This is a genomic window from Phyllobacterium sp. GQ127 (genome assembly GCF_059758635.1).
This window is the reverse complement of record NZ_JCAXDZ010000010.1, coordinates 57,672-99,986: the sequence shown is the minus strand read 5'-3', so window position 1 is coordinate 99,986 and position 42,315 is coordinate 57,672. Positions and strand designations below refer to the sequence as shown.

General features: G+C 55.3%; 40 protein-coding genes and 4 pseudogenes (1 of these 44 cut by a window edge). 26 read left to right on the top strand and 18 right to left on the bottom strand.

Annotated elements, in window-relative coordinates:
• The first annotated feature begins 224 nt into the window (after window positions 1-224).
• Complete coding sequence (locus AC6CHM_RS23655) at window positions 225-2,678, top strand: GcvT family protein (RefSeq protein WP_498175525.1); 2,454 nt, start codon at window positions 225-227, stop codon at window positions 2,676-2,678.
• A gap of 305 nt (window positions 2,679-2,983) precedes the next feature.
• On the opposite strand, the gene AC6CHM_RS23650 is transcribed toward AC6CHM_RS23655, so the two are convergent.
• From AC6CHM_RS23650 to AC6CHM_RS23635, 4 genes are all read right to left on the bottom strand, one after another.
• On the bottom strand, window positions 2,984-3,787 hold the full coding sequence (locus tag AC6CHM_RS23650; protein WP_498175523.1) for a creatininase family protein: 804 nt from the start codon (window positions 3,785-3,787) through the stop codon (window positions 2,984-2,986).
• Between the two features lie 77 nt (window positions 3,788-3,864).
• Window positions 3,865-5,019, bottom strand: a complete 1,155-nt coding sequence (locus AC6CHM_RS23645) for an ABC transporter substrate-binding protein (protein WP_498175521.1) — start codon at window positions 5,017-5,019, stop codon at window positions 3,865-3,867.
• A gap of 29 nt (window positions 5,020-5,048) precedes the next feature.
• Window positions 5,049-5,723 carry an amino acid ABC transporter permease gene (locus AC6CHM_RS23640; protein WP_498175519.1) on the bottom strand — a complete coding sequence of 225 codons (675 nt, stop codon included), beginning with the start codon at window positions 5,721-5,723 and terminating at the stop codon, window positions 5,049-5,051.
• A 142-nt stretch (window positions 5,724-5,865) separates the two neighbouring features.
• Window positions 5,866-6,657 carry an ABC transporter substrate-binding protein gene (locus tag AC6CHM_RS23635; protein ID WP_498175517.1) on the bottom strand — a complete coding sequence of 264 codons (792 nt, stop codon included), beginning with the start codon at window positions 6,655-6,657 and terminating at the stop codon, window positions 5,866-5,868.
• A gap of 166 nt (window positions 6,658-6,823) precedes the next feature.
• Between AC6CHM_RS23635 and AC6CHM_RS23630 the strand changes: the two genes are divergently transcribed.
• Window positions 6,824-7,600, top strand: a complete 777-nt coding sequence (locus AC6CHM_RS23630) for a GntR family transcriptional regulator (protein ID WP_498175515.1) — start codon at window positions 6,824-6,826, stop codon at window positions 7,598-7,600.
• Window positions 7,601-7,654: 54 nt separating this feature from the next.
• The gene (locus AC6CHM_RS23625; RefSeq protein WP_498175536.1) at window positions 7,655-8,032 is read left to right on the top strand and encodes a Rid family detoxifying hydrolase; all 378 of its coding nucleotides are present in this window, start codon (window positions 7,655-7,657) and stop codon (window positions 8,030-8,032) included.
• A gap of 367 nt (window positions 8,033-8,399) precedes the next feature.
• On the opposite strand, the gene AC6CHM_RS23620 is transcribed toward AC6CHM_RS23625, so the two are convergent.
• The 7 genes from AC6CHM_RS23620 to AC6CHM_RS23590 all read right to left on the bottom strand — a co-directional run bounded on the left by AC6CHM_RS23620 (window position 8,400) and on the right by AC6CHM_RS23590 (window position 13,833).
• Window positions 8,400-9,140, bottom strand: coding sequence for an SDR family NAD(P)-dependent oxidoreductase (locus tag AC6CHM_RS23620; protein WP_498175513.1), 741 nt, complete (start codon window positions 9,138-9,140; stop codon window positions 8,400-8,402).
• Window positions 9,140-9,583, bottom strand: a complete 444-nt coding sequence (locus AC6CHM_RS23615; protein ID WP_498175511.1) for a MaoC family dehydratase — start codon at window positions 9,581-9,583, stop codon at window positions 9,140-9,142. The genes AC6CHM_RS23620 and AC6CHM_RS23615 overlap by 1 nt, the downstream gene beginning before the upstream one ends.
• A gap of 62 nt (window positions 9,584-9,645) precedes the next feature.
• Window positions 9,646-9,855 (bottom strand): Zn-ribbon domain-containing OB-fold protein, encoded by a 210-nt coding sequence (locus AC6CHM_RS23610; protein WP_498175509.1) that lies wholly within the window; start codon window positions 9,853-9,855, stop codon window positions 9,646-9,648.
• Between the two features lie 78 nt (window positions 9,856-9,933).
• Window positions 9,934-10,488 (bottom strand): thiolase C-terminal domain-containing protein, encoded by a 555-nt coding sequence (locus AC6CHM_RS23605; protein ID WP_498175507.1) that lies wholly within the window; start codon window positions 10,486-10,488, stop codon window positions 9,934-9,936.
• Between the two features lie 470 nt (window positions 10,489-10,958).
• On the bottom strand, window positions 10,959-11,162 hold the full coding sequence (locus AC6CHM_RS23600; RefSeq protein ID WP_498175505.1) for a hypothetical protein: 204 nt from the start codon (window positions 11,160-11,162) through the stop codon (window positions 10,959-10,961).
• 4 nt (window positions 11,163-11,166) lie between these two features.
• Window positions 11,167-12,891 carry an ABC transporter permease subunit gene (locus tag AC6CHM_RS23595; protein ID WP_498175503.1) on the bottom strand — a complete coding sequence of 575 codons (1,725 nt, stop codon included), beginning with the start codon at window positions 12,889-12,891 and terminating at the stop codon, window positions 11,167-11,169.
• 39 nt (window positions 12,892-12,930) lie between these two features.
• Window positions 12,931-13,833, bottom strand: a complete 903-nt coding sequence (locus AC6CHM_RS23590; RefSeq protein ID WP_498175501.1) for a carboxyl transferase domain-containing protein — start codon at window positions 13,831-13,833, stop codon at window positions 12,931-12,933.
• Window positions 13,834-13,874: 41 nt separating this feature from the next.
• Between AC6CHM_RS23590 and AC6CHM_RS23585 the strand changes: the two genes are divergently transcribed.
• The 3 genes from AC6CHM_RS23585 to AC6CHM_RS23575 are packed head-to-tail and all read left to right on the top strand — an operon-like array spanning window position 13,875 to window position 14,692.
• On the top strand, window positions 13,875-14,009 hold the full coding sequence (locus tag AC6CHM_RS23585) for a hypothetical protein (protein ID WP_498175499.1): 135 nt from the start codon (window positions 13,875-13,877) through the stop codon (window positions 14,007-14,009).
• Entirely contained in the window at window positions 13,982-14,173 is a 192-nt protein-coding gene (locus AC6CHM_RS23580; RefSeq protein WP_498175534.1) for an acyl-CoA carboxylase biotin carboxyl carrier protein subunit, read from the top strand. Before AC6CHM_RS23585 ends, AC6CHM_RS23580 begins: the two co-directional genes overlap by 28 nt.
• Entirely contained in the window at window positions 14,174-14,692 is a 519-nt protein-coding gene (locus AC6CHM_RS23575) for a thioesterase family protein (protein ID WP_498175497.1), read from the top strand.
• A gap of 119 nt (window positions 14,693-14,811) precedes the next feature.
• Here AC6CHM_RS23575 and AC6CHM_RS23570 read toward each other — a convergent pair whose 3' ends face one another.
• Window positions 14,812-14,976, bottom strand: coding sequence for a hypothetical protein (locus AC6CHM_RS23570; protein ID WP_498175538.1), 165 nt, complete (start codon window positions 14,974-14,976; stop codon window positions 14,812-14,814).
• Between AC6CHM_RS23570 and AC6CHM_RS23565 the strand changes: the two genes are divergently transcribed.
• Entirely contained in the window at window positions 14,927-15,154 is a 228-nt protein-coding gene (locus tag AC6CHM_RS23565; RefSeq protein WP_498175532.1) for a substrate-binding domain-containing protein, read from the top strand. The two genes, AC6CHM_RS23570 and AC6CHM_RS23565, sit on opposite strands and share 50 nt — an antisense overlap.
• A 223-nt stretch (window positions 15,155-15,377) precedes the next feature.
• Here AC6CHM_RS23565 and AC6CHM_RS23560 read toward each other — a convergent pair whose 3' ends face one another.
• The gene (locus tag AC6CHM_RS23560; RefSeq protein WP_498175495.1) at window positions 15,378-16,478 is read right to left on the bottom strand and encodes an agmatine deiminase family protein; all 1,101 of its coding nucleotides are present in this window, start codon (window positions 16,476-16,478) and stop codon (window positions 15,378-15,380) included.
• A gap of 75 nt (window positions 16,479-16,553) precedes the next feature.
• Here AC6CHM_RS23560 and AC6CHM_RS23555 point away from each other — a divergent pair, with 75 nt between their 5' ends.
• The 5 genes from AC6CHM_RS23555 (at window position 16,554) to AC6CHM_RS23535 (ending at window position 22,032) form a co-directional block, all read left to right on the top strand.
• On the top strand, window positions 16,554-17,180 hold the full coding sequence (locus tag AC6CHM_RS23555; RefSeq protein ID WP_498175493.1) for a TetR/AcrR family transcriptional regulator: 627 nt from the start codon (window positions 16,554-16,556) through the stop codon (window positions 17,178-17,180).
• Between the two features lie 714 nt (window positions 17,181-17,894).
• Window positions 17,895-18,827 carry an ABC transporter substrate-binding protein gene (locus tag AC6CHM_RS23550; protein ID WP_498175491.1) on the top strand — a complete coding sequence of 311 codons (933 nt, stop codon included), beginning with the start codon at window positions 17,895-17,897 and terminating at the stop codon, window positions 18,825-18,827.
• 1 nt (window position 18,828) lies between these two features.
• On the top strand, window positions 18,829-19,311 hold the full coding sequence (locus AC6CHM_RS23545) for a hypothetical protein (RefSeq protein ID WP_498175489.1): 483 nt from the start codon (window positions 18,829-18,831) through the stop codon (window positions 19,309-19,311).
• A gap of 100 nt (window positions 19,312-19,411) precedes the next feature.
• Window positions 19,412-20,137 (top strand): ABC transporter permease subunit, encoded by a 726-nt coding sequence (locus AC6CHM_RS23540; RefSeq protein WP_498175487.1) that lies wholly within the window; start codon window positions 19,412-19,414, stop codon window positions 20,135-20,137.
• A gap of 527 nt (window positions 20,138-20,664) precedes the next feature.
• On the top strand, window positions 20,665-22,032 hold the full coding sequence (locus AC6CHM_RS23535; protein ID WP_498175485.1) for a serine hydrolase domain-containing protein: 1,368 nt from the start codon (window positions 20,665-20,667) through the stop codon (window positions 22,030-22,032).
• A 105-nt stretch (window positions 22,033-22,137) separates the two neighbouring features.
• Here AC6CHM_RS23535 and AC6CHM_RS23530 read toward each other — a convergent pair whose 3' ends face one another.
• Window positions 22,138-22,596 carry a DMT family transporter gene (locus AC6CHM_RS23530; RefSeq protein ID WP_498175483.1) on the bottom strand — a complete coding sequence of 153 codons (459 nt, stop codon included), beginning with the start codon at window positions 22,594-22,596 and terminating at the stop codon, window positions 22,138-22,140.
• A 178-nt stretch (window positions 22,597-22,774) separates the two neighbouring features.
• Window positions 22,775-23,131 (bottom strand): annotated as a pseudogene (locus AC6CHM_RS23525) (EamA family transporter); the annotation flags it as partial.
• 99 nt (window positions 23,132-23,230) lie between these two features.
• On the opposite strand from AC6CHM_RS23525, the pseudogene AC6CHM_RS23520 reads away from it, so the two are divergent.
• Window positions 23,231-23,452, top strand: a pseudogene (locus tag AC6CHM_RS23520) (ATP-binding protein); the annotation flags it as partial.
• Window positions 23,453-23,543: 91 nt separating this feature from the next.
• On the opposite strand, the gene AC6CHM_RS23515 reads toward AC6CHM_RS23520, so the two are convergent.
• The gene (locus AC6CHM_RS23515) at window positions 23,544-24,659 is read right to left on the bottom strand and encodes an ABC transporter substrate-binding protein (RefSeq protein WP_498175481.1); all 1,116 of its coding nucleotides are present in this window, start codon (window positions 24,657-24,659) and stop codon (window positions 23,544-23,546) included.
• Window positions 24,660-24,855: 196 nt separating this feature from the next.
• Between AC6CHM_RS23515 and AC6CHM_RS23510 the strand changes: the two genes are divergently transcribed.
• Window positions 24,856-26,496 (top strand): GMC family oxidoreductase, encoded by a 1,641-nt coding sequence (locus tag AC6CHM_RS23510; RefSeq protein ID WP_498175479.1) that lies wholly within the window; start codon window positions 24,856-24,858, stop codon window positions 26,494-26,496.
• A gap of 87 nt (window positions 26,497-26,583) precedes the next feature.
• Window positions 26,584-28,284, top strand: coding sequence for a GMC family oxidoreductase (locus AC6CHM_RS23505; protein ID WP_498175477.1), 1,701 nt, complete (start codon window positions 26,584-26,586; stop codon window positions 28,282-28,284).
• 850 nt (window positions 28,285-29,134) lie between these two features.
• Here AC6CHM_RS23505 and AC6CHM_RS23500 read toward each other — a convergent pair.
• On the bottom strand, window positions 29,135-29,800 hold the full coding sequence (locus AC6CHM_RS23500) for a GntR family transcriptional regulator (protein WP_498175475.1): 666 nt from the start codon (window positions 29,798-29,800) through the stop codon (window positions 29,135-29,137).
• A gap of 172 nt (window positions 29,801-29,972) precedes the next feature.
• Here AC6CHM_RS23500 and AC6CHM_RS23495 point away from each other — a divergent pair, with 172 nt between their 5' ends.
• The 7 genes from AC6CHM_RS23495 (at window position 29,973) to AC6CHM_RS23465 (ending at window position 37,767) form a co-directional block, all read left to right on the top strand.
• Window positions 29,973-31,064: an ABC transporter substrate-binding protein gene (locus tag AC6CHM_RS23495; protein WP_498175473.1), complete on the top strand. Its 1,092-nt coding sequence runs from the start codon at window positions 29,973-29,975 to the stop codon at window positions 31,062-31,064.
• Window positions 31,065-31,170: 106 nt separating this feature from the next.
• A complete protein-coding gene (locus AC6CHM_RS23490) occupies window positions 31,171-32,889 on the top strand; it encodes an ABC transporter permease (protein WP_498175470.1) in 1,719 nt (572 codons plus the stop codon).
• On the top strand, window positions 32,882-33,958 hold the full coding sequence (locus AC6CHM_RS23485) for an ABC transporter ATP-binding protein (RefSeq protein ID WP_498175468.1): 1,077 nt from the start codon (window positions 32,882-32,884) through the stop codon (window positions 33,956-33,958). Before AC6CHM_RS23490 ends, AC6CHM_RS23485 begins: the two co-directional genes overlap by 8 nt.
• A gap of 16 nt (window positions 33,959-33,974) precedes the next feature.
• Entirely contained in the window at window positions 33,975-34,853 is an 879-nt protein-coding gene (locus AC6CHM_RS23480) for an HpcH/HpaI aldolase/citrate lyase family protein (RefSeq protein WP_498175466.1), read from the top strand.
• A gap of 1 nt (window position 34,854) precedes the next feature.
• A complete protein-coding gene (locus AC6CHM_RS23475) occupies window positions 34,855-36,129 on the top strand; it encodes a CaiB/BaiF CoA transferase family protein (RefSeq protein ID WP_498175464.1) in 1,275 nt (424 codons plus the stop codon).
• Complete coding sequence (locus AC6CHM_RS23470; RefSeq protein ID WP_498175462.1) at window positions 36,130-36,810, top strand: RraA family protein; 681 nt, start codon at window positions 36,130-36,132, stop codon at window positions 36,808-36,810.
• An 18-nt stretch (window positions 36,811-36,828) separates the two neighbouring features.
• Window positions 36,829-37,767 carry an amidohydrolase family protein gene (locus tag AC6CHM_RS23465; RefSeq protein ID WP_498175460.1) on the top strand — a complete coding sequence of 313 codons (939 nt, stop codon included), beginning with the start codon at window positions 36,829-36,831 and terminating at the stop codon, window positions 37,765-37,767.
• Between the two features lie 80 nt (window positions 37,768-37,847).
• Here AC6CHM_RS23465 and AC6CHM_RS23460 read toward each other — a convergent pair.
• Window positions 37,848-38,472: pseudogene (locus tag AC6CHM_RS23460) on the bottom strand (IS3 family transposase); the annotation flags it as partial.
• 598 nt (window positions 38,473-39,070) lie between these two features.
• On the opposite strand from AC6CHM_RS23460, the pseudogene AC6CHM_RS23455 reads away from it, so the two are divergent.
• The 4 genes and pseudogenes from AC6CHM_RS23455 to AC6CHM_RS23440 all read left to right on the top strand — a co-directional run.
• Window positions 39,071-39,652: pseudogene (locus AC6CHM_RS23455) on the top strand (amino acid synthesis family protein).
• 29 nt (window positions 39,653-39,681) lie between these two features.
• Entirely contained in the window at window positions 39,682-40,293 is a 612-nt protein-coding gene (locus AC6CHM_RS23450) for an amino acid synthesis family protein (protein ID WP_498175458.1), read from the top strand.
• A 92-nt stretch (window positions 40,294-40,385) separates the two neighbouring features.
• Entirely contained in the window at window positions 40,386-42,020 is a 1,635-nt protein-coding gene (locus AC6CHM_RS23445) for a phytoene desaturase family protein (protein WP_498175456.1), read from the top strand.
• 80 nt (window positions 42,021-42,100) lie between these two features.
• Window positions 42,101-42,315, top strand: partial view of a gamma-glutamyltransferase family protein gene (locus tag AC6CHM_RS23440; RefSeq protein ID WP_498175454.1) — the start only. Its footprint extends 1,378 nt past the window's final position; 215 of the gene's 1,593 nt are visible here — the first part of the coding sequence; its start codon is at window positions 42,101-42,103; its stop codon lies beyond the right edge, outside the window.

The window sequence follows — 42,315 nt, the reverse complement described above, 5'->3', positions numbered from 1 at the left end:
CTGGTTCAGCATAGTTTACCTCAGTGTGCTGTGGGATTTCATACCCGTTCGTTTTTCTAAACTCAGCACAAATTCTGTAGAGTTTCAAGATGCGTATGTTATTGTTTGTTCACAAAGCCTCTCTCAAGGCTGAGGAAACAATCGGCAACGCCAATGCCAATGCTCGAAGACAAGTACTATGCGATCATTCCGATGAGCGCCAACTGGAAAGAAAGATAAGTGTCATGGATATTCCAACAAAGGCTGACGTCGTTATCGTTGGGGGTGGTATCGCCGGTTGCTCGGTAGCCTATCATCTGACCAAACTCGGCATTACTGACGTCGTGCTTTGCGAACGGCGGCAGTTGACCAGCGGTACGACCTGGCACGCGGCAGGTCTGGTGACCCAGTTGCGCGCGACGCGTCAGATGACCGAGCTTGCGCAATACACCGGCGAACTGTTCGGTCAACTGGAAGCCGAAACGGGTCAAGCTACCGGCTTCCGGCGGACCGGATCGTTGCGCGTTGCAAACAATGAATCGCGTTACGAAGAACTGGCTCGTGGCGCATCGATGGGTCGCAATTTTGGGTTGCCAGTGGAGGCACTGAATCCCGGCGAAATCCAAGAACGCTGGGCACCGATCAACACGGAGGGCTTGGTTGGAGGCTTTTGGTTCCCCGATGATGGTCAGGTCAATCCGGCTGATGTCACGATGGCCTACACGAAGGGAGCGCGCATGGGTGGTGCGCGTATCCTTGAAAACCTGCTAGTCACACAAATCATCGTCGAGAACGGAAAAGCTGTTGGGGTGATGACTGACAAAGGCAAGATCGAGGCGCGTACGGTCGTCATCTGCGGGGGCATGTGGTCGCGCGAGCTAGCCGCTCAGATCGGCGTCAATCTTCCGCTTCATGCGGCCGAGCACTTTTACGTCGTAACCGAGGCTATCCCCGATCTGCCGAAGAACCTGCCGGTCCTTTTCCTGTCGGATGAGTGGACTTACTATAAGGAAGATGCCGGAAAATTGCTCGTTGGATTTTTTGAGCCGGTCGCCAAACCGTGGGGGCAGAAAGGAATTTCGGAAACCTTCTGCTTCGACACACTTCCCGAGGATATCGATCATATTGCTCCACACCTTGAGGCTGCCACAGTCCGGGTTCCCCTGCTTGAACGCACCGGCATGCAGCTTTTCTTCAATGGTCCCGAGAGTTTTACCCCAGACAATCGCTATCTCCTGGGCGAGACCCCGGAGGTGGCTGGCCTCTTCTGCGCAACCGGATTTAATTCGATTGGCATTCTTTCCTCGGGTGGTGTCGGGAAGGCACTGGCTGCATGGATCTGCGATGGCCGTCCGCCCGTCGATCTAATTGATGTCGATGTTCGCAGAACGCAAAGCTTCCAGCGTAACCGGCGCTATCTTGAAGATCGAACCGTTGAATCTCTTGGACTGAACTTTGCCATGCACTGGCCAAGCCGACAGTTCACGACGGCACGCGGTGTCCGACGGTCGCCTTTCCATGACCGGTTACTCGCCGCCGGAGCCTTCATGACGGAACTTGCTGGCTGGGAGCGCCCCGGATTTTACGGCACTCCCGAGGAAGTTTCCCACGTCGAGTATTCATATTCGAAGCCAAGTTGGTTTGACAATGTGGCAGCTGAATGCCGGAACACCGCGGAGAATGTCTCGCTGTTTGACCATAGTTGCTTTATAAAATACGTTGTGGAGGGCCCGGACGCGCTGACAATGCTCAATCGGATCAGCGCAGCCGATTGTGATGTGGCAATTGGCAAGGTCGTGTACACACAGTGGCTTAACGATGCTGCTGGTATCGAAGCTGATGTGACGATTACCCGCTTGACGCAACAGTCTTACATGGTGGTCACGGTTGCGGTCTCGCAGCGCCGCGATCTAGCGTGGTTTAAACGGCATGTTCCGGAAGACGCGAAAGTCTATATCACCGATGTCACCTCTGGCCTCGCCATGCTCGGCTTATGGGGCCCAAAGTCCCGAGAACTCCTTTCGCGAGTATCTCCAGACGACTTTTCCAATGAGGCATTTCCGTTTGGTACCAGCAAAGAAGTCGACCTTGGATACGCTCGGGTGCGGGCCAGCCGCTTGACGTTCGTAGGTGAACTCGGGTTCGAGCTCTATATACCTTCCGAGCAGGCCGCTCATGTGTACGAGACGCTTTCAGAGGCAGGGCAGGACTTGGGCTTGAAGAATGCGGGATTTTTTGCATTGAACTCCATGCGTATGGAAAAAGGCTATCGCCATTGGGGACATGACCTCGGAGAGGAAGATACACCCTTCGAAGGCGGTGTCGGCTTTACAGTAGCCCTTGCCAAAGCTGGAGGATTCATCGGTCGCGACGCCCTGGTCAATCAAAAAGCTGACGGTGTTCTCAAGAAACGATTGGTGCAAGTTAAGGTGAAATCCAAAAGCGGTGTTCCGCCGATGCTGTTCCACCACGAGCCGTTGCTGCGCGACGGCATAATCGTCGGCTCCATCATGTCCGGCGCTTACGGCCATCGCATTGAAGCCTCGCTGGGTCTCGGGTACGTCCTGAATGACGCTGGGGTGACGAAGGAGTGGCTGGCAAGCGGCAAATGGGAGGTTGAGGTCGCTATGAAACGCCACCCGGTCGATGCCCAGCTTTCCGGATGGTACGATCCCAAAAACGAACGCGTGAAGTCTTGATATGGATAGAGGCGATGATTCCGGCCAAATGGCCAGGATCATCGCATCGCTGAAGCCCACGGTGTCATTGCCGCTCTCACCGATTTCTTTCAATCGCATAGCCTGGAAGCGATGATGTGGTGTTCGGCAAGCGCTTCCTGGTAGAACCTACCGTCTCGTGGCCCGAGCGCTTCGGGAACTGCTGTGAAGGACCGAATGCCGGAGTGGATATTGTCATTTAACTCATGAACGATTGCATTTCAGGCGTTAGACCAGCAACATTTTGCCCCCTCGCGCGCCACAGCCACCTTGAACGTATTGAACGTTTATAAAGGGCTGTTGGTAAACTTCATCGTCGCGAAAGCCGAGAAAAATCGGGCTAGCCCCGCCGCAGCAATCTCTGCCATCTTCTCGCCCTTTTCCAGTGTAGCGTGGGCCGGATCTCCAAGATAGCCAATATCATCTTTTGGGAAGATTGGCGGATATGAGCATCCTGACTTGTCGAAGGGATCATTCTCATCGGACGATACAGGCAGACGGATGCGCGCAGGCAGGCCACGAATGCGTGCAGCAATCAGATCTCGCCCCTCCTCTCGTAACGCCATAGCAATAGAGCTTTCGAATTCGCAAGCATGTCCCATGCTTTTGGCGCTCCCGGCAAGAAGCGGTGATAATTCACTGCCATTGAGAGAATAGACACTGGTACAGCCGACGGGGAAGCCATCGCAGACGAAGTCGCTGCAGACCGTACTGAGTATTCCCGCATTGCCGCCATGCGCATTGACAATGAGCAGACGATCAAAACCGCTTTTCCGAACGCTCATGATAATATCCTTGAGAAGGCCAATCATGGTCGTGGTAGAGAGAGAAATCGTACCCGGCCATGCGCTGTGGTGTGGCGAATATCCGAAACATGGCATGGGAAGCACCAAAACATGCACGTCGCTGCTGCGTTGAGCCGCCTGCATGGTAACACGATAAGCAGTTAGACTATCCGTGTCGACCGGAAGGTGGTCCCCGTGTTGCTCACAACTTCCCAGCGTCAGAACGGCAAGCGATCCGGCGTCGCGCGCAACACGGATTTCGGCGCGGGTCAACATTCCCCAGTCGTGTGTTCGTGTGTATGTCATCACAGCCTTTCGGTATTATAAAGTGAGGCGGTACCACTGCCATCTGAGTTCTCAGCCACATTTGCATCAAGCGGCGTTCACTCGACCCAATCACCCAAAAGCGCGAAGCGACCCTTTTGCAGTTCCGCAATCAACCCGGCACGCTGAGCATGATGGTCATTTTTCGAAAGAGACACGTCGGGGATGATGCCGCCGGAACTCCAATGAGACGTCGCTTCCATCGCATCGACGAAGGACTCGCGAGTCAGAGCTGGACCCGAGCGTTCCAAGGCGTCGATCACCAGTTTGCCGAATACATAGCCGTACAAGGTATAGCGATTGAGCTTGCGACCTGGACAGTGCTTCGCCATTGCAGCGCGATAGGCGATCATTCCCGACTCGCCGCTCAGCTCTGGGTCCGGAAAATGGCAAAGACCCAGCGTGCCTTCAGCCGACTCGCCTGCGGCGCCGAGATATTGTTCGTCTGTCAGTGGCCCAGAGGCGATCATGGTTCCTGTCCAACCAAGCTTGGCTTTTGCCGCCATCAAAGCTCTGGCCTGGGCTGGATACAACGCCATGAACACAGCATCGGTGTTGCCATTGGCGATCGGTTTCAACAATTCCGACAGATCGGCCGGATCACGAACAGCAATGCTGGCGATTTCGCCAACTTCGTATCCGAATTCCGGTGCATGCCTCTCAAGCAGCGCTTGATAGATGTCGCCATATTCATTTGTGTCGCGCACGAGAGCGATACGCTTCAATCCACGCTCACATGCAGCAAATCGGGTGAGATTCCGCATTTCTCCTGTACAATAGGGCAGTGAAGTAAAAACGTATCGACGGCCTTGGTTCATGAAAAGTGTTGTGTGCGGGAATAGATGCGGAATACGGCTCTCTTCGGCAATGTCGGCCACGACCATGGCTTCCGGGCCGCCAAAATTCAAAAGCGCAAATACCTTATCGTGAGCAATCAGCTTTTTGGCATTGGCGACAGCTCCATCGAAGTCCGCGCCACCTGATCTGGTATAGCCTTTCCAAACAATGCGTCGACCGAAGATCGCGCCTTGGGCATTGCGCTCTTCGAAGGCCATTTGGAATCCACGGTTCTCTTCATCGAGCGAAAACGAGTTCGTTGCACCCTCCATTCCGAAAACGATCGTATCGTTCGTGCCTCCACCTTGATTGCGTGAACGTTCGTCGAACTTCGACGCAGCGCTTTTTTCCGCACGGATATGATTAGGGTTTCGCAAGTGAATGCTCCATGGTTCGCAGTCATTTATCAGTATGATTTTTCCACTGTGAAACGCCGTTCGAGCAGAGCAACAAGGCGCACCATCGGCCAGAGGAAGATGATATAGATTACTGCAGCGCCGATCAGCGGTGACGGATTGGCATGGAACGCCTGGGCGTCCGTTGCTTGTTTGAGCAGTTCGGGGAGCGCGACAGTGGAGGCCAGCGCCGTTTCCTTGAACATCGATACACAATTACTAGTGATCGGCGGAATAACAACGCGAATGGCTTGCGGAAGCACGATCTTGTACAAAGTTTGCATAAAAGAGAGTCCGAGTGCGGCCGCAGCCTCGAACTGGCCTTTGGAAATGCTCTCGATGCCTGAACGGAAAATCTCTGCCGAGTATGCCGACAGAACGAGCGAAAAGGCGATTATCGCAGAACTCCATGACGAGAGACGGATGCCAACGAAGGGAAGGGCATAGTAGATCAGGATGAGTACGACCAGGGCCGGCATGGCGCGGAAAATATCGATAAATCCGACGGCGACCAGGCGAAACGGTTTCGGCGCATAGAGCCTGACAAGACTCACCACAAGCCCGAGCGGGATGCCGATAGCGATACTCATCGCTCCCAACAACAGCGTATTGACCAAGCCCCGCAGGAGCATCGGGACGCTGGCCAACAAGACTTCGGGGTTGAAGAAGGTTTCGAACAGAGACATCAGATGTTCCATCTGAAATGATTACGCTTGAGGCTCGGCCGAGCGACACAGTCGACGACGACAGTGCCGCGGCCTGAACCCATCCAAGGTTGGATGTTTGTGAAAACCGGTTCGGATACTGATGGCGCTAGTTGATAGGTGCTCATTCGGCGGCAGGGAGGGGCGCCACCTTAACGGTCGACGAACTGCTGTCCGCATCCAAACCGAACCACTTCTTGTAAAGCGCGGTCATTGTGCCGTCCTGCTTCATGGCGCTTATCGCATCGTTGACCTTGCCGAGCAGGGCATGATCCTTGCTCAGCATCATGCCCAATTGATTCCCTGACGGAATGCTGGCCTTCACCTCCAGATCCGGATTTTTAGCCAGTCCAAACCTCATGCTGTCATTGACGGCGGCGTCAATGCGACCGGCGATGAGATCGAGTTTGACGTCTTGGTTGGAGTTGTAACCTTTAATGTCAGCGATCCCGATCTTGGGCATGTTCTCTTTTGCCCATTTCTCGCCGACGGTACCGGAAATCACACCGACAACCTTGCCTTTGAGATCGGTAAATGTCTTCAGCGAACTGTCTTTTCGGGCCGCGAAGTCCATAGTGGTATCATAATAGGGCTGGGTGAAGGACTGCGACTTCAACCTTTCTTTTGTGATGGTGATTGAAGAAATAGCAAGGTCGATGCGCTTTGAACTCGTACCAGCAAACAGGGCTTGGAATCCAAAATCTGAAATATTCGTGGTTACGCCGATGCGTTTGGCGATTTCATTTACGATATCGACTTCGAAGCCTTCAAACTCGCCAGTCGCATTTTTGTACTCGAATGGGGGATTAGCCGGAAAGGCTCCAACGTTTATGGTGGCCTCGGCCCCCGCCATCATCGGTGCAAGGCCGATTACCGAGGCGATCAGAAACAATTTGCGGCGTGTAACAGATAGCATTTGGTTCCCTCCCGATTTTCGCCAGCCGGGCAACGTCCAGTTGGCAGATAGACGTTCATCTCTGCAAAACGCGCCGCTCAGTTCAGCGGCCGGTCAGTACTCGCTCAGGTATTGCATCTTTGTACGTATATTCGTACAATAAGTCAATTGGGCGTGGGAGCATCAGATGATTGGCGAAATTCAAAATCGAACGCAACGCGAATCTGCGCCGGGCGTGTCGCCGCTGCGCGGTGAGGTTGTGCCGCGCTACCGGCAGGTCGAGGCGATTTTGCGGGATCGGATATGGCTCGGAGAGCTTCAGCCAGGCGATCAACTCCCTACCGAGCAGGAATTGTGCCGCACATTTGCCGTGAGCCGCGCAACGGTAAGGCAAGCGTTGAGCAACCTGGAACAGGATAATCTGATCTTCAGGGAAGTGGCCCGGGGAACCTTCGTCAACGCCAAGCTGGATCAGCCGAGGCGCAGCTTGATTGCGATCACGCCTGACAAGTTGCTGGCTATGGATATCTTTGATGAGATCGCGCTTAAGCGAACCGGCGCCTATCCCGCTCGAGGCGAGATTCAGGCTGCGTTGCAAGTGCCCGATGGCTCGGAACTATTCTTTTTTCTTCGCGTCTTTTACGTTGAGGGAGAGCCCATTGGCGGCGAGCAGGTTTACGTGCCGGCGTCCACTGCGCAAAGGCTGTCCGCCGAGGATATGGCCAAACCGGAGATCAGCACTCGAATATCGCAGCGGGTCGAACGCGGCATAGGCAATGTGGATACCCGCTTCAGCGCCATCACTGCCGATGTCCGACACAGTCTTCGGTTCGAAACCTTTTCGGGTGCGCCGCTCATCTCGATTTGCCGGACTACCTATGATGACAGTCAGCAGCCGCTTGAATATGGGCACATTCTTCTCCGCTGCGACCGATGCCAGATCGCTCTGAATAGCTCGTCTTGAGCGTGTGAGTAAGAACCACGAAACCGAGTTAATTCAACCTTTCTTGAGGTCAACATCATGCAAGCTATCCACACCGACAACGCCCCTTTGGCTGCAGGACCATACTCGCAGGCCATTGTCTTGGGAGACTTGATTTTCGTTTCCGGACAGCTTCCGCTCAATCCTAAGACTGGCAAGCTCATCTCCGACAATCCAATTGAGCAGTTGGCGCAATGTCTCGCCAATATTGCCGCAATCGCCGAAGCGGCTGGAAGCAATATTCAAAAAACAGTGAAGACAACGATCCTGGTGACGGAACTTAGCCATTTTGATCAGCTGAATTCGGAATACTCTAAGGTTTTCACGACACACAAGCCGGCCCGCGCTTGTTACGAGGTCTCGGCCCTGCCGAAGGGTGCCCAAGTTGAAGTCGAGGCCATTGTCGCGCGTTAAGCGTGCGTCAAGAACGGCGGTTTGCGTCGGCTGGTCGTGTTTTTGCTGCGCAACCTGTTTCGATCGGATTCCTGTTAAATAAGTTCAATAAGTTAACGTTGAACCGGGAGAGACGTATCAGTTCAAGCTGGCGCTGCCTTATGAAAAGTCCGTCAGAGCAGAGGGTATCCCGCCGCTCCATGGCCGCGTCTCAAACACCAACGCAGCTGTCGCCGTCGTCGGATGCACAAAGAGTTCGGGGCATTCCCTGTTCTAAAGGGCATCAATCTTAAAGCCATGCGCGGCGTCATCTGCGGTCCCTCGAGCTCGGGGAAACGCTGAGCTCTTCATTGCTTCCTCCGATGAGTTTCTTCCGGCGCATCTGTCTTCAGAGCGTAGAGCGGCCATTGACGCCAAGAACTTGTCCCGTGACATAGCTTGCATCCTCCGACAGGAGATAGGCTATTGCGGATGCAATCTCGCCCGGCTGAGCTTCGCTTCGAAGCGGAATGCCGTCCTGCCAACCTTTGCGAATATCTTCGGGCACCGCCGTCACCATGGGTGTCAGGGTGGTTCCTGGTGCCACTGCGTTGACCCGAATGCCATGCCGCGCTTGCTCAAGCGCAACAGTCCGTGTCAGGCCGACTAAGCCCGCCTTCGCCGACGCATAATTGGACTGTCCAAACGCGCCCCATCGAGACTCCGAAGACAGGTTGACGATTGATCCGCCCTTGCGCCCGATCATCAGAGGTAAGATGGTCTGGCAGCCAAGCCATGCACCTCTAAGATTGACGTCGATAACAAAGTCCCAATCATCCTCGCACATTTTCAGGAGAGATTTGACACGCGTGACACCAGCGTTGTTGACGAGGCCGTCAACGCCCCCATGCTCGTCCTTGATCCGGTCAGCGGCATCTTTCCAACTCTGTTTGCTTGCCACATCAAGGCAAATTGCCGTGGCGCTGCATCCATTGTCGCGGATTTCCTTGGCAACTGCCTCGGCACCTTCGATATTGAGGTCGGCGACGACCAGGATCGCGTGTTCTTCAGCTAGGCGATCAGCCGTTGCTCTGCCGATCCCCTGTGCACCGCCCGTTACAACAATGACCTTGCTTTTCAAGCCGCGCATTAGGCTTCTCCCCCAATTAGATATCGGTTGTAACCCGTCTGAACGATTTCGCCACGCTGGTTGGTGATGGCCACCTCAACTTCAACCACGCCGCGGGACGGGTCCTTTGAACTTGGTTTTTTCGAAGTGACCGTGTAGCGCTGCAAAATGCGGTCGCCCGGCAGGACTGGCAATAGCATCTTCCGCTGGGTCTCAAGGAATCCAAGTATCTTCCACCCCGACAACTCGGCGCAATGAAGCTCTTCTCCGATGGAATGCACCAGCAAACCATGGGCAATCCGGGAGGGGAATTTGGTGTTGGTGCGCACCCAATCCTCGTCCATGTGAAGGGGGTTGAAATCACCGCTTATACCGGCGAAATTGACAATGTCGGTTTCTGTGATAGTGCGTCCCGCCGAGATGAAGACTGCACCTTCCTGAATATCTTTGAATGAAATGTCCATAATTCAAGCCTCGATAAAGCAGGGCATCTTCAGACCGGCGTGGATTTCGCGAATAGTGAGCTTTAGTGGCATGTCACAGCGAAGGTTATCGTGCGGCGTGTCGGCAATCCACTGGCAATCCGCGTCCCCTCTTCGAGATCGACAAGCGCAATAACGAAGGGTGTCAGCGGCGAAAACTCGCGATGGATGGACTTGTGGACCACAGTGAAGGAATGAAGCGTGGCGCGACCAGAAGCCTCGAACCATTCCGGCTCGCGCTCCGGGTGTCCCACTACCCTGGCCGCGGATACATCTGAACTTTCCCGCTGACCGGGTCCTTCTGGAGGAGGAGGCCGCCGCGGTTGACGGCTTCAAACCAGACTTCGGAGAGTTGGTTGTGGACTGGAAGCACTGATGTCATCTCGATCATTGTGTTCCTCCAAGGATAAGGGTCGACGTTGCCGACAGCCAGCCGCCAGTACCTTGACCAGACATAGTTGCGGATTATCAAGTTGAAGCCCTGGGCTTTCCCCTCGAAGCTGTCGGACAGCTTCTATGATCGCAAACATCCCCCGACGCCCAGCATGGTTTGACAAGAGGCCACCACCATCTGTGTTAACTGGCAAACGGCCCCCAGCAGCAATTCCACCGTCCGCGACGAAACGTCCTGCCTCGCCCTTTGGCACGAATCCCAGTGCTTCCAGCGAAAGGGCCACCGTAATTGTGAAAGAGTCGTAGATCTGGGCGACTTGAATGTCCTTGGGGGTTAAACCTGCCGTTTCGAACGCGCGACGGCCGGAAAATTCCGCGCTCGTCGTTGTCAGATCGCGCATCTGGTTCATCTGACCATGACTGATTGCTTCGCCAAAACCGAGAACCGATGGGCCTCCTCTGCGTGTATCTCGGGCCCTTTTTCTCGATGTCATGACGATCGCTCCGCCGGAGTCGCTGACAACGCAGCAGTCGAGTTTATGCAAAGGAGTGGAAATCATCGGAGAAGCGAGGACGTCATCGACTGAGATCAAGTCGCGATACATTGCATTTGGATTTACGTGGGCATACCGACGAGCTTGTACGGCGATCTCTGCAAGTTCCTCTGGTCTGACCCCATATTGATGCATATAGCGAGTGGCGGCGAGCGCATAGGCCGAAATCGTCGACAGACCATAAGGAACCTCGAATTCGCCAGGACCCGTCTGCCCGGTATTGAAGTCGCGGGCTGGCAGCGGCCACGATCGCCCGGATGACGCGTAACTGATGACAACCGTCTCCTAAAGCCCTGCCTGGATAGCCGCGACAGCGGTGCCGACGTGACTGAGCGGAGCCGCCCCACCAATATCTGTGCTGCACACCCATGACGGGACGATGCCCACATATTCTGCAATCTCGACAACGTTCAGTTGCCATCCCGCTTCGGAGGGGAAAGTTGCGGCAGTGGCAAGCCGTCGACATCGGAAAGTGTCAGCCCGGCGTCTGCCAATGCCTCGGCGATAACCTCGGCGTGAATCTGGTAGGGATGAATTCCGGGCGCCTTGCGCCGTGTTGATTCAAAGGCGCCCACGATCACGGCGCTGCCACTTGGAAACCGTTCTTTGCTCATGGGTTTAGATACTTTCTCTTGTGGTGCGACGACTGGCGGTGAGCGTTCGTAATGCGACGATGGTTGATCCTAGGAGAACCGGAATAATCACGATGGTAGCGACCGCAGACACAACCGGGGTGATACCGCTTCGCAGATAGGAGTAGATTGTTACGGGCAGCGTTTTATCCAGTTCCGTCTGAAACATCGCAAGGACCGCTTCATCCCAAGATGTGACGAACGAGATTACGAACGAGCCGACCATCGCGGGCATCATCATGGGGACGGTAATGCCGACAAATGCGCGGACATGGCTTGCTCCCATCGTCCAGGCGGCCTGCTCAATCGAAAGGTCTATAGCCGCAAGCGCGTTCCCCAAAACCAGAAAGACAAGTGGCAGACATAACACCGTATGGGCGATCACCAGGCCGAAATCGGTGCCAAGCAAGCCAAGTTTGCCCTGAACATCATAGATACCGATGCCCAGCAAGATCACGGGTGCGATCAGAGGAACAATCGCGACAGTCTGGATCACCATCCTCAGCATTGCAGATTTCGACCGGGTCCCTACCCGGGCCAACGCCAGCCCGCACAAAGTTGCGGTGACAGCAGTTAAAACAGCGATCCGTACGCTTTTAAAGAACGCGTCGATCCAAATTGGCGAGGTGAAAGCCTCGACGAACCATTTGGTGCTGAATCCGACCGGAGGAAAACGAATCTGTGTGCCTTCCGTGATCGATGTCGGGATCACAATGAGTAGCGGCAATATCAGGATAATAAGATCGGCCGCCAGCACCGCTACGCATAGCCCGGTCACGACCGTCGGCTTGAGGGAATCGCGCATGGCGACACCCCTCGAACCCTGCTGGACCGGCGACAGCATACCCTTGCCCCCGATTTTCAGCGCAATGATGTAGCCGATCACTGAAACAGCGAGCAGAACAATGCCCATCGCCGCCGCTTTGCCCCATTGATAGTTCTGGACTTGCTGCTGAATGAAGATCGGGATCGTCAGATTATGCGGGCCGCCGAGGATTGCGGGCGTAAGGAAGAAGCCAAGACCAAGCACGAAGACGAGAACACTTCCGCCAAGCAAAACCGGTCGGACCTGTGGAAAATAAATGTCGGCAAAGACCCGCCTTTCACTGGCGCCCATGGTTCTCGCAGCAGGGAGAAGCGATGTGTCGATCGACATCATCGCCGACACCAAGATCAGGGTCAAGTACGGAAGCAGATAGGCCACCATGCCCACGATGGTGGCAAAGGTATTGTAGAGCAGTGGAAATGGGCCAAAGGCAAGATGACCGGCCACCGAGTTGATAATGCCCTGTTGGCCAAGAATAGTCGTAAAGGCGAACAACCGGATAATGATCGACACCCAGAAAGGCATCAGGATCAGGACCATCATCAATGACGATGCCTGGCGCGAGAGGCGCGAAACAATATAAGCTGCAGGAAATGCCAACGCGACCGTGACGACCATTGCCACGAACGCAAGCACAATGCTGTGAAGAGCGACTTGACGAAGAAGATCGTCCTGTATGATCGCCAGATAGTGTCCGAAATAGAGCGTGTCTGAAAAGTCTGCGCGTCCTTTTTCATGCAGACTGCGCAGAACGATGGTTACGAGCGGCCAGATCAAAGAAAGACCGAGAATGATAAACGGCGGCAACAGAAGAGCGAGACTCTTTCCTGCGCTTCGCAAAGGATGCGAACGGCCCGCAGGTGAGGACACAGACACATAGCTCATGACGTCACGTCCCCGACTTCTTGTGGTAGCTCAGCTTCATCAAACGGCAAGGTATTTGCGGGTATCGCGCGGGTCGATCATCTCTTCGGCACCGAAGTTTTCGACCGCTCGCCAGATCGATGTCTGCTCCTCGAAGCGTTTCGTCAGAGCCGCCTTCAGTTCGGCACGCTGTTCAGGTGGCGCTGCATCGAGCTGCGCCCGGAAGGCGGCCTCCACGCCTCCTTCGATCGGCATGTCGCCCCATGCGGCACTTGGCCAGACAAGACGGATGCTCATGGGATTGCGGCTCCCCGTGGCGACGCCGCCAAGCCCATAAGAGCGACGGATTTGTACGGTGATGACCGGTACCTTGGCCTGCTGAATTGCTCGAAGCGCCATCGCACCGAATTTTAAAACACCCGCTTCCTCGGCCTTGGGTCCGACGAGAAAGCCGGGAACATCGACCAGATAGACAATTGGGATATGAAACCGGTCGCACAGTTCGATAAATTTCGCCTGCTTCAAGGATGACTGTACATCGAGCGAACCTGCTACGAAGCGAGCGTCTGACGCGAGGATGCCAACGGTGTGCCCTTCGATGCGAGCAAGTCCGGTGCGCAGGGAGCGACCATAATCAGGCGCGATTTCAAAGAATGTATCCTGGTCGACAATACAGCGGATAAGCGCATGGGCGTCATAGGCGCGCCGCAAATTAGTAGACACAATTGCCAGAAGTTCCTCCTGGTCGTTCGCTTTCCATTCTGACAAAACGGATGAACGCTCGCTGACATTAGCAGGCAGATAAGCAAGAACTTGCTTGATCTGCTCCAGCGCTACGTCCTCATTTTCGGCATGATTGTCGATAAGACCGGACGCACGCGTATGGATAGCAACGCCACCCAGTGCAAACTTGTCAATGTCAAGTCCCAGTGCCTGCTTGACGACCGGTGGGGCCTCCGGCAAACAGGCAACCGTTATCTGAAGTCATCACCGAAGCGCGTACGATGGATAATCAACCGGGCATCGAGTCATCCGCTGTTCCGGAGGCGCCAGATAAGGTCTATGAGGAGGTCGAGGAACTGCCCGCTTATCGGGCCGGTATCAAGGCGCTCTGTCTGGGCTTGTTCTCAAGTTTTTAGTAGGCGTAGGGGACACCATCAAGCGTGGCGATGAGGTCGCCATTATGGAATCAATGAAGATGGAGCACTCGGTCCTCGCTGAAGAGAATGGCGTTGTTGCCGCGATCAACACTCAGAAAGGTGCTTTTATTGAGGTGGATGCCGACTTGATGGGGCTGGACTAGATGCCGGGTCCGACCTTTACATCGATTGCAAGAGATGACCGGCCGCAAGCAAATGCACTCTTGACCCTTGAGGTCACGGCCGACGACAAGTGGATCGATTATAACGGCCACATGACCGAATGGCAGTACTACAAGGTACTCGCCGATCCAGGCAAGAACTTCCTCCGGGCAATGGGGTTCACGGAAGAGTACCACTTACAAGGCTACAGCTTCTTCTCTGTCAAGGGACATCAACGCAATCTCAAGGAATGTCGCACGGGAACCCCGCTACGTGTCTTTACCGAAATGATTGGCTTCAACGATCGGCGCTTGCACATCTATCAGTATGTTGTCGACAAGGTTCACCACATGATCGTTGCGACCTACGAACACATGACGGTTCATGTCGACACAAATCGCCGAAACGCCACGTTGATTGACGACTATATGCGCCGCTGCCTTGAGAGGGCGATGCAAGCGTGGGCACCCTTGCAGGCTCCCAAAGGACTTTCGGCATCTGTCAGGAAATTGGCGTCCTGATTGGATTCTGTTCGGCTTTTTCCAACCATCGGATCGATCTGCTGGCGGACAGCTCACATCAAGAACAGTTGGATTATTATCTCGCAGGCTCTAAGGGATGTTACCAAAGACGGAATGAACTATATGAGCAACACGAAGAGTATCATCGTGACGACGAATGGCAGCGTTCCTGTAAACCAGTCTTCGATGCGCCCTTTGTGGCGCGTCATCGCATCGACGTGCTGGCGGGTGGGTATGACGATACCCGAACAGCTGTCACTTACAGGTTTTGACGATATCGGCATTTCAAATCATAGCCGAATAGCGCTTACCACGATCGCTCAACCTATGGATCAACTAGCGAGAACTGCTGTGGATATGGCTATCGAAATGATCGAGCATGTCGGGGTCACGAGACAGAGTATAACTATTCCAGCAAAATTAGTGTGCAGACAGACTACGTCACAGCTAAAAGATTTATAATCGATACGTGGCACTGCTTGTAGACTCTTGCACAACGCAGCCAAAGGTTCGAGTAACGTATGAGGCCTGTGATGAAGCGAGGTATATAAAAATCCCGGCGACCTCGGCGGGCGTTCCTATCCGCCGCAGAGGCGGCCACTTCTCGGTGAAACTAGTGGGCCAGATCCGAACGAAAATCAACTATGAGAGAACCGCCTCTAAGTTTATCTCATGAGCTTTGGATTCACACACCCTGAACAAGCGGCTGCTGCCGTGTAACGCAATGAATGCTGCCACCGCCTTCACAGATGCGATCCGCATCGATCTGCACCACGATGCGGTTTGGATGCAAATGCGACAGAGTTTCGCGCGCGAGCATATCGGCCCTTGCGTCGCCGAACTGCGGCATGACAAGTCCGCCGTTGCAAGCATGGAAGCCGAGGTAGCTCGCCGCAAACTCATAGGTGTCGGATCTAATCGTCGCTGGCCCTCGTAAGACGATGACCTCGAGCTTTCGTCCACGGGCATCAGTGGCGCGGTTGAGGATCGCTATCGCCTCCCTGGCAGCAGCAGACCAAATGCCGTGATCCTCGGCGGGAATCTCAGTGATGACTACGCCCGGCCGAACAAATCTGACGAAAGCGTCGGGATGCCCGTCAGTCACATCGGCGCCACGCAGGCCGGGTATCCAGATCACTTTTTTCAGTCCAAAGGTTGTGTGCAACGATGCTTCGAGTTCGGCTTTACCCAAACCGGGATTACGATTGTCGTTCAGCAGTGTGCTCTCGGTGGTTATAAGTGTTCCGTCGCCGTCACCCTCGATTGCGCCCCCGTCCGCAACAAATCCGGCGTCAAACAACGGAACTCCGCAGTAAGTTGCGACGCGTCGTGCGACTTTGCTGTCGTTGGCGTGGTCCTGTTTGTTGCCCCAGCCGTTGAAATTGAGGTCCATTACTGCGAGTTCGCCATGATCACCGATAACGAACATAGGTCCGGAATCAGCGGCCCAAATGTCATCGACGGGTATCGGCACCAGCTTGACCATGCGGCCGCAGAGGGACTTGGCGTGCGCCACCTGATCCGGTCGAACCAGCATCGCAACTTCTTCGAACCTTGCGACGGCTTGGGCGATGCCAGCCAGTGTAGCCCGGACCTCTTCGAGGGCGTCACCCCAGATGTCGGTCCGCGCCGGCCATTGCATCCATGTTCGCGCATGCATCTCATATTTGGCGGGTAAGCGATACTTGCTGGCATGAGGCATGGTATTTTCGACCGATGAAAACGCTCTCGCCGCTCCGGCAAACGGCAATGCAAGCGACAGTCCTAAAACGAAACGGCGATTCATTCTGTCAAACGCCTCGACTCTACGTCGTATAATATGTAACTCTACAATGTAGAATACGCAAGAGGATTCAACACCGTGGCACGACGTCGTCTATCAACACCCCTCTCGCGTGAATTGATCACCCGGGAAGCCATCCGTCTCATTGACGAGGAAGGCGGCGACTGCGCCAGCATGCGCAAACTCGCCTCCCGACTCGGCGTGGATCCGATGGCGCTCTACCACCATATTCCGGGACGTGCGGCTATCATCGATGAGGTGACGGACACAGTTCTATCGGAGTGCAGGATACCATCAACGGATGTAGACTGGGGTGAGCGCGTTCGCCATCTCTGTCGCTCTTACCGGGCCTTGGCGGCGGCCCATCCGGGGGTATTCCCACTAATCTGCACCAGCCGTCGGTGGGGGCCTTCGGATTACCGCATTCACGAAGCGATGCTTGCGGCGCTCCTAGACTCGGGAGTTGCCAATCGTCATGCAGTCAGTGCCGCTTCGGCTTTCCTGGGCTATGCCGCAGGGTTCGCCCTAGACGAATTGAATGGTACGTTGGGACCACTTGACGACGCGGATCGCAATGATCTTCGGAAATTGCCGGCCGAGCAGTATCCAGTCACTGTGCAACTGATTGATATTTTACTCGATATCGATATCGATGCTGATTTCGAGTTCGGCATGAACATCATGATGGAAGGGCTCGGCAGATAAACCTCCATCCGCACTGGTGGAAGCGGCAGTTTTGTTCGAGGCGTGTCGCGGCTATCAAGCGTTGGTGGCGCAAATTGTAACAGCATCGCACCAACGATAGTCTCCTGAACATTTCAATCTCAAGGGACCTTCTTTAATTGGCATTGACGATGTTGGTATATCTCGGCAAAGCCGGATCACATTGACAGCAATCGCCCGACCAGTGGACCAATTGGCGAAGGATGCGATCGATCTGGCTATTGCACATCCCACGTCACAAGGGTAGGGCGCAGGGAGCATATTTCTCTCCTCATGTTTGGTGCAACGCCAAGCAACATTGACGTCCATAATCGGCAACCGGGGAGCGGGTGCGGGACTTTAGCACCCTTCATCCGGCAGACTGCGATCCAAGGTAACATCTAGGTTGCGTGTCAGAAACGACAGACTTACCCAAGGCTCAACAAATCGGAAATATTTCTTCTTGACAGCCAAGTGGGTGTGGTGGAACGTTCCACCAACTAAAAAGAGGGAACCTTATTGTGAAAAATTTTAACAGTACCCCGCATTCAACCCGCCGTGCATTTTTAAAAGGCACGGCGGGCCTCGCCTTCTCTTCGGGTGCATTTGGCGCTTTGTCAGCATGTTCGTCAGTCGACAATGAGGTTGTCGTTCTTGGATGGTCAAGTTATGTCGCGCCAGAGATTTCCGCTTTCATGAAGAAGGCGGGGGTTGAATATGCGAGGCGTCCCGGCCGAAACAGATCAGGACATGTTCACAAAGCTCAAAGCGGGTGGCGCTGGGTCATATGATCTCGTTTTCGCAAATTGTGGCTGGTCGCCCACCTATTATAATGCAGGGCTGATTGAAGCTTTCGAAGTAAAAGAAATCCCGGGCTGGGACCAGCTTTGGCCAATCTTTCGCGAAGACACGACTTTCCCCTATGTGGTCGAACCCAACAAGTTGCTGCTCTTTCCCAACATGTGGGATTCCCTTGGCCTCATCTGGAATAAAGAGCAATTTCCGTTAACTGATCCATACTCGTGGAAAGCACTTTGGGATCCTCGCGTCCCAGCGGGAAAAGTAATCATGAAGGGCGGTCCAGAGGACTTTCTCGCAATAGCCGGCCTTAGCCTTGGAATTCCTCGAGACCGTATTTTTTCGATGGCCAGAGAGGTGCTCCAATCGGCCGCGGCGGCGTTAGCCAGACTGAAACCCTTTCAGATCGGCGCAAGCGATTCTTCCTTTGAAGATGCAATTCGAACTGGCAAAGCTTGGATAGGTCAATCGTCAAATCTCGCGGCTTCCGCGAGTGTGAACAAGATCGCACGCCAGAAAATGTCGAAGAGTGTCATCCCGGTCGAAGGAAGCTTGGGCTGGGTAGACGGTCCGCAACTTGTCAAAGACGCCAAAAACCGTGCGAATGCGCTGAAATTCATGGAAGTTTGGAATGGTCCCGAGGTACAGTCTTTCCTCTATGAGACCTACTCATGTCCACAATGCAACAGAGTCGCGACAGAGCGGGTCCTGGTAAAGGGCGGTGAGGGCGCCGGTAATCTGCTTGACCGAGGGGCAGAAAATCCGGATTTGGCCCGAAACCTGCTATTTCAAGGGCCGCCTGATGATCCGGCGGCATGGGCTAAGGCATATGATCAAGTTGTAGCGGGCTAAGATGATGCGATTCAGCATCGAACACGTCCCGCTAAAGACAATCGCCATCGACGGACCGGGGCCAATCTCCAAACCATCTAAACGGCGCAAGAAACTGGCTGCCGACCTCGAAAACCCGATCTTCAGTCTCCCGGCATTGGCCGTCATCCTTGTCGGCGTCTTCGCACCGATGGCAGTTGTCATTGTTTACTCTTTTTGGCCAACCATGGATCAAGAAGTCGTTGCCGAGTGGACATTGACCAACTATCTCCGCTTTTTCCAAAGTGACGTGTATTGGGGAACGCTGCTTCGCAGCTTGTTCTTCTTCTGCCGCGTCAGCCCTTACGGTCGTTTTGACCTTTCCTTTTGCCTATTTTGTCGCTTTGAAAGTGCAACCCAATCGACGGATGAACTGGGTACTGTTCGCGGTCGTACCGTTTTTCACAAGTTACCTGATCAGGGTCTTCGCCTGGATGAACCTCTTGGGCGACACAGGCCTTGTTAAACAGGGTCTCATGCGCGCTGGTCTCATAGACGGTCCGCTTTGGGTGCTGGGTTTGAACAGTTCGGGAATTGTGATCACGTTCATCTAACTGCTCTTCCCCTTGGCCTTTCTTACGACATTTATTGCGCTTGAGCGAACGAACCCTGCTATCCTCGAGGCGGCGGCGGACCTGGGTGCTCGTCCTTGGCAAGGACTCGTTTATGTGACCCTTCCTGTGGCTCGAACCGGTGTGGTCGGCGGGCTCGTGTTCAGCACTATCACGATCTTGGGTGACTATGTGACGCCCCAGCTAATTGGCGGGACCGATGGATACCTCTATTCGAATCTTATTCAGCGACAATTCGGTTCTTCCGTCCCGTGGGGTTTCGGATCGGCTCTGGCTTTGATCCTTCTCATTATCGTTTTCGCGCTTCTGGTTCTTCTTCGTCAGGCGACAGGTGGGGCAGCCAAGGTTGGAACGTTCTCACGTCAATTCAATCCATCCAAGTCGCCAATACTCAAGGCGTATGCTTTATCATTCCTTGCCTTTCTCTACACACCGATCGGACTTCTTGTCGTCCTCGCCGTCAACGACAACACTTCAATCGGCTTCCCCTTTATGGGCTTAACGTTGCGATGGTTTGCTGCGGTTCTCGAGGACCCGATTCTGCTGGGAAGCCTGCGGAACAGTTTGATCGTGGCGAGCGCGTCTGTCAGCATGAGTCTCGTATTAGGCACCCTTACAGCGGTGCAACTCGCGAGAAGAGGACTGTGTCAGCGCATGCCGCAAAGTTTTTATTCGCTGGTTTTAGGCCATATTGTTCCGGCATTAGCGATATCCGTTTAGGGTAAAGCCACCAAGACGGACTTCCAGCGGAGTCAACACCTGAAGCACGGTCAGTCTTCGTCCTATGGCTGCGTCAGCAGCGATCCGACGGGGCGAACTTCGGTCGGGGAGCATATCCTCGGCCAGTCACAGCTCCTCAGCGAGGAGGGGCCGATCGTCGCCCAGTCGCGCGGTTTTGGGCTCACCAGATTACCTGTGGGTTCTATTTCAATTGCGGTGGCAACAAGGATAATTGAGCTCGCTGTCGCCCATTTGCAGGGGTGTTTGGGAGAAATGGCTGTCATCCACAAGGAGAGAGCAGGGATGGGTCCGGATTGTCTCCAACCGAAACCGACGCCGCGCCTTCAATGAGTCTTAGGTTTCCGTACAGCGTTCCCTTGGACTTGACGTCCGCACCACGTGCTCAGTTCCGTTAATTGATGCCACTTGACGGGAATTTCTATAACATTATAGTTTTGCTAAAGACTTAGCTCTCTGCTGACGATGGGTATGATATAAATTGTTGGGTTAAGGGCGGATCTTGGCAGGTGCGCCTGTTTCCGTTGAGTTATGGTGTGTGTGGCAGCACCCCTGAAAATGTTCAATGCTTTAGCCTCGATGAAGCGACATGTGCTCGAAGAGAGCGCCGGAGGAATCAGATGAAACAATTCCACTTGAATTCGAAGGCTAGCATCAGGAAAATGTTGGGCATTGCCGCTATCATCGTGGGCGCATTCTCGGTTCTTGATGTACCCGCTTTAGCACACGACGGCAACTATCCTCACAGGAATGAAAAGATCGGTACGGTTGAGCAGGTTTATGACGGAGCGCTTCTGCCGGATTTGGCTGTTTCGACCTTTCGCAACATAGACCGGCTGTTTCCGACCCGGACGATCAAGGCTGGGGGGAAGGTGCGCGAGTTGCCAAAGGCCGAGGATCAATTGACTAACGTGCGGTTTAAGGTCCAAGACAAAGATTATGACTTGTACGATTTCATGGCTTTGGACAACATAACCGCCATGCTCATCCTCAAGGATGGAAAGATCGTCTTCGAAAGCTATCAACGGGGCAATACGGAAGAGACACGCTGGATGTCGATGTCCGTCGCGAAGTCCATAACTTCGACGCTTGCGGGAATGGCAATCAAAGATGGTTTAATCGATGGGCTCGACGCTGAGGTTGTTGAATATGTGCCGGAGCTCAAGGGTAGTGCGTATGACGGTGTGACGGTGAAGGACATTCTAATGATGTCGTCGGGCGTCAATTGGAACGAGACCTATACAGATCCATCCTCGGATCGTCGGGCGCTTCTCAGAGTACAGATTTCGCAAGAGCCCCGCGCGGCGGTAGGGCTGATGGCAAAGCTTCCGCGTGCCGCTCAACCCGGTACGATTAACAACTACAGCACCGGGGAAACGCAGATTCTCGGCGAGATCGTTCGTGGAGCGATCAAAAAACCGTTGGCCGATTATCTCTCCGAGAAGATCTGGATCCCCTACGGCATGGAGGCCGACGCGAAATGGTGGCTCGATTCGCCTGACGGCGTCGAGATTGGTGGCAGCGGTATAAGCGCGAGGCTACGCGACTATGCCCGCTTCGGCCAGTTCTTCCTCGAGGGCGGGATGATAGATGGCGAATCCGTCCTGCCGGACCGGTGGACGATCGAAGCAAGTCATCCGACTAAGCTGAAGAACGGCGAAACGCTTGAGTATGGCTATATGTGGTGGACCGGCTGGACCGAGCCGTCCAGGAAAGATGGGGCCTTTTTGGCAAGCGGCATCCAAGGCCAGAACATCTACATCAACCCTGTAACAAAGGTTGTGGTGGCAACGTTCGGTGCACAACCAAAGCCGATGGGAAAAGAACCTGTCGATGCGCTCGTTTTCTTCGACGCCGTGTCCGAGGAATTGCAATAGACTCTTGGTTCTGGCGGCAGGCGGCTGTGAGCTTTGTTTCGGACCCCCATAAAATAAATCGCCAATCGGCCCCACGATGTCTCGTGTCCCGAATGTTGTCCTGTACTATTTGTGGCCCCGCGGACGAACCATTTGCAGGTCCTCCGGACGGCCGTAGCTCTCAGGCGTGGAGACGGTGCTTTTGATGGATTCGCCGCTCAAGCCTATGGTCCCGGTCGCCGTAAGCGGCGGGCTGTCGGCAGACCTGATCCTGCGCCGCTCGAACCAGATCAGACCAATCGTGCTTGTTACGATCATCATCGCTCCGGTATAGGTGTTTATGCCCGGCACGTCGCCCCACACCAAATAGCCTAGCGCGAAAGCGCCGATGAGCCCGACATATTCGATGGGTGCGAGGATGGAAGCCGGAGCATGCCGATAACCTTCGAACAGTAAATATTGCCCAAATCCGCCGGCGCCCGCCAGAAGCATAATTAGCACAACACTGTTCAAATCCGGCGTAATCCACACCCAGGGCAGCATCGGGGCACAAACCAGTCCGAAGCAGATATTGCTGAACATCATTTGCGCCGTTGATGGTTCGCTCCTGCTGATGGCTCAGAACTGCGCTGACTGCCCAGCAGACTGCGGCGGCGAAGGCCAAGCCAGCTGGAAACAGATCGAAATTTGCCGACGGATTGGCAGCGAGGAGCGCCCCGCAAAAACCAACGATAACCGCCAGGGAGCGTATGATGGTGATCTTTTCTCGCAGGAACAAGGCTGAGAGCACAACCACCACAATAGGGGCAGCGAAGTAAATCGTCGTCAATTCAGCCAGCCCCATGTCACGCGAAGCTGAGTAGTACAGCAGCCATCCGGTAACGATCCATATGACACGGCTAAGGAGCTGCAGTCTTCGAGAGCTCTTTGCGAAGGTTGCGAACGGCGCGCGTTGTCCGCCCACGAAGAGGACGGCAACGATCACCAAGCTCCTGCAGAATAGAATCTGCGGTACCGAATAGTCTTGGACGAGCCATTTGACGATCGCATCCTGCGCTGAAAACAGAAAGTATCCTCCCGCGGTAAAAAGCAGCCCGCGAGAGATGTTATCATTCTGCATGCTTTCTCCATTTCACCCGCACGGCAGGGGCCAATTTACATCAACTATGGCAAGTCTTTTAAATAGTTACAATAAATTTGTACCAACCATGAGCCACTCCAGGACATCGCCGTTTTCGCCTTGGCCGATACACCCGTCAAAGAATTCTTGGTTCGGGAGCTGGCGACCGACGCCTTCGTCGCGGATCAACGCAATGTCATTCTCGTCGGCGGCATTGGACCAGACAAGAGCCACCTGGCTATTGCGATTGCCCGTTCTCTCCTTCGCAACGGAACACGCGGCCGCTTCTTCAATGTTAGCGATCTGGTCAATTGGCTGGAACAATTAATGCCGTCCACCACGTGGATTGGCCGGCGTACTCCTGCGGTTGCTTCGACCGTTGGAAGACGCTTGGACTGGCTTACGCCAAAGATTAAAAACCCGATTTTATCTTCGACCATTCCTCGTTTATCCTCCCCGTGACCTCCCGCGAGAAAGGTGCCATCATATTACCTGTGGCGACGATAGCCTGGGGATCGCGCGCCATCCCCATTGCGGCAAGTTCCTGCTCGTCGATCGTCTTGAACGCATCGCGATTGGAGTGGCCATAGCCGAAGTTCTTAAGAACATAGGCTCCGGTTTCGAGTGAGATCATTCCGTCAATCAAGTCATACGCCTTGTCGGTATTGTTTGACTCACTCGAAAGGGTTAGCCCGCAAATCCAAAGCAGGACTCCTTCGCTCGGCGCAGCATATTTGACCGGCACCCCGTGCGCCATGGTCATCTTGGCGAGATCGGCCCAACTGATGGCCGCGACGATCTCTCCCGAAGCCATTGCCTGCGCGGTCGTTGTCGCGTCGCCCGAAATAATACGCGCGCTCGCACGCAGCCTGCGCAGCATCTCTGCGGTCTTACGCAGCCCTTCCTCGTCGATAGACGTTGTACCCGAAAGAATCATGCCGATCCGCCAAAGATCCGAATGGTTGTCTAGAAGACCGATTCTGCCCTTGTATTTTTCATCCAGAAGCATGCTCCAGGATTCACCCTCCGGCGGAACATCGACGAGATCGGTGCGGTAGGTAAACGAAGTGGAGCCCCAGTCGAACGGCACCATCCAGACGTCGTCGCCGAATTGCTGCCGAATGAGATTCTTCAACGGCCTTACAACCTGCGGCCAGTTCTTGAGGCGTTCGACGGCGATCGGCTGAATGGCTTTCGCCTCAATCCAGCGATTGACGTCATAGGCGCACCTATAGCCGACGTCGAACTTGAAACCAGCCCGAACCTTCTGCAATGCTTCCTCGCCATCATTGACGGGCACCATCACGGGATCTGCTCCGTACTTCTCGCGGTAGTGCATCTGGAGCTCCGGGATGCAATAACCGCCATAGCCGAGAAACACCGCTTCCTGTTCCGCCAAGGCTTTGTGGCTTAGAAACGCTGGTGTAGCCAGGAACGTCGCGCCGGCAGCGAGCCCCTTCAGGAGGACGCGCCTGTTCAATTCAGACAGCAAAAATGAAGGACTGCCATTAGCAACATACTTGTCCACATTTCCCTCCCATCAGCATAGTGTGCACCTCATTGGCCGTTCGCCGTTACCGCGCGTGCGCCGGCGGGCACCCGGTTTCGCGGCAGCGCAAAATCCGCGCGCCGTGATTAGAAGCCGTGCATCATCCTTTGCTATCTTATTTACAATGTTACTGCAATCCCCTTATGATCGGGCTCCCTCGGCTAAGTGGATCACGATGAAGATAGCAACAACAGCGCACGACGACGTTTTCGATTTTGTGGTGGTTGGCGCGGGTTCCGCCGGATGCGTCGTGGCCGCCCGTCTTAGTGAAAATCCGCAGACCCGTGTTTGTCTAATTGAAGCGGGTCCCAGCGATCGTCAGGGCCTGACCAGACTGAAGACCAGCGTGCCTGTCGGCGGTGCCTTCTTCCGCCAGGACAGACGGTTCAACTGGCTCTTCGAGTATGAGGCGGAGCAAAGACTTGGAGGGTTCCCGATCCCCTGTCCGCGCGGGCGACTGCTTGGTGGATCGAGTTCGATTAACGGCATGATTTACGTGCGCGGTCATCCGCGCGACTATGATGGGTGGGCCGCCCTTGGAAATACGGGCTGGTCCTACGATGAGGTCCTGCCGTTCTTCCGAAGCAGCGAGGATTATTGGCGCGGGCAATCAAAGTTCCATGGCGCTGGGGGGCAGCTCAGCGTCTCTCCCCTGCGTGGGTCGCATCGGTTGTCCCGCGCTTTTGTAGAGGCTGCAGAGCAAAACGGCTATCGTCGCAATGACGACTTCAACGGCGCCGAACAGGACGGCTTTGGCCTCTTTGACGTGACCCAGAGAAAAGGGGAACGTTGGAGCTCCGCGCGAGCGTTTCTTCACCCTGCAATGCGGCGGAAGAACCTGCAGGTGATTCCGGAGGCGCTGTGCGAATGTATCGAAATAGAAGGGCAGGTGGCGCGTGCGGTGCGGATTCGCCGCAAGGATAGAGTCTCGAGGATCGTGGCCAAGGCAGAGATAGTGCTCTGCGCCGGTGCAATAGGTTCTCCACAACTGCTTCTGCTCAGCGGAGTTGGCCCGGCCGAGCATCTCGCCAGCATGGGCATCAGCGTTGCACACAACCTTCCCGGGGTTGGGCGCAATCTCCAGGATCACGTCGATTGTACGATGATCTACTCGGACCGCTCGCGCCGCAGCTATTCCGGAACAGCGCTGGGCATCGCGCGCTATGGGGTAGCGACGCTGAGATACCTTTGGGGGCGAAGCGGGGCACTTGCATCCAACATAGTGGAAAGCGGAGGATTCGTCAGAACCCGTCCTCACTTGCCTCAACCCGATGTTCAGTATCACTTCACGCCGCTTGTCTTCGATCGGACGCGCATATTGCCCGACAGTTACGGTTTCAATCTTTACACCTGCGTCCTTCAGCCCAACAGCCGGGGTTGGCTCGAACTGGCGTCACCCGATCCAGCCGCTGCGCCGCGACTGCACGCCAATTTCTTCTCCGACCCAGGCAACAATGATCTTGAAACGATGAAGCGGGGACTGAGAATCGGCCGTCAGATCATCGCTGCCTACGCCCTTTCCCGCTATTGCGGAGCGGAACTGACCCCCGGTCCAGCCGTGCATTCAGATGAGGCGCTGGAGGCCTTCATTAGCAGCGGACCGGGAACCGATTATCATCCGGCCGGCACCTGCAAGATGGGCGTCGATGCGAGGGCTGTCGTCGACCCGCGGCTGCGCGTCCACGGCATTGGCAATTTACGTATTGCCGACGCCTCCATCATGCCCAAGATCGTCAGCGGCAATACGAACGCCCCATGTATTATGATTGGCGAGCAGGCGGCGCATTTCATCAAGACATTCCACAAGAGCTCATAGGTGTCGCGAGAAGATAGAGGGCGATCGGCTGACGAAGAAGTAGTTTGCGGCTCTGTCGCACGTCTATCGCAAGATCCAAGGACAATCATGGAAAACAGCATCTGGGATTACATCATCGTTGGGGGAGGGTCGACCGGATGTGTTCTCGCAGCGCGCCTGTCCGGGCTCCCTGGCAATCGAGTGATGCTGATCGAGGCCGGAATTGACACCCCTCCTGGAAACGAGCCGGCTGACATTCTGGACCCTTTTTATGTCGCTGCCTACAATCGAGCCTATCAGTGGCCGGACCTGAAAGTATGCTTCTCAGACCGCGGGGATGGCACTCGGCGCGCGATGTATTTTGAGCAAGCGCGCGTCCTAGGTGGCGGATCCAGCATTAATTCGACCATAGGCCTGCGCGGGCATCCCAGCGACTTCGAGAAATGGGCAGAGATCGCTGGCCCAGAGTGGAGTTGGAATGCAGTCGCGCCATTTTATGCGAAACTGGAACACGATCTCGATTTTCAGGACGAATGCCATGGTCACACAGGGCCCATCCCCATCCGGCGGCATCCACGCGAAAAATGGCCTCCCTATTGCAAGGCGATCGAGGCGGCGCTGATTGAACAACGGTTCAAGTATATTCCAGACGCAAATCGGGCACCTCCCGCCGAAGGATTTTGCCCCACACCTATGACGAGTTATTCCGACAGGCGCGTCTCGGCATCGGCCGGGTACCTTACGGCGGACGTGAGGAAGCGGCCGAACCTCCGAATTCTTCCTAACGCTTTGGCAACGAGGTTGATCTTCAAGGGGCCAGCCGTAATAGGTGTGGAAGTCGAGACGCGAAGTGGCACTGCGTCCTTCGGCGCTCGAGAGACGATCATTAGCTGTGGCGCAATCCACAGTCCTGCGCTCCTGATGAGGGCTGGCATCGGACCGGCTGCGCATCTTTCCAGCTTGGGAATCGGGGTAAAAGCAAATCTCCCAGGAGTAGGCCAGAATCTCGCTGACCATCCAGTTGTAGCGCTCGCAGCATTGTTAAGTAAGGGCGGCAGACAAGATCCGCTAATCAAGTCGCACGCCAATCTGGGCTTAAGATACTCTTCGCATCTGCAAGGATGCGACCCGTTAGACATGTATCTGGTGGTCAGCAATAAAACGAGTTGGCACAGCCTCGCGCGCCGGATTGGATATCTCGGCGTCCTCCTGCAACAGCCATTGTCACGTGGGCATGTGGAGTTGGTGACTACAAACCCAAGGGAGGAGCCGTGCGTTGCATTCAACATGCTTTCCGACGAACGTGATCTTGCCCGCATGGAAGCGGGTCTCAGGCTAGCCTATCTCCTTAATCAAGGTCCTGAAGTGAGAAAGGTCGTCCAGGAGGTTTTTCTCGCGACCTTCTCGGAACGGATCCAAAACTTCAACAGGATGAGTAGTTTCAATGCGCTGCGATCTTGGATTGCGGTGCAGGCGCTGGATGCACTTCCGAAGCTTAGGCCGTGGATGATCAGAAACATAGTTGCGCCAGGTGCTACTGCCGAGATCTTGCTTGCTGGACGGTCGGACGGGCTGCAGGGGTGGCTTCGCGATAATGTGGCAGGTTTCTATCATGTGGCCGGCACCTGTAGGCTGGGTAGAAGGGATGATCAAGGCGCAGTCGTGGACGCTGTGGGAAAAGTCCATGGGATCGACGGATTGCGAGTCGCTGACAATTCGCTGATGCCAGTTATCGTGAAGAGCCACGCCAACCTGACGGCCATGATGATAGGAGAAAAGATTGCGCACGCGATTAATGTGGGGCAGTAGGGATGTTCATCCGCGGCCCCTGCGGGATGCTGGCTCCCGCTTTGCTTCGGTGCAAATGGGCCCTATTTCATGTTAGAGCCGCATGCGGGTCGACGCCTAACGCGGTACGATGTGTCTGCAAGGGTTCTCTGCATACGTCGCGTTGCAGGGATCTGCGACCTCATGCAACGCAATATCTAACCAGAACACGCTCTGACGGACACCTTCTAACATTATTCTATACCTTGGTAGGGTAAGTAAAATATCCGATAGTTGTCGGGGCGCCATGGTGGCAAGCGAGAGGGAGGTGCGCTGATCTGGACCTGTGGTCTGGTATTGTCGAGCGAGCCGTCGGAACATGTTGTTGCCTGCGATCTGCTTTAGCCTCATGGTGCTTACGACAGCTTCGCCTCCGGACCAAGGCAGGGCGTCAGGCCGACATCGCGCGTGCTGAATACAGCCAAAACCCGACTGCGGAGGTCGTCACTCGATGCTCGCGCCATCCCATCCTCCTGCCAAAACACGGAGGTATGGAATCATCAAAACATCAAAAAGGGATTCCCAATCCCGCTTCCGAATCCTTCGGATTTGCTCTAACGCCATCCCCTCGGATTGAGCTCTCTATGCCTGTTCAGGATGGATGCCTGGAACGTCCCGATCGTCAGCAGATGGAACGAGCAGAACAGACGGAGAGCCGGGTTCAGAGTCAGCTGGCAGGACAAGTCCTCATCACCGCGTCAAGCGCAATGGGCAATCACCGACTTACCTTGCCGATGCCCAGCGGTTCGAAGGGTGGCCACCTTGCTCGCCCGGCTGAACCATGCACTGTTGATAACAGTTACCCTACCCTGATGAGGATTTTCTTCGCAAATCAGAGTATCCCGCTCGTGCGAAGGAATGTGAGTTTCGAGCCTTCCCGATGCCTATCAGTCAGAATTAGAAGTTCCTCTTTGTTCCCAGCCTTCAGTGCGTTGATCATCAGGTGATGCTCCTCCATGCTGCGCTGGCGGTCCACGTTGCTGCTGTTTGCAAGATAGCGAACGCCTCGTGCCCGGCGGGCAGTGTCCAGGATAGCGGCTGTCAAAAAACTGTTGTCGCAGAGAGCGAAAATCTTTGTGTGAAACATAAAGTTTGTTCGGTATATTTTGGAGAGGTCTGCGCTTTCGACCGCCCGGTCATGCTCTTTCTGAATATTTTCGATCTGATGGAGGTGTTGGGCATCGATCTCCTTCGGGATCAGTTCGATCGCCTTCGTTTCCAAAAGCTCACGCAGAAGATAGAGTTTCTGGACGTCGGGAATGGAATAGCTGCTGACGAATGCTCCCCGGTTCGGGATGCGCGTGACGAGTCCCATTTTCTCGAGTTCGATGAGCGCTTGCCGCACGACGTGACGGGTGGTCGTAAACCGGCCGATTATATCGTCTTCGACGAGCCGCTCTCGAGGCAATAGGCGGCCCAGTACAATATCTTCCTCCAAAATGGCAGCCACGCTTTCGTGTGAAACGGTCTGTGCCCTTCTGACCTCTGCAGCGTCCATGCGGTTGATTCCCAAAAGCTAAATACGATTGGCCTTCAATATCACAATGCCAACTATCACAGTATCAATTTAATTATCAATAATTTTATTGACAAAAATATCGATAATATGGCCATATACCTCTATTCAGCAGAGACGCTGATAGAGGACATTCAGATCTGGGAGGATCATCGTGAAGATTTCGAGGCTTTTTGCGGGAGCTGTTCTTGCTCTATTGACAACGCCATTGAGCGCGGCGGAGCTGCCCGATTACTACCCCTCGGACTACTCGGCGCTCATCGAGGCATCGCGCACCGAAAGCGGGCTTGTCGTGTACTCGAATATGGCGGAAAACAACTGGCAGGACGTTCTTGCGGGCTTCCGGGCGCAATATCCTTGGATCAAAGTGGAAACGCTCGATCTTGGCTCCGGCACGGTTCATACGCGCTGGGAAGCGGAGGCAGGCAGCGGTTCGCGTACGGCCGACGTTCTGATTTCAGGCGCAAACGATCGGTGGGCGAGCTACGGTAAAGACGGCAGAATGATGGACTACAAGAGCCCCGAGCTTTCGAAGCTGCCGGACTTTGCCGATCCCAAGCCTGGCGTCTATGCGCTTTCCGCGGACCCCCTGATAATCGCCTACAATAAAGCGCTGCTGACAAGCGAGCGCCCGACGGGTTTTGCATCCTTGGCCAAACTCACTGCAGCAGACCCAAGCTCCTATACAGGGCGCATTACGACATATGATGCTGCCCGAAACTCCTTTGGTCTTGCTGCCTGGTGGGCTTTCCTGAATGCCAAAGGCGACGAAGGTTGGGATACGCTGCGCAAGCTTGGCCCGTCTATTCGCGGCGAGGTTTCCGGCGGGGCAATGAACGAGAAAATCTCCACGGGTGAATATATCGCTGGCATCATGGTCTCGGGCATCACCCTGTTCCCGCGCCTTGACAAGCCAGGCGGTGAAATTCTCGGCTATTCGTTCCCCGACGACGGCACCACCATGATTCTGCGTGGTATGGCTATTCCGAAAGAAGCGGCAAATCCCAACTCAGCCAAACTCTTTGTGGATTATCTGCTCAGCAACAAGGGACAGACGGAAATCGGCAAAGGCGGTCTCACTCCGCTTCGGGACGACGTTGCCGAGACCGATGTTCGCTTTACCTATCAGGGCATCGTTGATCAGGTTGGCAAAGAAAACATCATCATCGCCGGCTTTGACGAAGCGCTCCTGGATCAGGCAGCGAGTTTCGCCGCTAAATTCACCGCAGCGATGTCCGGCAAGTAGGCTGAGCGGCGGTGGTTCGTGCGCACGGAGTGCCGCCGTCAGCCGCCACACGGAAACGTCATCCAAAATCAGAAATCTACTGCCGATCCGGCAGAGGGAGACAGAAATGACTGACGTCACGAACGAGGTGTCGGCGCCGCCGCTCTTCGACCGCTCGCGGCTTATTTTCTGGACCGTGGCGGTTCTCACCACAATCGTGGTGGCTGGTCCTTTGGTCCCGATTGCGATCCAGGCATTTCTCGATCGCCCTTTGTACGAGGTCGGGGGTGCCATTACCGGCGCCAACTTTATGCGCCTCGCTACGGAAGCGCATATGGGCACGATCATGCTCAATACGCTTTATTTTGCACTGCTGACGATGATCGCCGCTCAAATTTTCGGCTCCATAATGGCCGTTGTCATCGGCCGGACGAATTTGCCCGGCCGCAAATGGATCGGGGAACTGCTGATCTGGCCACTCTTCGTCTCAAATCTGGTGATCGCCTTCGGCTGGTTCACCATGTATGGGCCGTCGGGCTACATCACGCTTGCCATTCGCGCATGGTTCGGAATTACGCCATGGAACCTATACACCCTGACCGGGATGGGCATCGTCGCCGGTCTCAGTCAAGCGCCGCTTGCCTATCTGATGTGTATTGCCGCCGTCAACAAAGCCGATGCCCAGCTTGAGGATGCGGCTCGCTCCGTCGGCGCTGGTCCCATCCGCGCCTTGTGGAGCGTCACCGTTCCGGCCATGCGTCCAGCAATGATCTATTCGGCAACGCTCAACTTCGTCGTCGGCATCGAGATGCTTGCCATTCCGCTTGTTTTCGGCGGGCCAAGCGGCATTCACACCGTGACGACGTTCTTGTACGACCAAGGCATCAACGCCGCCGTCAAGTCCGACTATGGCATCGTCGGGGCGGCGGCGCTCGTTCTCCTCATCATTGTCGGGCTGTTGGTCTGGCTCCAAGGTCAATTGACGAAGGAGACAGGTCGATTCGTCACCGTCCGCGGCAAGGCGTCCAGACCGTCCACAATCGACCTTGGAGGATGGCGATGGGTCGCCTTTGTCGTGGTTTTCGCATACGTCCTTTTTACCATTCTCGCCGTCTTCGGCGGAATCTTCATGCGGGCCAGCGTCTCGTTTCTCACGCCACTGGTGCCGTTTTGGAAGCTGCTTACCCTTTCGAATTTTGAGACAGTGCTGAGCCAGCCGAATTATGTCCGATCGATCGTCAATTCAGTCATCATCTCGCTTATAGGCGGGGTGATCGGCACGGCAGTCGTCGCAATCATCGCTCTCGTAGCCAAGCGTTCCGAGTTCCGCTTCAGCCGCGCGCTGGAATATATCGCGCTGTTTCCGCGCGCGCTTCCTGGGATCATTGCAGGTCTTGGCTTCTTCTACGCGGTCGTCTGGATCCCGGGCCTCGACCTTCTTAGGGGCACAATCTGGATCCTCATCCTGGCTTTTGTTCTGCGTTATATCCCAGTCGGCTTCGGTGCGATCGCGCCAGCCCTTGCTCAGATTGGCGAGGAACTCGACCGGGCCTCACGTATCTCAGGCGCAGACTGGTGGACGACAGTAACGCGCATTATTCTGCCGTTGCTCAAGCCTGCGCTGTTCTCCAGTTTCGCGCTGCTCTTCATCCACTTCTTCAAGGAGTATGTGACAGCGGTTTTCCTCTATCAGCCCGGCTCCGAGATTATCGGAACGACCATGCTCCAGCTTTACGCGCAGGGCGATAACGGACCGGTCTCTGCTCTCGCCACCATCCAGGTTGTTATTACGGGTGTCTTCGTCTTTCTGGCACGCCGCGTTATGGGAGCCAAAATCTATGGCTGATCTTATTCTCGAAAATCTCACGATCAAATACGGCGGGTATCTGGCCGTTGACAACATAAACCTCAGTGTTCCATCCGGCGAATTCCTCACCCTGCTTGGTCCATCCGGCTGCGGCAAATCTACAACACTGTTCGCCATCGCCGGACTGAATCACGCCACGTCTGGCTCCATTCGCATGGGCGAGCGCACATTGTTCGACGGCAAGAATGGAGTGGCAATGGCTGCCGAGCATCGAAACATAGGACTGGTGTTCCAAAGCTACGCGCTCTGGCCACACATGACGGTCGCTGATAATCTGGCCTTCCCGTTGAAACTGCGCCGGATCGGCAAGAAGGAGCAGGAGGAGCGCATCAAAGACTCGCTTCACCTCGTCGAAATGGACAAATATGCCGACCGCTATCCGTTCGAACTTTCGGGCGGACAGCAGCAGCGTGTGGCGCTTGCGCGCGCACTTGTTTATCAACCCGCACTGCTCTTGCTGGATGAGCCGCTATCCAATCTTGACGCGAAGCTACGAGAGCGCGCCCGGGTCTGGTTGCGCGAATTGCAGGAGCGTTTAAGGGTCACAACCATCTATGTCACCCACGATCAGTCTGAGGCCTTGGCCGTATCGGACCGTATTGCGGTTATGGATTTCGGCCGTATCCGGCAACTGGGAAAACCGTCGCAAATCTACGAGACGCCCGTAGACGCCTTCGTAGCTGACTTTATCGGTTCGTCAAACTTCCTGAAAGGCAAGATCGTGGCCCGGGGGCGGGATTGGAGTGACGTACGCCTCGATGACAACACGATCATCCGTGTGGGCATGGGCGCGAGTGCGTCCGATGACGTCGTGGTCGCCGTGAGGCCCGAGAAGCTCAAGATCGCCGACTCTCCAGGCCAAAACGTCATATCTGTTTCTGTCCACGGCAGTTCCTACCTCGGTTCGGTGTTTGAGTACGAATTGACCGGGCCGGGAGGCGAATACCGCATACAGACCAGTTCCGCCCTGCCTTCGAAGAATGCCTTGGTCTACATTCCCGCTGAAGCAGCCCGGATCTTCCCCGCTGATTCCCTAATGAGAAAGTGAGCCGCTGACGATGTTCATGCGTAGCAAACTGTTCGTGCCGGGATCACGTCCTGAATTGTTCCCGAAGGCGCTTTCAAGCGGGGCCGACGCAATCTCGATCGATATCGAGGATGCGGTCGATGAGGCCCGAAAGTCAGAAGCAAGGGCCACTGTGGCAGCGTTCCTGCAGGGTCTGGGCAATACCGGCAGACGGCCGCTCATCATCGTCCGGGTGAATGGGCCGACCACCGCACATTTCATGGCCGACATACAGGCGGTCCTTACAGGATCGGTCGATCTTATCAATTTGCCAATGATAGACGATGCAGACGGCGTAAGGCAGTCACTGAGCCTGATTGAACAGTACGAGAGCCAGGCCGATATTTCACTTCGCGTTCCGGTTATGGTCAATATTGAAACGCCGCGCGCACTCGCGAATGCGGCCGCGATCGCTGCCGCAGATCCACGTGTCGCCGGATTGCAGATCGGTTTCGCCGATCTTCTCGAACCGCTCGGTATTGCGCGTTACAATCCGCCAGCCATCCAGCAGATACAGCTTCAGATACGGTTAGCCGCTGCATCCGCTGGAAAGTGGACTTATGATTCAGCCTATTCGAATATCGCCGACAAGGATGGTTTGGTTGCTGAAGCGCAGGCGTCCCGGAAACTTGGGTTGCTGGGCAAGAGCTGCATCCATCCTTCTCAGGTACCACTTGTCAACGAGGCGTTCAGGCTGAGCGACGACGAGATAGCGCATGCTGCACGGGTCGTTGCCGCTGCTGAGGAAGCAAAATCCAAGGGCGTGGGAGCGTTCACCGTGGACGGAAAAATGGTCGATGCGCCGTTTATCCGGCGGGCAGAGGCGGTCATCGCTCTCGCCCGCAATCTCAAACTTGTGGACGAGGAAAGAGGATAGCATGAACGAGCCACCGCTCAAGAAACGCAACTATGACCCGGATGCCACAGGACCGCTTGCTGGCATGCGCATTCTTGACATGTCTCGGCTTTTTGCCGGCAATGTCCTGACCCAGATCCTTGGAGATTTCGGGGCGGAGGTGATCAAGCTGGAGTCTCTCGATGGCGACACTCTGCGGGCCTGGAAAACCGAGGGCGTCGATACCCATTGGAAGGTCTACTCCCGCAATAAGAAGAGCATCTGTCTGAACCAGCGAGATTCGCGGGCTGTCGAACTCATCCGCAAACTGGTTCCGTCCGCCGGTGTCTTCATTGAAAGCTTTCGACCAGGTGTCCTGGAGGCGATGGGTCTCTCGCCCGAAGGGCTTCTTGAGATCAATCCAAGGCTTGTTATTGTGCGAATATCGGGTTGGGGGCAGGACGGCCCCTATAGCCAGAGACCGGGCTTCGGCACCACCATTGAGGGAATATCCGGCTTTGCCGCCATCAACGGATTCGCGGATCGCGAACCGGTGCTACCGCCGATGTACCTTGCAGATGGCGTTGCCGGCATTTACGGCGCTACAGCGGTGATGATCGCGCTTCGCGCCGCAGAGCAGGCAGGCGGTAAGGGGCAGGTTATCGACTTGCCGCTTCTCGATCCGCTTTTTTCAATCCTCAGCCCGCAGGCCGCGAATTATCGCCTGACTGGCAAGCAAAAGCCGCGTACTGGAAGCCGCTCGACCAATTCCGCGCCTCGCAATGCCTATCAATGCAAAGATGGACTCTATGTGTCGCTTTCGGCTTCCATTCAGAAGATGTCCGAGCGACTCTTTCGGGTAATAGATCGTCCCGACCTCATTCAGGATCCCAAATTCAGCACGAATGCAGGACGAGTTAAACATGCCGATGAACTCGATTTCATCATCGGCACTTTTATTGCGCAACGCACGCAGGCAGAAAATGTCGCCTTCTTCGAGAAGAATGATGTGACGATCGGGCCGATATATGAAACGTCCCAAATCCTGAGCGATCCCCATTTCATAGAACGTGAAATTCTCGCGGACTACCCAGACAAGGAGATGGGAAGCCTGCCTATGCATCACGTAGTGCCCAGGCTGGTCGCCACTCCCGGGACAATCAGAACGCCGGCTCCCTATCTGGGGGAGCATAACCGCTCCGTCCTCGCTGAAATTGGTGTGGATGATGCGGCGTACGAGCTTTTTCTTGCAGAGGGACTGGCGAAGGAGGCCTGCTTTCAGGGGCAACTCCCTGATGTTTCCCGAAGGGAGGGATAGATGACGACGGGCTTTCGAATTAGACAAAGCTGGCCGCGCGTCGCGCGGGAACTGATTGAAGCCTACCGCGTCCTTCCCGTCGCCAATGTATCTGACAGCATGTCACGCATGACCGCTGGTGGTCCCCACCTGCGCCCTATGCACCGCGATGGTATACTCGCCGGACCTGCGCTGACGGTAAAAACGCGGCCAGGTGACAACCTGATGATTCATAAGGCGATCGATATTGCAGAAAAGGGCGATGTCATCGTCGTCGACGGGGCGGGACATATGATCAACGCCTTGATGGGCGAACTAATGCTTGCCCATGCGATCAAACGAGGTGTGGCTGGTTTCATTATCTTTGGAGCCATCCGGGATGCGGCGGCGATCCGCAGCAGAAACTTGCCGCTTTACGCCTGCGGTGTCACGCATCGCGGACCCTATCGCGTCGGACCGGGGGAAATCGGCTACCCGGTTGCGATCGATGGCATGGTAATCGAGTCGGGCGATCTTATGCTCGGCGATGGAGATGGCGTGGTTTGCGTTTCGCAACTCTCTGCAGCGAGCGTTTTAAAAGCTGCCCAGGCGAAGCATGTGGCCGAGATCAGGCAGATGGCCGAGACAGAAGACGGTTCTCTCGACCGGCGTTGGATCGATAAGGAACTCGCTCGACTCGGTTGCGTCTTTGACGGCGAATAATCTTTCAAGGAGGATTAAATGATGATGCAGGTAACCAAGCGGAGCTTCATGGGCGTTCTGGCAGGCGGAACTGTGGCGCTTCAAACCCGAACGGTGTTCGGGACCGAGATCGCGGTACCAAATTCGGCTGGCAGCGCGATGCCGAAATTCACGGCGCCTGCTGGCTCTGCGGACTGCCATTTTCATATCCTTGACAACCGCTTTGCGCCTGCGGATGCAAAGAAGCAGGAAGGTATGACGGTGCGTGACTATACATTGCTGCAGCAACGGATCGGTACGGCGCGGGCCGTGGCCGTGCAGCCGAAATTTCATGGCACCGACCCCGCCTGCCTGTTGGATGCAATCAATGTCTTGGGTAAAAATGCTCGCGGTATTGCTGTAGTCACCCCTGATATAACCGACGCTGAACTGCAGCGGCTCAATGACGGCCGTGTCAGGGGGTTGCGGTTCAGCGTATGGAATCCGAAGGATGCCGTAGTCTCGATCGATATGATCGAACCATTGGCAAGCAGGATCGGGCCGCTTGGCTGGCACGTTCAGCTTCACGCATCTGCCGATCAAATCGTTGAACACGCAGAGATGCTCAAGAGGCTGTCTTGCCCCGTCGTCTTCGACCATATGGGACGCTTGCCGTCGGAAAGTGGTGCGGAGCACCCCGCCTTTGCGGTTATTGGTAACCTGCTCGACGGCAACAAGGCCTGGGTGAAGCTGTCAGGTGCTTACCTCAATTCAGCAGTCGGTGGACCTGATTATCCGGACGCAACGCGGATTGCGCAGGCATTCGTGGACCGAAAAACCGACCGCCTGGTATGGGGAAGCGACTGGCCCCATACGACTGAAAAACATAAGCCGGATGACGCCGCCTTATTCGATCTGCTTTCAGTGTGGACGCAGACGGAAACTGCGCGTAAAGCCGTTCTGGTGGATAACCCTGTGGCACTCTATCGATTTGCTTAGGGCCGGATGGCGTAATTTCAGCGCCGTGCACAGGCTGTATCAATTGAAGCCCTTCGCTTACGTGGGGTAGTTTAGGCCATATGCCCCGACGCTGGTTTGGTGGTGTTCGGACGGCGGCAGATCGTCTCGATGGCGTTCTTTTTTCATCAACGTGGTGACGTGAAGACGCCCGGTGACAAGCCCTTCTGCCTTCAAGAGCCCCTGCAACATGCGGGCTTCCGGCGAATGGATAGTCGAGGTGCAACTCGTCGATCCGCCGCATCAGGATGAGATCGCCATCGGAGGCAGGACGAGGCAGATAATAGACGCTGCCACGGCTGAAGCCGAGAAGCTTCGCCTGGCGCACGACGAACAATTTGTGCGAGCAATTGATCATTTCTTTCCGCCCGGCAATCCGGCTTTGCCGAGCGACCGGATGAAAAATCGCTCTCCTGCGTCAGTTCTCCAATATTGGTGTGAAGCGTTTTCACATCGACAAGAGGTGCCGACGGTTTCGTCCTGGCTTCACCACCAAAACGTCTTTCGCCCTCTCAAGGAGTTGGGTCTTTCCACTGATTGATCTGATTGGCGTGCACGTCGAACTGCTGGGATAATTTCATCAGCGTCTGCTCGCCCCTGATGGCGGCAAGCGCCACCTTCGCCTGGAAAGCCGAGGTGTGACTCCGACGCGGTCGTCCCCGTCATGCTCTCTCCTGTTTCCCACATCTAAGCCAAAGTCAGGCAGAAATTCCACTTATCCCCGCTGTACAATTTTCCCGAGCCACGTCTGTCTCATTGCACCCGCGCTGAGACATCAAGGGTGCAGCGCTGCTCATTTTTTGCTTTAGCAGCAGACTGGGCCGCACGTTGTCAGAACGTCTTGATTCGCCCGCACAAGATTAGCGGCGTCGGCAATGCTGCGCCAAGCCCGCTGCTATCACCGATCTTCGACTTCGGTCATTCCCGAGATCGACAGCCCAGGTCATCTGCCGCCACGATCGCTTTCCAGCGTTCCGAAACAGCTGTCGTAATTGCTCGCCTTCCGCTCATAAGGCTGCGGTCCGTGGCGACCAACTTACCCCGCGCCGGACGGCAAAATCTTTCTGCCACCGCATCGAGCAATACGTCGGCACGTGCTGATCATCGCCACATAGGTCAGGTGCATCAACGTTAACCGGAAACCGGCGGTACGAAGACGTGCAAGCAGTGCCAGGCCAAAATCGCGCGACCCAAATGACGGTTGACACAAAGAAGGATTCGCCGTAGGTTATTAATGGTCTTGTATAGCTTAGTGAAAATTTGACTCTGTGTAAGGCATCAATCAATGACCGATATTAAAGTCCGAAAGTTCCAGGCCACCATCGAAGAAATCCACCATGAGGGCGGTCCGAAGCCCGGCAAACCTTTGCTTCGTGCATCGTCGCACCCGTCATCGCAAATCCATATGCGGGACGGTATGAGCCAGACATCGAACCGATGATGAAGTTGCTTGAACCACTCGGTTTAGAAATGTCAGGCCGGCTGATCGATGCGCTCGGAGGCGACCCGAAGCTTGTAACCAGCTACGGCAAGGCTTCCATCGTAGGAACTGCCGGAGAAGTGGAGCATGGTGCACTTTGGCACGTGCCGGGCGGTTACACAATGCGCGCTGCTTGGTGAAGCGAAGGCTATCGTGCCGTCATCGAAAAAGGTCGGTCCGATGGGTGTAGCAATCGATGTGCCTGTCACGCACAAGGACGCGTCCTACGTTCGTAGTCATTTTGATGCGGTAGAAGTCCGCGTGCCGGACGCACCTCGGGCGGACGAGCTTGTCTTTGTCCTGGTGATGACAACCGGTGGTCGTATCCACGAGCGCGTGGGGGGCCTTAAGAAGAGTGAAATCAAGGACGAAGACGGCCTTCGCTAACATTGCAAACCAACCACTGGAGAGACAGCGTGGAAGAATTAGAAATCCGTCGCATCAATACATTCATCGAGGACCGTGTTTTCGAGAACGGAAAGAAGCTGGAAACGCCTGTGAGGATCGTCGTTGCGGTGGCAGTAATCAAAAATCCATGGGCCGGTCGTGGATTTGTAGAGGACCTCACACCCGAAATCGACGCTCACGCTCCGGTACTCGGTAACATTCTTGCTCGGCGCGTGCTTGAGTTGGTCGGTGGAAAGGATAAAATCGAAGCCTTCGGCAAGGGCGCGATGGTCGGCCTTGGTGGCGAACTCGAACACGCGGCTGGCCTTGTGCACACGCTGAAGTTTGGAAATCCGTATCGTGAGATGTCGGGTGGGATGCGGCTGTTGCGCTCATGCGACAAGCGCGGTGGGCCGGGGAGCGGAATCGATCTGCCGCTCCAGCACATTAACAGCGACGACGCGCGAGGGCATTATCAAAATTTCACGATCGTCATTTCTGATGCTCCCGCGGACGATGAAATTTTGGTTTGCCTGTCTGGCTCTACCGGTGGCCGAAGCCATCCGCGGATCGGGACACGCAAGGCGGATGAGAAACAATTGGGTCAGACTTACCTAGGGGAGCCTGTTCACCAGGATTGATGCCCACTTGTTCGCGGGTGCGCGGAGAAGGACTGGCTGCACCCTTTGCGGCCGATCTGCGCGCCGGCCGGAATCTAGCAAAGGCGCTCGGGATGACTCATCGCTTTGACGTGGTTGTGGTTGGGGGCGGTCATAATGGTCTCGTCGCTGCTCATTATTTGAAGCAAGCTGGCCTCGATGTTATTGTACTTGAGCGGCGCGGCCTTGTCGGTGGCCCCTGTGGCGCTGTCGAATATTTCCCCGGTTATCGCGCCGCGATTACCAACTCGCCAGGCTCATTGGAGCCGAAGATCGTCCAGGATATGAGGTTGAAGGAGCATGGTCTTTCGTTCATAGCGCCCAATCCCTCCCTGGTCATGCCATTTCCGAATGGCAGGCGATTCGTTGCGTGGCGTGAAAAGGAGAGAGTACTAGAAAGCATTCGGTCCTTCTCGACGAAGGACGGCGACGGATACTTCAGGTTTTTCGATCAATTCACCACACTTGCCAACAAACTTGGGATTTCACTGTTTAAGCGTCCACCGCACTTGAAGGAACTCACAGCACAGCTGGAGACTGCAGAAGACGAGACACTTTTCGGCAAAATTGTGTTTGGAAGCATCCGCGACCTACTCGATGAGCACATTGACTCTAGCGAGCTCAAAGCGTCGATCGCGATGCTCAGCATCATGTCGTCGATGGCTGGGCCATCGACGCCTGGTACTCCCTTCATGCTCATGCAAAGACCGCTGTCGCTGGCCTCGATGCACACTGAAGACGGATATGATCCGCGCAAGCAGCCGCTGCGGGGATCCACAGGGCTGCCAAGAGGTGGCATGGGCAGCATACCGGAGTCAATGCAGCGCTCATTGACGGCAAATGGCGTCAAGATCCGGTGTAACGCGGCCGTTACCAGAATAATGGTCGGTAAAGCCGGTGTTTCCGGAGTCATCCTGGAGGATGGGGAAGTCATCGAAAGCAAGGTGGTGGTTTCGAACCTGAATCCGAAGACCACCCTGCTGTCTCTTCTGGACGAAGAAGTGCTGGAGCCCTCGATAAGGACCTCTGTTGGAGCGATTCCTATGCGCGGTTCGGCGTTCAAGATCGGTCTGGCGCTGGATGGGCTCCCTCGGTTCAAGGTCGCAAGGACCGACGAAGAGGCAGAGCAATTTGCGCGGTGTCAGTTCCGTATCGCGCCTTCGATGGATTACATGGATGAGGCCTACGAAGATGCCCGACGCGGTCAACCGTCCTTGAAGCCAATGTTCTGGGGCTTGACGCCTTCGGCGACTGATCCTTCCTTGGCCCCGCCGGGCAAGCATGTGATGAGCATCAACATCTTCCATGCGCCATATCGACTGTCCAACGCAGATTGGGACCAGAAAAAGCATGTATTTGGTGATCACTGCATTGACGTCCTGAGTGAATACATTCCGAACCTCAAGAGCATAATAACGGACAGGCGGTTCTGGAGTCCAAAGGATCTGGAGCGGGAGTATGGTCTTCTCGAAGGCAATATCACGCATGGCGACATGTTACCCTCGAAAATGTTCTCGCTTCGGCCGTTTACCGGTTATGGAAGCTACGGCACGCCTGTCAAAGGCTTGTATCTTTGTGGTTCGGGAGTCTGGCCGGGGGGCTATGTGTCAGGCATTCCGGGCCACAACGCCAGCGAGCGCATAGTGGCCGATTACCACAAAGGGCTCTTCAAGTCCGACGGACCACCCGAAGTCTTGGTGGCGCTTTGACCCTGTCGCATTCGCTGTAGGTACAGCAAACCGCCGGGCGCGTGTCGGCAGATTGTAGCAATGGTCGGGAGGACCGCAGCGTGAGAAATTTTCACTTTCCAGGACGGTCCACCGAATATGGCCTGAACGGCATGGTGGCGACATCGTCTCCGCCCGCATCGCTTGCAGCGCTGGATGTTTTACGGTCGGGCGGCAACGCGGTTGATGCGGCGATCGTTGCTTCCGCTGTCCTGTGCGTCTCAGAACCGCATATGACGGGCATCGGTGGCGACTGCTTTGCAATGGTTGGGTTCGC

Excerpts from the sequence above, each read along its gene's own strand:
- AC6CHM_RS23655 (WP_498175525.1), top strand. The coding sequence starts at position 225 with ATGGATATTCCAACAAAGGCTGACGTCGTTATCGTTGGGGGTGGTATC.
- AC6CHM_RS23650 (WP_498175523.1), bottom strand. The coding sequence starts at position 3,787 with ATGACATACACACGAACACACGACTGGGGAATGTTGACCCGCGCCGAA.
- AC6CHM_RS23640 (WP_498175519.1), bottom strand. The coding sequence starts at position 5,723 with ATGTCTCTGTTCGAAACCTTCTTCAACCCCGAAGTCTTGTTGGCCAGC.
- AC6CHM_RS23635 (WP_498175517.1), bottom strand. The coding sequence starts at position 6,657 with ATGCTATCTGTTACACGCCGCAAATTGTTTCTGATCGCCTCGGTAATC.
- AC6CHM_RS23630 (WP_498175515.1), top strand. The coding sequence starts at position 6,824 with ATGATTGGCGAAATTCAAAATCGAACGCAACGCGAATCTGCGCCGGGC.
- AC6CHM_RS23620 (WP_498175513.1), bottom strand. The coding sequence starts at position 9,140 with ATGCGCGGCTTGAAAAGCAAGGTCATTGTTGTAACGGGCGGTGCACAG.
- AC6CHM_RS23615 (WP_498175511.1), bottom strand. The coding sequence starts at position 9,583 with ATGGACATTTCATTCAAAGATATTCAGGAAGGTGCAGTCTTCATCTCG.
- AC6CHM_RS23605 (WP_498175507.1), bottom strand. The coding sequence starts at position 10,488 with ATGACATCGAGAAAAAGGGCCCGAGATACACGCAGAGGAGGCCCATCG.
- AC6CHM_RS23600 (WP_498175505.1), bottom strand. The coding sequence starts at position 11,162 with ATGAGCAAAGAACGGTTTCCAAGTGGCAGCGCCGTGATCGTGGGCGCC.
- AC6CHM_RS23595 (WP_498175503.1), bottom strand. The coding sequence starts at position 12,891 with ATGAGCTATGTGTCTGTGTCCTCACCTGCGGGCCGTTCGCATCCTTTG.
- AC6CHM_RS23585 (WP_498175499.1), top strand. The coding sequence starts at position 13,875 with ATGGATAATCAACCGGGCATCGAGTCATCCGCTGTTCCGGAGGCGCCA.
- AC6CHM_RS23575 (WP_498175497.1), top strand. The coding sequence starts at position 14,174 with ATGCCGGGTCCGACCTTTACATCGATTGCAAGAGATGACCGGCCGCAA.
- AC6CHM_RS23565 (WP_498175532.1), top strand. The coding sequence starts at position 14,927 with ATGACGATACCCGAACAGCTGTCACTTACAGGTTTTGACGATATCGGC.
- AC6CHM_RS23570 (WP_498175538.1), bottom strand. The coding sequence starts at position 14,976 with ATGCCGATATCGTCAAAACCTGTAAGTGACAGCTGTTCGGGTATCGTC.
- AC6CHM_RS23560 (WP_498175495.1), bottom strand. The coding sequence starts at position 16,478 with ATGAATCGCCGTTTCGTTTTAGGACTGTCGCTTGCATTGCCGTTTGCC.
- AC6CHM_RS23550 (WP_498175491.1), top strand. The coding sequence starts at position 17,895 with ATGCGAGGCGTCCCGGCCGAAACAGATCAGGACATGTTCACAAAGCTC.
- AC6CHM_RS23545 (WP_498175489.1), top strand. The coding sequence starts at position 18,829 with ATGATGCGATTCAGCATCGAACACGTCCCGCTAAAGACAATCGCCATC.
- AC6CHM_RS23530 (WP_498175483.1), bottom strand. The coding sequence starts at position 22,596 with ATGATGTTCAGCAATATCTGCTTCGGACTGGTTTGTGCCCCGATGCTG.
- AC6CHM_RS23510 (WP_498175479.1), top strand. The coding sequence starts at position 24,856 with ATGAAGATAGCAACAACAGCGCACGACGACGTTTTCGATTTTGTGGTG.
- AC6CHM_RS23505 (WP_498175477.1), top strand. The coding sequence starts at position 26,584 with ATGGAAAACAGCATCTGGGATTACATCATCGTTGGGGGAGGGTCGACC.
- AC6CHM_RS23500 (WP_498175475.1), bottom strand. The coding sequence starts at position 29,800 with ATGGACGCTGCAGAGGTCAGAAGGGCACAGACCGTTTCACACGAAAGC.
- AC6CHM_RS23490 (WP_498175470.1), top strand. The coding sequence starts at position 31,171 with ATGACTGACGTCACGAACGAGGTGTCGGCGCCGCCGCTCTTCGACCGC.
- AC6CHM_RS23485 (WP_498175468.1), top strand. The coding sequence starts at position 32,882 with ATGGCTGATCTTATTCTCGAAAATCTCACGATCAAATACGGCGGGTAT.
- AC6CHM_RS23480 (WP_498175466.1), top strand. The coding sequence starts at position 33,975 with ATGCGTAGCAAACTGTTCGTGCCGGGATCACGTCCTGAATTGTTCCCG.
- AC6CHM_RS23475 (WP_498175464.1), top strand. The coding sequence starts at position 34,855 with ATGAACGAGCCACCGCTCAAGAAACGCAACTATGACCCGGATGCCACA.
- AC6CHM_RS23470 (WP_498175462.1), top strand. The coding sequence starts at position 36,130 with ATGACGACGGGCTTTCGAATTAGACAAAGCTGGCCGCGCGTCGCGCGG.
- AC6CHM_RS23465 (WP_498175460.1), top strand. The coding sequence starts at position 36,829 with ATGATGATGCAGGTAACCAAGCGGAGCTTCATGGGCGTTCTGGCAGGC.
- AC6CHM_RS23445 (WP_498175456.1), top strand. The coding sequence starts at position 40,386 with ATGACTCATCGCTTTGACGTGGTTGTGGTTGGGGGCGGTCATAATGGT.